Source organism: Photobacterium leiognathi, assembly GCF_030685535.1.
In the GTDB taxonomy this organism is placed as follows: domain Bacteria; phylum Pseudomonadota; class Gammaproteobacteria; order Enterobacterales; family Vibrionaceae; genus Photobacterium; species Photobacterium leiognathi.
Window position 1 is genome coordinate 403,700 of the sequence record NZ_CP131599.1, and the last position, 57,671, is coordinate 461,370.

A 57,671-nucleotide genomic window follows, 5' to 3' on the forward strand; every position below is an offset into this window, starting at 1 on the left:
GTGAAAAAAATATCGTTTTATGCTCAAAAAGTGAATATTTCATGCATTGATTAAATTATTAAATTGTCACGATTAAAGATGTTGTTTGTGTTGTTTCCGTTAAAAGTTAAACATTGGGTTAACTTTTATGGACTATGTAATAGCAGTAAGGAAACATAGTGAATACATTTCAAAAAAACTTTAAGTTGATTGATAAGCCAACGTTTTTCGGAGCGTTAGCTATGTTGATCTCAGTGGTTGTGCCACTGATCTTATTCCCAGAGCAAGGTGCAACTTGGATTGCAACAGCTAAGACCTTTATGACGGATAAACTAGGTTTCTTATACCTAGCATTAGGCTTAGCCGCTGTGTTCTTTATGGTGTACATTATTTTCTCTGATATCGGCCAAATTAAGCTGGGTGATGCAGATGAAGAGCCTGAATTTAAAACAGGTTCTTGGGCTGCTATGCTGTTTTGTGGTGGTATTGGTGCAAGTATCCTTTACTGGGGTGCTATCGAGTGGGCATATTACTACCAAAGCCCTCCATTCCAGTTAACACCTGGAAGTGAAGAAGCGGTTCGTTGGGCTGCAACTTACGGTGTATTCCACTGGGGTCCTGTTGCTTGGGCTATCTACCTTATGCCAGCTGTGCCAATTGCTTATTTCTTCTATGTTCGTAAGCAGCCTGTATTGAAAGTATCTGCAGCTCTAATGCCTGTTATTGGTGAAGCGCGTAGTTACGGTTGGACAGGTAAAATCATTGATGTGCTTTTCATCTTTGGTCTACTTGGTGGCGGTGCAACGACACTAGGTCTAGCTGCTCCTCTTATTACTGAAGGTGCAAACTACCTGTTCGGCACACCGAAAAATACTGAAACTCAAATTTTTGTTCTACTTATTTGTACAGCAATTTTCGGTTACTCAGCGTATGCGGGTATGGAAAAAGGCATCAAGATCCTAAGTAATATTAACTTCTGGGGTGCGTTAGGTTTACTGGCGTTTATCTTGGCTGTTGGTCCTACTATTTTCATGCTGGAAACAGGTTTAGATTCACTAGGCCGTATGCTATCTAACTTCTTCGTGATGGCAACATGGGCAGAACCATTCGGCGGTTACGGTTCATTTGAAGACACGCACTTCCCACAAGATTGGACAATCTTCTACTGGGCATGGTGGTTAGTGTTTGCACCAAGTATGGGTCTGTTTATCGCACGTATCTCTCGTGGTCGTACGATTAAGCAGATGGTAGCTGGCTCTATCTTCTTCGGTTCAATGGGTTGTTTCCTATTCTTCATGGTACTGGGTAACTTTGGCTTATCGCTACAGCTATCGGGTCAGTTAGATGTGGTGTCTATCCTGAATGCAGAAGGAGCAACAAAAGCAATCTTCTCTATTCTAGAACAACTACCATTTAGTATTGTTGTGATTGCTGTATTCACACTACTGTGTTTGATCTTTACAGCGACAACGTTTGACTCAATCTCATACATCTTGGCATCTGTTGTACAAAATGACGTAACAGAAGAGCCTATGCGTTGGAACCGTCTGTTCTGGGCTTTCGCAATGTCATTCATGCCATCGGTATTGATGTTCATGGGCGGCTTAGCAACACTGCAAACAGCGGCAATTGTAGGTGGTCTACCACTGCTATTTATCACTGTAATGCTAATGATTTCAGCGGTTAAAGCGGCATCACTAGACTTAAGTCACCAAGAAGGTTACGAAGATCCAGTGATTAACATTGAAGATTTACCAGATGTTGATCCATGGTCAAAAGAAGGTATGGCGCTAGCGAAGTTTGAGCAACTAAAAGATGTGGCTATTGAAGCTGCGGATGCTGAGCGTGATGCACTGAATGCTATCTGGAAGATCAAGAAGCAAATTCGTGCTGAGGCATTAGCGCGTGGTGATAGCGGTGCTGATGTAGGTGAAGTGCCTGCTGAGTTAGCGGAAGAGTTACACCGCCTAACGACAGAAGCGATGACGGCGAAAGAAACCAAACTTGAAGCCTCTGAGCAAGCTCAAGAAGCGCGCATTGTTTTCAACGATATCATGAAAGAAAAAGAACAAGCAGCAATGACAGAAGTAACAGCCTCTTAATCATTGCGAAATAATTAAAAAGCGATCCCTCGGGATCGCTTTTTTGTTTTTGGCTGATAGGGAATTAACTGATAACTTTATCACTTATAAAGGTGGTACTATGCTTGTTGTACCGTTAACTTCGGCTTAGTGTATAACTACTTAATAATCAAAACTGATATCTTAACGATGATGCTTTATAGCTAGAGTATTGTTGTGAATATTAAGCTGCTATTGTGATTTATAGGGAGTGTTAATTAATGCGTAAAATGGATAAGAAGCGCGATAATACAATTGTTGCTGCGTTAACTCAGGTCTGCCATGCCGCTCAAGAAGAAGGCAATGGTTTTCAATGGCTAACCCATACGGTTAATTATCAGAATTTCCCTGATAGTTTAACAGTGGTATGTGTCTATGATGAGTTACCAGCGGAAAGCGTCAAAAGTGCGATGTGTTGTTTGATTCAATCTACATTAGCTAAACAGGCGATATCACTGCTAAATCCTGCTCGTCAAATTCAATTTAAGCAACAAACGTCAAAATAATCCTCGTGTGGAAAATATTCAACGCTAGTTTGGCTATCGGATTGGTGGCTGAAAGATCATTAGCGTCATAAATTTGGCTCTGGTTACAACTCTAATGTAACAGCGTCAGCTTATCTTGTGATTTTGTCTTACCCCTTGCGTTCTGTCTTTAAAAAAGGCGGGTTAGGTTGCGATGTAAAAATACGCTCGCAATACTGCAAACGTATATCAGCGATAAAATTGTCCCTATATTGATGTGTAGAACGCTTATGTTTCAGCTTTTTCACGTTTATTAATGGGGAGAGATTTTATCTACTTGTCCATCTATTGAAATCAAGGATGATAAAAATGCTGAGATCTAACCCAGCGAAAAAAGTAGCTTTTATTACTTTATTATCTGCTTCAATGGGCTTGTTTACTGCCAATGTTGCAGCACAAGAGCAACCCTTTGAATTAGGTGTCACTAAAGTCAGTAATGGTGATGTGGTTTCCTATCAAGGGGAGTGTTTTAAAGCCAAAAACAGCCCTGGCACATGGGAAGCTCCAAAATCAGGCTCATGGTTTTGGGATCAAGTCACTTGTTCTAACGATACGGTTGAACCGCCTGTTGAACCGGAGCCACCTATTTTAGAGCCAGAACCTCCGGTAACAGAGCCTGAACCACCAACTACAGAGATTCCATCAGATATTACTCCATTTGTATTGGGTGAAACCCGCGTTGCTAATGGTGACGTAGTGTCGTATCAACAACAGTGTTATATCGCTCAAAATAACCCTGGGGTTTGGGAAGCACCTAAAGCAAACTCTTGGTTCTGGAAGTCAACAAATTGTGGCAGTACAACTGAGCCACCACTGACATGTACCTTGCCTGAAGTCTTAATTGATAATCAATGTGTGATCCCACCAGTAGAATGTCCTGATGGTAGCAGCGCGGCAACAGCAGAAGAGTGTCCAGTTATTCCACCAGTTACTTGCCCTGATGGCAGCACAGCCGATTCTGTTGAGCTTTGTCCGCCAGCAAAAGTTGTCTGTGACGATGGCTCTGTTGTTGATGACATTGCGCAATGTCCTGTAACCCCTGTGACGTGTCCTGATGGTTCAACTGCAAACAGTGTTGCTGATTGCCCCGTGACGGAAGTACCAACCTCAATGACAGTAACCTCAGATGGCAAAGGCGGTTATTTGATCCCTCGAGCTGAATTTGTGGCGATTGAGAAAAGTCTAACCAGTGGTGAGTTATTTGATCTTGTACGTTCAGATACCGTGACATTAGATAATGCTTCAGTTGAAGCAGTTCTACCATTACGTGCAGCGAACCCTGAAAATGTGAAACGTGCAGAATCGATTGTTGATGAAGCGTTATGGGAGTTCTTATTCCCAATTCGTAATCCAGCTTATACCTACAATCGTTTCCTACAAGCTATTGCCAAGTTCCCAGCATTTTGTCGAACTTATACTGATGGACGTGATTCATTAGCCATTTGTAAGCGTTCACTAGCGACGATGTTTGCCCACTTTGTACAAGAGACTGGGGCGCATGCACCGAACTGGGAAGGCGCATTAGGTAACCCTGAATGGCGTCAAGGTCTGTACTATGTACGTGAAGTGTATAAGTCAGAAAGCGATACCACAGGTCCTTACAACAAATGTACTGGATGGGCAGGGGAACGTTGGCCTTGTGCGAACAAGAGTTACTTTGGTCGTGGTGCTAAACAGCTAAGTTGGAACTATAACTATGGTCCATTTTCTGAAGCGATGTTTGGCGACAAAATGGTACTGCTTGAGAAACCAGAGCTGGTGGCTGATACATGGCTAAATCTAGCGTCGGCTGTGTTCTTCTATGTCTATCCGCAACCACCAAAACCAAGCATGTTGCATGTGATTGATGGGACATGGCAGCCAAATGCGGCAGATAAAGCCAATGGTATTGAACATGGCTTCGGCTCGACTATTCAAATCATTAACGGTGCATTTGAATGTGGTAAAGGTTCGACGACGGCACAAGCCAAAGCACGTATTGCATACTATAAAGAGATCACTAGTTACCTCAACCTTGATATTTCTGGCGAGAAACTTGATTGTGCTGATATGAAAGCCTTTGATACTGCAGGAGCTGGCGCACTAGAAGTGTACTGGGATAAAGATTGGGGTTGGGATGCTAACACCCCGGGTAATCACAGCTTTAAATGTAAGTTAGTAGGTTATCAAACCGCTTACAGTGCATGGAGTGCGGGTGATTATGAACTATGTGTTGAAGACAACTTCAACGTACAAGCAACTGATGCTAACGGTGAAATTATACCAAAATAATCATCAGAGTTAGTTGATATAACAAAGCCCACAACAGTGTTCGCTATTGTGGGCTTTTTAATCATCTTACTGTTACTGCAAGTGCTTCTTTTTTATAACCAGCCTTTACGTTTGAAGTAAAGATAAGGCGCAAGAGCTGCCAATACCATCAATAGCAAGGCATACGGATAACCCAGTTCCCAGTGCAACTCTGGCATAAATTCAAAGTTCATCCCGTAGCTTGATGCTACCAATGTTGGCGGTAGAAATACCACCGATACCACAGAGAAGATCTTGATAATACGGTTCTGCTCGATATTGATAAAACCCATTGCCGCATCCATTAAGAAGTTCACTTTCTGGAATAAGGATTCGTTGTGTGGCAAGAGTGATTCAATATCACGTAGCACTTCACGGGCTTGTTCTAATTCATTCGCAGGTAAGCGTGCTTTGCGGACTAAGAAACTTAACGCGCGTTGGGTATCCATTAAACACAAACGGATTTTCCAGCCTGCATCTTCTTGTTCAGCGAGATTAGCTAAGGCTTTGTCAAAATGTTCGCCCGGTTTTCCACCTAAAATTACCTTGCCGATAGCTTCTAAATCGCTGTAAATGTCTTCAATAACATCTGCAAGTTGCTCGATTTTTGTTTCAAATAAATCAAGTAACAATTCATATGCACTGCCTTGTTGTAAACGCTGAGTGCGGGCACGCATACGGTACAAACGAAACGCAGGTAATTCACGTTCACGTAGGGTAAATAAACGACCATCACGAATGGTAAATGCTACGGTCGCATTGCTAACGTAATCTTCAATATCTTCATAGTAGAAGAACGAGTGAATATGTAAGCCATCTTCATCTTCGAAAAAACGCGCACTGGCCTCAATGTCTTCAAGTTCAGGACGAGTCGCAAGGCCTTGTCCTAGTTCTTGTTGAACGCGCTCTCGTTCTTCTTCATTGGGTTCGATAAGATCAACCCATAACGCCGATGAAATAGGATCTTGGGCTTCTAAATCCAAACGTTGTAAACGGTAATCGTTTAATTTATATGCGTTCAGCATGTCTCATATCTCCACTAGTGGTGATGATACCAACAACGCTTTACAACACAATTTGAAGCTAGATCAACGCAGCTTCTACCAATACAAAACTGGAATAATAAGATTTAAATAGAAGCAACAGGCAGAAGGAGATGTGCATGCTGGCAGTTAAACACTGTCAACGCACACGCATAAGCAGGGGAGGACAGATTAACAGGAAAAAATCTCATTCCAGTATCGACTGGGAGTGTTCAAAGCGGTGTCCTCTCAAATAATGGTGGGCGCATGTTACGCCCGACAGAAAAAGACTTCAACTTACGGTATTGCAACATTAGATTTGCTCATTAAGTGTTATACCCAAGTGACTTCAAGGTACTAGGTTCAGCGAGAATACCTTGGTTTGTAGACTAGGAGACGATTTGAAGATCTAGTGGCTCTAAATCAAAAATAGTCGACAACGAGTACAAGCCAAGGAAACTCGCCCTTTGGGAACATGTCACAGCACCGATTTCTGTGTCACGCAACTTGGAAATAGACAACTATTACACTTCGTTGCTTTCCTTGAACTCGACGCTGTGACAAGTTCTGAATTCCGTAACTTGAAGTCGCTTGGGTATATAACAAAGACTTATTCATGTCTGATTAAGGGTAATTGATAGTTCAATTAACTAATCACTGATCCAATTATAATGAGCTTTTGTTATTTAGCCTGCTTAATTGCAGAAACGAGACTGAGGAAGCGTATTAGGCGGCATACCGCATTTATAGCAGATACAAAAATGCCAGCGTAATGCTGGCATTGATGCGTTTATTTAGTTTGAACGACGTTATTTAACTACAAGCGCTCTTTTACTAACGGAAGAAGCTGATCATAGGGTAGGTAACCGGGTATCAGTTGATCATCAATAATCATAGCGGGTGTGCCTTGAACACCAAGTTTAAGCATTAATTGATAGTTCTTTGCTGACATTTCCATCGCACGATCAACATCTTTTAGATCTTGAGTAACCTCTTCTTTTTGAGCCACTTTAGTGATTGAACGAAGGTTATGAATACCTGGTTTGCTATAAAGCATTTTTTCGACACTGTTGAACTTATCTGGATTATTTTTCCAAACGTTTAAAGCAAATGTCGTTGAATTAACAGGATTGCCTTTTTCTTTTAGTGGCACATAGATATTCACGATTCGAATTTTGTCAGGATATTCACTAACAAGCTTACGAAGTTCTGGATCTAACTTTTTGCACCATGGACAGCTTAAGTCAGTAATCACTGCAATCGTCAGTTTAGGCTGTTTAGCGCCATATGAAGGATGATCTGGATTTGCATAGATAAAATCATGGTTCTTTTTCAATGTAAGAGACAAACCTTCCTGCTGTTGTAAGTACATGACCAAGTTATTATGCAGTCCTGCAATGATGTCCGGGTGTGCATTCAGTATTTTATTGATGTCTTGTAATTGTTCCTGTTGAGTCATAGCAAAACTCATTGGAGCAAAAAGCAATGATGCCATTAGGGATACGATTAATTTAAATTTCATGAAGAGTCCTATTTAATATTTGCCAGCCACATACGGCCTAAGATGCCCATTGGGGTGGTTAATCCAGAGGTAGTGCTTTTAACTTCTCCGTCTTTTAAGACGATGAGTGTTGGAGCAACTTGAACTCCCCAGTCTCGTGATATTTGATTATTGGCGTCATTAATGGTGCTGAAATGGTAACCTTTTGCCTTCATATAGCGTTGAACGCGATGATCATCACCTGAATTAAAAGAGATCCCAACAACGGAATAGTCATCACTGAGCCAGTTAACGATTGGGGTGACGAATTTGCATGCGACACACCATGTAGCCCAAAAATACACTAATACTGCTTTATCTTTGTTTTGCTCTATTACATCAATGTGTTGCCCATTAAGCGAAATACCTGCAGTTACTGGCGTCTTTTCAATAGGAATATCACTTGTTCTCACCATATCGATAGCTTGGATCATGACAAACACGAAGGTGAACAACGCAATATACTCTTTTAGCTTGGATGGCTTTTTCTTGTCTTTAAACATTACTGACCTCCCGCTTTTTTTATCGCGTTACGAACCGCATCTTCCGTGAGTATCACAGGAAGCTCGATGCCTGCTGGTGCATTTGGGCCATAAACAATATTGAATGGCACACCAAAGCGACCATGATCTTGTAGGAAGGTAGTGACTTTCTTACTAGGCACTGTCCAATCACCACGCATTGGAACAATGTTGTCACTTAGTAGTGTGCTGTACACTGGCTCTCTCAATAAAACTCCGAGCTTGTTTGCCTTACAGGTGACACACCAATCAGCGGTTAAATCGACAAACACCACGTTTCCTGCGGACACATAATCATTGATCGCTTGAGTTGATAACGCTTCCCAAGCAGGCTCTGGCGGTAGGAGTTTTGACTCTCTTTGATTTATGAAAGAGGCTCCTATTGTTAGCCCGATAATAATTGAGCAAAGGATGACGGCATGTCGATAACCATGAACCAGCCAAACTCGGATCAGCATTGCTCCAAATACCGTCACACTTGCTACGTAAAGCCATACTTCTGATAGGTGACTTTTCAGTAAGCTAAGCAGCCAAATACTGGTTATCAGCATCATTGCACCAAAAAGATACTTAACGTTATTCATCCATATACCCGGCTTAGGTAGCGCCAAGGCGATTGAAGGAAATATTGAAACAAGTATCCAAGGTAGTGCCATACCGATAGCAAGCGCTGTGAAGATCACAAACATGGTTGGAATGTCAGTAGCTAAAGCAAATGCGACAGCTGTTCCCAAAAAAGGCGCAGAGCATGGCGTAGCTAATAGCGTTGCAAACATTCCTTGAACTATGTGACCGAAATAGCTGTTATCACCTTTTGATGCCATCCATGTATTAGTGTTAGATGACAGCCGAATTTCAAAAAGACCTAACATGTTAGCGCCAAAAAGTGCTGTTATGATGAACATAGCCCCCAGAAACCAACCATTTTGAAATTGGATTCCCCAGCCTATGACGCTACCAGTGACTTTTAATAGCATTAGGCAAAGAGCAATTAACCAAAATGACAGTAAGATCCCTGTTGAAGATGCAAGAAATTGAAAGCGAATTTGTCGTTTTTCAAGTCCTCTCGCTTCGATAACGCTACCAAGTTTCATTCCAAGAACTGGAAAAACACATGGCATGACGTTCAATATCAAACCACCAACTAGTGCTAAGAGCATCATGTGAGCGATAGGTTTGTGTATAGCTTGTCCTGCTGTTACTAATGCGGCTTTTTCGGCAATAAAGCTTCCATCTTTAAAACTAAGAAAGATGTTTTCATTGAGCAGATTTGGTTCGTTCATCCAACTACTAACGCTGAAAGTAGCAGTGAGTGTTTGCCCTTTTATATCGATATCTGGCTTAGAGAAAGTGGCGTCTTGTATCTGATCTGACTTTCCATCAATAAGTACATCTGGGTGAGTCCATCCTATTTGATGATTCGCAGTGACGATGAGTTTAGATTGTGCTTTGTCCCACTTGGCTTCTACATTCTCAATGAGTGGAGAGTCTTTTGGCACCTTACTCATTGCGCGCGCGTAAGTCAGCATTGCTTTGTCGTTCGAGATGAGATCATTCGGAACAAAGCGGATCTTTATTGGAAAGTCAGTGAGAACACAGATAGAAGTGCATGACGAAATAGTCAGCGTTGCATTAAGCGCAACGGGCTTGGATAGCTCCTCAACATGCAACACCATAGGGAATGTGATGTGACGTTTATACCCAAGGGTATTTATGTTAAGCAGACTGAAATGCTCGGGGAATGACCAAAACCAATCAACATAATGAAGGTTGGTAGAATTATCCCATGTCATTTTCGGTGCGATACCACCTTCTCCGGGACTTCGCCAATATGTATGCCAACCCTCATCTAGCTCTACCTCTAAATAAGCGGCAACGGTTTTGGTTTGTTTATCGACTTGTCCAGTGATGACAAAGTTAGTTTTAATGTATGGATGTGTTTGGTCTGTCATCCAGCCAGTACTTAGCGCTGTATCAAGACCAGTAGCGTGAGTATTTAAGCTTAGGGTGCTGCCAAATACGATGCACAGCAAAGCTGCCATGTGTAATAGCGTATTAAATTTTCACATTGTATGTCCTTAGAAATTGATTATTAATGTTTTAGTGACATCAATTTCTCATTCTCTAAAGACGCAAATTTGTAGATGGGTTCGCCTACCTTTTGCAAAGATCGGCTCTGTAAATGGGGGAAAGTAGGGCGGGCTACTTGTTAGTAAGATGACGATGGCTATGAAAGCCAAAAACGACACAATGACGTGGTGATTATCGAGCTGATGTTGATCAAAGTTGATGAGGTGTTCAGACAAATGACACTTGTCGTTAGCTTCTGAGTTTGAACTATTATCGAGATTAGAGTCACTGCCATCAGTTGAAATAATAGTACTTTGATTGTTGTCTTGAAACTGCGTTTTACAACCGCGGAAGATGTTCATATTGGTCGCTAAACAAATACAAATAACCCAACCCACTATAAATAGTGCGCTCTTGCTTATTCGTTGTTTGTTATAAAACTTGAACATCGTTGTTGTGACCATTTACCTCTATTAGGGGAGAAATATGCACGTTAGATATCGTGATTGCAAATATTTCTTGGGATCTGTTGGTTGTAATTAGTGTTGATTATTCAAAAGGATACATTCATTCATCAAGCTATGACTCAAGCTGTATAAACATATAGAGCAGATACAAAAATGCCTTTCTCTTAAATGGTTAACCATCAAGAAAAAGGCAATAGTTATTTACAGTTTATAACGCTTAATCAGTAACTTATTCTTTACCGAATACGTTATTTTCTTGCTCTTGTACGCGAATGAAAGTTGTGCGCTTCGTTAGCTCTTTAAGCTGCGCTGCACCAACATAAGTACATGTTGAGCGAACACCACCCATGATGTCTTGGATTGTGTTTTCAACTGGGCCACGGTAAGGAAGTAGAACTGTTTTACCTTCAGCTGCACGGTATTTCGCAACACCACCTGAGTGCTTGTCCATTGCGCTTTGGCTAGACATACCGTAGAACTTCATAAACGTTTTACCGTCTTGCTCGATCAATTCACCGCCACTTTCATCGTGTGCAGCTAGCATACCACCAAGCATAACGAAGTCAGCACCGCCACCGAAGGCTTTAGAAACGTCACCTGCACATGAACAACCACCATCACCGATGATACGACCACCTAGGCCGTGCGCAGCATCTGCACACTCGATGATTGCTGAAAGTTGAGGGTAACCAACGCCTGTTTTTACACGTGTTGTACATACAGAACCAGGGCCAATACCTACTTTAACAATGTCAGCGCCTGCAAGGATTAACTCTTCAACCATGTCACCAGTAACCACGTTACCCGCACTGATCACTTTGTCTGGGAATGCTGCACGTACTTTTTCTACGTACTCAACAAGGTGTTCAGAGTAACCGTTAGCGATATCAATACAGATGAAGATAAGATCATCTGTTAGCGCCATGATGTCTTTTGTTTTTTGGAAATCAGCGTCAGAAGTACCAGTAGAAACCATGGCATTCTTTAGAACAGAAGCGTCGTTTTGAGAAATGAAGTCAGCCCATTGTTCAACAGTGTAGTGTTTGTGAACGGCTGTCATTACGTTGTGCTTAGAAAGGGCTTTAACCATTTCAAAACTACCAACAGAGTCCATATTAGCCGCAATAATTGGTACACCAGACCATTGACGACCACTATGTTTGAATGTAAACTCGCGGGTTAATTCAACTTGAGAGCGGCTTTTCAAAGTAGAACGTTTTGGACGAAACAGTACATCTTTAAAACCTAATTTCAAGTCTTGTTCGATACGCATGGTTATTCCTTAAACTTATCTATCGAATATGCTCAACGAAGCATTTACTGGCAGGTAAACGTTTTCGCCTAATGAGCAGGCACAAAAAAACCGGAGCGTTGGCAGACGCTCCGGTTTTCAGCATTATAGGAAGTAAATTCTTAAAAACAACCCTATAAATGTAAATAAATATGTCTTAAAGAAAATAAATTATGATAAAAGCAGGATAAGTTTTCATCATAATAGTGTTTTTTATAAACTTTTCGCTTCCATTCTCAGGAAATCTTTGCATAATTTCCTTCAAAGTCAGTACTGACAAAAACAATATTTAAAATTATTCGTATCTTTAGAATGAGAAGCTATTCTTAATAGATGGGTGATTCTCATGCTTTATTTTTCTACGAAGTGTTGTGGGAAGGTTTAATTTGTTGAAGAAAAGAAAGATAAGAAAGATTTTCCCACTGGATTTCTATGGGGAAGATGGTAGCTGGCGCTTCATTATTCGGGCAGAGCAGCCTGAAGAGATCATTGATGCAATGTACTGGCGCGCATACATTTCTTGTCATCGTAAAGACTTCGATTTGTTACACATGGCATCTGATAAGTTTAACTACAAATACAACTACTCATCGTCAGACTCTTCTGAATTACATTATGGTTTAGGCGGCACACCACTGCGTGTAAACATGATGGGGCCGATTGTATTGATGTCTACGATTCGTGAAAAGTTGCTTCAGCCTGAAACGGATGAGATCGATATGAAGATCCATGCTGTTGCTTAAAAAGTTGTGATAAAAGTAGATAAAAAAGTTAAATAGCAATAAGTTATTTAACCTTTTTTCGTTTTTAGGCATGTAAAGTTTTACTGTTTTTCAAGGAGCTGTTGTTGGTATTGCAGTGGAGTGATCCCACGGTTACGTTGAAACGCTTTGGTAAAACTCTGGACGTTTTTATAACTTAAATTGGCGGCGATTTGCTCAATAGGTAATGCTTGCTGCATGTATTTAATCGCGATGTTACATAAAACGTAGTTAGTGGTGTCGGTGAATGTCCAGCCAAAGTGATGCAGTCGGCGCTGTAGTTGTTGTTTTGATAACGAGAGTTGCTCGGCGATAAATTCAAGATTTGGGTATTGGTAATAGCGCGAATAGTTGATCAACTCAAACATCAATTTAGCTGTGTCAGCAGGTTGTGGCATGTTAAGAAAGTCATCTAACTGTAAATTAGACACTAACATTGGTTTGGTTGATTTGGGCGGTTGATTATTAGAGGCGCCTAATATCGACATGGGTAACCAAACTTGTGTTTTAGGCGCTCCCCAGCGGATAGGACACTGAAAAAATTCCGCAATCTTCTCAGAGCGTATTTCCTGCGCATTGATCTCTATTTTAAGTGGTGAGAAACCCTCTCCCATGTAATCACGTAAGGTCTGCGTGAATAACACAGCGACACGCAAATGATCGTGCCTACTGCCTTTGCCTTTTGAGTAAGGGTTCTCATAAGTCCATTTGATGATTTTGCCTGATAGTTCGCTATGGTAAGACGCCCCACTTTGTAAGCAAGATAAGCCATAGTTGATGCGTCGTAAGGCAAGAGGCAGATCTGGACAGCTTAAATACCATTCTCCTAATCCCCCCATTGAACTAAATGTCATTTGATCAGCGAGCGTGATCATATAACTCGGATCATTGGTGAGCTCTTCAATGCGATCTAACCAGAATAAATAATCCTTAAAAGGGATAAGAGACATGCTCTCTCGGATTAATAGTTCAGGAATATCAAGCTGTTGGAGGGATAAGCCATAGTGTTTTTGAATGGCGTAATCCAGCGGTTTGATAAACAAGGTTCTAATAAAAGCGATATCTAACATTTCTTTTCCTTAGACAGCAAACATTATTCATTAGATAGGATATATCAAAAATAGACTTATTTTGATGTGTTTGGTCAATAGTTGTTTATGTTGGCAAAAAAACGCTTACAGTTGATTAACGTAATAACAACTAACCAATTGAATAAAAATAATTATTTAGTTAGCTGGAGAATTTAATGAGTCTATTTAGTATGCCATTTTCAGGCACAAGCGTAGATACAGCACTGCATGTTGTTGCAAGTGTTGTGATGTTGGGAACCATTGCTGCAATCGGTATTGGCTTTTGGAAATTCCACGAATTACCTATTCATAAAGCAGCAAGTAAAGAACACCATCAAATAGGACTCATTACTGCGCTCACTTGGATAGGCTTTATATGGCATTGGGTGTGGGTTCTTGCTGTGATCATTGCTTTTGTCGACGGTGAACAAGCATTAAGACGTCTACGTGATATTTGGCATACTGATCATCCTAATAACGTTAATAAAAATGAATCAGCATCAGTAACGACACAGAAAAAGCAATTAACAGAGGAGCAGACAAATGCTTGAGGGTTTAGCGGTATGGGCACTGTTTATTTATCTGCTTCGTTTGGCTGGTATGCCATGGAATAAGTTTACTAAAGCATTTGCGTACATTGGTGGTGGTAGCTGGCTGGTATTTGTATGGTATGGCTTGATCACGTACGCACCAATGGATCTTTCTGGCGGCTCATTAGTGCAGTCGCCACATATTCAATTACGACCTGCGGCAAGTACCATTAAAGGGCATGTAAATGAAATTTATGTGGAGCCAAATAGCCAAGTAAAAGAAGGGGATTTGGTGTACGAGCTTGATGCAGAACCTTATCGTATTGCTTTGAATAAAGCACAAGCGAGCTTGGCATCAGCAGAAGTTGCTTTAAGTATTGCAAAAGAAGATGTTGAAATGGCGCAAGCTGGTTATCACGCCGCTAATAAAGACATTGAAATTGCCCACAATCAGCTTGCTGCAGCAAATGAAGATTACAAGCTGAAACAAGCGATGTTAAATCGCTACATTAAACAAAATAGTGTGGTTAATCATACTATTACCCAAAGTAAATTAGATGAGCAGCGTACCGCCGTAGAAGTGGCAAAATCACAGAAAATCATGCTGACATCGCAAATTGATAAATCTGAAATTGCGGTTAAACAGAAACAACTTGCGTTAGACAAGGCGAAATTGGCGGTAAATAGCCGTGAAGTTGATGTTAAAACCCAGCAAGAGAATGTAGCAAAGGCTGAGTGGGATCTTAAAAATACTAAGGTCTATGCACCAACAGATGGATACGTAACGAACTTTATTATGCGTGAAGGACAGTTTGTTGGTTCAGTACCTCGTATTCAAATGTATACCAAAGAAAAGTATGTGTTGATGCGTGTTAATCACCAAGCGATCCGTAATGTGAAGCCGGGACAAATGGCAGAATTTGCAACTGCTGTTTACCCAGGAAAAGTCTTTGCTGCTGAAGTGGAAGGCATTGTTGAAGCAACCGACGAATCTCAAGGTAATTTGATTGGTCGTGAAACCAATGTTCGCCAAACGACAGGTGCCAATATGGCAAATAAACACCACTTTGTTCGTTTGAAAGTGCTTGAAACAGAAGGCTATGATATTCCGGTAGGCTCTGTGGGCATTGGTTGGATCAGTGCTGAAAAGCCGATTAGTTTTATGGGCTTTTTGGATGTGGTACGTGGGATCATTATTCGAATGAAAGCGCAAATCTTCTACGTTTGGTCAATGTAAGTAATAACTTACTTTAATCCAAAGCCCGCCTTTATTGAGATAGAGGCGGGCTTTTTAATCTTGGCGAAGGTCATTTTTATTCGATATTGGTGTTGGGTAGCGTGTAACTATCCAGTAGGTTGAAAGAATAAAGGTGGTTAAAGTGACCATTTGAATAAAGGTTTTTCCTTGCTCTGAAATCATTCCGTTCATGATTGCTGTGTACGCCAATAGTAATGAAAACTCACTGGCTTGGCTTAATCTAGCGCTTAGCTCTTTATTGATAGGAGCCTTAGGCTCTGAAATAGCAAGTGCCTGATTAAATCCCCAAGCTTTGATCCGCACTAATGCGATACCAAAAATGATCCCCCATAAAGTGTAATAATCGCTTGCAAGTAAGTTGATATTGGCACCGACAGCAAAGAAGAAAAGGATCAGAAAAAATTCTCGAAGAGGCTTTAGGTGTAGTGCGATGACATTGGAGATTGGGCTAACGGCTAATAATGTACCCGCAATAAATGCGCCCGTTTCATACGATAAACCGACTCTATGGCTGATTTCAGCCCAAAAGAAGCACCATGCTAAGGTCGCAATAAAGCTATATTCTTGAATAACATCGAATTTTCTCATCAGCGGTAAGAGCAAAAACTTCACAGCTAAGTAAGCACTTACAATAATGATGATTAATTTGGCGAAGACGAAGAGGATCGCAAAGCCAATATTATGTTCACTATCGATATTTAACAGCAGTAAGACGCTAATGGCTAAAATATCTTGGATTAATAAGATACTTGTCATTATCTCACCAATACGTTGATGATGAAGCGTGGTAGTCGGTATTAATTTAAGCCCAATCACAGTACTGGAAAACATCATGGCGGCTGCTGCGATCAAGGCATCCGTTAAGGGTAAGCGGATCAATAGTGCAAATAGGAAAGTACAAATAAAGAAGAATAAGCTGCAAGCAAGAGTGATTAATGCACTTTCACGAAACAGTTTAAGTAAGCGTTGAGGCTGTAAGTTTAAGCCAAGTAAAAAGAGCAGTAATATCACCCCGATATGCCCCATTTGGGTAATATCGTTAGCATTGTTGATTAAGGCAATACCATAAGGACCTATTACAATACCTGCCACTATGTAGGCAATGATGATGGGCTGTTTTGCGTAAAGGAACAGGCTACCAATAGCTGCGGTACTGATCACGATGGCGCAAAGTTCAGAAATAATGGTATTGAGACTATCACCCATTGCACCTACCTTGCTTTACTAACTCAGTATCGCTTATTGAAGAATGATGTGATGATCAAAGCATAGTGGATATTGATAAATCCCGAAGACTGTTTTTTGAGAAAAGAAACCGATCGGATTCAATTACTTATAGATATTCAGCTAAATACCCTTCAAAAGACACATATACCCAAGTGACTTCAATATGCCTGATTCAGAGCGAAGTCACTGAGTTGAATTCAAGGAAGACAACGAAGCGGAATAGCGAGCTCTTTCCAAGTTGTCTGACGCAAGAAGTCGGCTCAGTGACACGCTCCCAAAGGGCGAGCGTCCTTAGCTCTCAGACTTTGTTAACGATTTTCAATGTAGAACCACTATATCTTCGAATCGTTGCCGCGCCTGAGCACTAAGGTCGTCTCGCTGAACACTGCATCTTGAAGTTACTTGGGTATATCAATGATGAGTAATGTGTCTTTGGTAGGTATTGCCGTTATATTGCTGGTGGTGAGTCAAACGCAATAACGTTTATATTGCATCAAAATATCTGCAATTAATTCAGGCTCAGATAGCCCATCGACTAAGTATGATTGTTGGTTATTTTTGATCATGACTTCAAGATGCGTTTGTTCATTATCCGCGTTCTTGTGAAGCTGAAGTGCATACTCGTATGGTTGATGTCTTTCGTTATCGATCACAAGGCGAATACGCCCATCAATACAATAAATATCGGTGTCATAGCCATCAGCGGCAAGCTGTTTACTGGCTTTGGTTAAGGCTGATTTTGCGATGGTATAAATATCGGCATGGGAAGATTGAACTGCCATATCTTGGCCCTCTGTACAAAAATGCTGTAGGACATTGGTTAACGTCCTGTCGCTGTCAGAAGATTCTATCGAGCAAAGACAAGGTGTTACCAACTAAAAAAATCAATCATTATCATCAGTTCTACTTATTGAAGTGTAAGTGAATATAACTATTTAACTCTTTGATTTATTGTTACTTTAAGCGTTTTCAATACACTTTCAGTAATAGTCAAAAGCAGATTTTTTTTATTATTTCATTTTAGTCTGAAATTTTAATCTCTGTTGCTACTATTGATAGGTCAAATAAATCCCGAATTCAACTTCGAAGTGCGACACTCTCTAATATCAAGCGGCCATTGCCATTTCTTTGAAAATAACGGCTGGTTGCTTGAATCCTAAAAACTTTTTAGGGCGATTGTTAATCCTTGATTGAGCAAACTGAATATCGTCATCCGTCACCGTTCTCAAGTCCGTCCCTTTCTTCACATATTGCCTTAGTAGACCATTAGCGTTTTCATTCGCTCCTCACTCCCTCACTCCTCACTCCTCACTCCTCACTCCTCACTCCTCGCTCCCACGAGCTATACGGGTGAGCAAAATACAAATCTGCATCCAGTGCCTCTGCGATCTCCTGATGGCCTCCGAACTCTCTTCCGTTGTCGGCAGTAATCGTATGTACGCAACCCTTGTATGGCATGAGCATGTCTATCGTCGCTTTCGTTACCTCGGCGGCCGATTTGGACGCTACCTTCTTAGCTAAATAGAATCGACTCTTTCGCTCTAAGATGGTGACGATTGCGCCAGTGCCGTGCATGCCTAATACAGTGTCAATTTCCCAGTCTCCAAACCGTTCTCGGTTATCGACAATCGATGCCCGCTCATCAATCGATATTGCATTTTTAATCATAGGAGCCTTCTCTTTCAGCCCTTTACGGTATCGCTTATGTCCTTGCCTTAAGTGGCGATAGAGCTTGCCACCTTGACGTTTGTCTTGAGCAACATAGCGATAAATCCATTCGTGGCTGATTGATGCTCCTGCTTTAGTCAGAACACTCGCAATTTGCTCAGGACTCCAATCTATGCTGATTAATAGACGGACAAATTCAACACGCTCAACAGGTATCCGATATTTATGAGCGGTCTTACGCCTGCTAACGGAAGACGCGTGAGCGTGCTTAGGGCAATATTGGTTATATATTCGGTTTCTTTTTAACTCACGATAAACCGTTGCACGATGGCACTTCACTTTTAGGGCAATTTCAGAGATTGAAATTCCCAGTTCCAAAAGGGTAGAAATCTGGTATCTTTTCCCCTCGGTCAACTGCTGATAACTCATGGTAGTACAGCTTGTTTCTTTGGCGAGAAGAGCGTACCACTTTCAGCAGTTGGTTTCCTCTTCTACGCCTTTCCATAAGTGTCGCACTTATTATCTGAAATCGGGGCTCAAAATTTATGTACAAATCCATCCAATCAAAATTAATATTAATCCAACAATCCAATTTAAGTTTACTCCTTGTAATATAGGAACAGAGGGAATAACAGTGGTACTTTGAATTGTTGACAATTTAAACTCCCAAGCTTTTTGAAATTCAGGGTTGGTTACTATCTTGTAAAGGTCTTTTCTGCTTCTATATCTTATAATGAAAATAGCGTCCCATTTTTCCTCAATAGCGGGTTGTGAAAAAGTATTGAGTGGTTTTGATACTAGAACTGGGTGGCAGCCATGCTTAAATAAAAGAGGGAAGACAACCTTAGCGTAATTTCTGTCTATACTTTCAAATGCTCCGATATCCTTATTTTCTAGTTTTTTGTCCTTAATAAGGTTGAGCATGTAAAACGCTTTTCCGTTGTCAGTTTTAGCAAAAAAATCAACCGCATTAGGATTAACAGTTGATTTAGTTTGATCTTCTACACGTTGCCCACTTAATGCTTTATATAAAACTTTTCCTTCTTCTTCGGTAAGTGATGAAATCCACCACCCATCATACCAGCAAGCAAAGCACAGAAATATAACTATCAGAGTTGTATATAGTATCATTGGAGTTTAATTATTATGTTAGACATTGTTGAAATGTTAATGTGATAGAATTAAATTTAACATTAATCCTAAAAGATTAATATCTTATCAGCATTCTGTTCAGGTAGTGCTCCATGCAAGGTCGTTTAGACTTCAAATAAATTAAATTCCTATAGCAAACTTTGGGGCAGACATGAATTGGCTAACATTGCATAATTCAATCTCTATCCGTAAAGAAACAGCGTGCCATATAAGAACAGAACTTTCTTTCACTTCATCCACATAAGCTTAGGTATTAACTATTAAAGTTAACGTTACACTTTTAGGTGCAGGAACATATAAATCCTACTTGGTATTTAATAGTTACTCGCCACTTACTTTCTCATTGAAACCGCCACTGGAATATCGCTAATGTAACCGAAGTAATACTGCGCGCCAAGTTGACGATATTGATTGAGTTCGTGTTGGCTTCCCACTCGCCCTGCAATAAATAATATATTGTTTTTACGAATAAAACGTATCACAGTAACTAATCCTGAGCGTTTATGATCATCATTAAGGATATGCGACGTTTTAATGGCATCTGGCTTGATGGTTTTAATTGTCTCTAAATATTGAGTAGGGGGAATAATATCGACCCAAAGTTGTACCGCTTTCTTTTTAAGTGACTCTAAATTTGCATTTAATGTCATTACGTTATGGCATCCGTTATTTTCAGTATCATGAAGTTGAACACAGGGAATAATGTATTTCATGACGCTAGAGTGATGCTGATAAACCTGATTAATAAAGTTTTGTCCTATAGGCCAAGAGAGAGTTTCAGAATTTATCGGCACCACTAAAGGATTAATTACATCTTTGTGAAATGTACTGAGTTGAAAGTCAATATGACGAATCGCTAAATATAAACTGTAGAGATCAAACAGAAACAGCACCGGTTTAGAAACATCAAATTGATAAACACTTTGTTCGCTATTACTGCCAAAACGCAAGGTTAGATGTTGATAAGTCACTTGATTAGATATGGTTTCACGAATGGCTTGGCACACATGGCGTAAATCGTTTTGTTCAAAGGCTTCAAGCAAGATTGCATCGTCATTATTACGTGTGAGTGATTGAACAATACTTTGAATATAGCGGTAAAGATCGTCCACAGTAGTTAATGTTTGTTGAGCTGTCATACTTCATCCTAGTGCAATTGTGGTGAATGGATCAGCCTAAGTTGCCAATAATATTGATGTGCTTATTTTCAGGGACCTCATTATAAGATAGCACCGCTAAACCTTGGGCGAAAGTACGGGCATAGCGAGATAGTAACGGTCTTAATTGCGGTATCACTAATAAAACAGGGGCTGCTCCTTGCTGTTTTAATTGTTGTTTTGCCAGCGGCATATTTTGTTGAAACTGGCTTAAAATATTAGGTTCAATAGGGAAACTATCAAGCATCACATTGCCACTGGCTTGTGCTTGTTGCAGTGAGGTTAATAAGATTTGTTCAAGTTCATCTGATAGGGCATACACACTAAGATCTTTCTTATCGCCATTGATTAAATTCACTAGTGTGCGACGTAAGCTACAACGGACATCGGCAGCAATTAAGATCGGATCTTTGGTATTCTCAGAGGCTTCCAACATAGTATTGGCTATGGTACGAATATCTTTTAGCGGTACTTGGTCTATCAGCAATTGACGATACACTTTAAGTTGCTGAGCAGGTGTTAACGCAGCACTTAAACTTTCCGCTAATTTCGGCGCTTGTTGCGCCAAACGTTGGTTAATAAAATCCACATCATCATGGGTAAACAAGTCTGCTAAATGGACTTTCATTACCTTGCTTAAGTGAGTGGCAATGACGGTGGCATCATCAACAACTTGATAGCCCATATTCAGTGCTTTTGCTTTGTTGTTATTCTCAATCCATACCGCAGGCAATTGATAGGCAGGATCGTGACCGAGGATACCGTCTATTTCGCCATAAGTATCACCCACGGCAATGGACATTAAACGTTCAGGTTCAATACTGCCTTGCTCAATGATTTCACCGTGAACCGCAATGGTATAGTGATTCGGTTTTAAACTCAGGTTGTCGCGAATATTGACTTCAGGCAGTAAATAGCCGACTTGCTCTGATAAGTTTTTGCGAACACCGCGAATACGTTGGGTGAGTGGTGCGCCTTGTTCTTTATTCACCAAATGTACTAAACGAAAGCCAAGCGATAACGACATACTTTGAACATGAGGAATATCATCCCATGTTAAAGGTGTCTCGTGGTCTAGTTGCATCGCTTGAGAAACGGCTTCAACTTCATCGAGTTGCAGGTGGTGATGGGGCTTTTTATATTGTCGCCAGCCCGCAAAGGCTAATACGGCGGCAAAGCTGAAAAACGCAAGATGCGGCATACCCGGCACCATGCCGATGATTGCCATCACAGAAGCAACAGTAAATAAGGTGGCAGGCGAGGCAAGCAGCTGATTCTGCATGGCTTGCGTCATGTCATCATCGCTATCATTAATGCGAGTGACAATAATAGCGGCAGAAGTTGCTAACAGCAGGGAAGGTATTTGCGCGACAAGACCATCACCAATGGTCAGTAAGGCATAAGTTTTAAAAGCATCAGAAGCGCTGAGTCCGTACTCAAAAACACCGATACTGATACCACCGATGATATTGATAAACAGGATCAACAAACCTGCAATGGCATCACCACGAACAAACTTAGAAGCACCATCCATTGAACCGTAAAAATCTGCTTCATTGGCAACATCACGACGGCGTTGTTTAGCTTGGTTTTGATCAATGATACCTGCGTTTAAATCCGCATCTATCGCCATTTGTTTACCGGGAAGGGCATCAAGGGTGAAACGGGCTGCTACCTCAGAGATACGTTCGCCACCTTTGGTGATCACCACAAAGTTGATGATCATTAAAATCACGAAGATAACCATACCCACTACATAGTTACCGCCGATCACCACTTCACCGAATGCTTGGATCACTTTACCTGCGGCATCGCCACCATTGTGACCTTCCAATAACACAATACGTGTTGAGGCCACATTCAATGTCAGGCGCATTAATGTTGCTACCAGCAAAATGGTGGGGAAAACAGAAAAATCTAACGGTCTTTTTGCTGTGGTACTGACTAACAATACCAAGATTGCCAAGACAATATTAAAGGTGAATAAGGCATCGAGCAGCATTGGCGGCAGGGGTAAAATCACCATTGCCAGAATCATCAGTAGTGCAATAGGAATACCGATATAACCTTTACTCGACTGTTTGAGTGTTGTGAGCCAATTTAACATGTGAAGTCCTTCATCCAATCAGGTAACAATGCGCTGAGATTAATGCTGTAAATGTTTCGGGATAACAAAATTAGGTAATTGTTGTGGTTGATTGCCTTGCCCTTGTCGAAAGGCTTTGAGCTGTAAGACATAAGTTAAAATATGCGCCACGGCGACATAGAGCTGACTTGGGATCGCTTGTTCTATCTGGGTGCTGTGATAAATCGCACGGGTTAATGGTGGTGAGCGTAAGATCTCTACATCGTGTTGTTTGGCGATGGTTTGAATATGCATTGCCGCTTCGTCTATGCCTTTTGCTACAACAAAGGGCGCTTCAGACAGTGTTGTGTCATATTTAATCGCAACGGCATAATGGGTTGGGTTGACGATCACCACATCGGCCTTTGGTACTGCTTTATCAATTTTTCTACGGGCGAACTGCTGTTGAATTTGGCGAATACGCTGCTTGATCTCAGGATTACCTTCGTTGGTCTTAAATTCTTCCTTAAGTTCTTGCTTGGTCATTTTTAGCTCTTTAGCGTGTTCCCATTTTTGGTAGGGAATATCAATGAGACCAAAGATAAAAAGAGCAATCCCCATAAGCAAAATGCCATGAAAGAGAATAGTCATAATTAACGATACGCCTTGTTTAAGCGGTAAGTTTTGCATCCCTAATAAGCGGCTTAGATTGGCATCAAGGTAGAGATATAACAGCAGGAAAATCACGCAGACTTTGAGTGTCGACTTTAAAAGTTCTACCAAAGATCGCGTTGAGAACATGCGTTTTATTCCTGCAATGGGATCAATTTTTGAGAGTTTTGGCAGCACACCCGCAGGATAAAAAAGCCAGCCGCCAAGTAATAAACCGCTGGCGATAGCTGTGATGAATATCAAAGCAAATAATGGCAGCAGTAATTGAATGATAATGGCTAAGCTTGTGCCTAATGCTTCAATAGCAAGCCAAGGAGAGCGCAAATCATCATGAGAGATTGTCATATTGAGCTGAAAGACGCCATTTAACGCCTGCCAAATCACATCAATTTGAAAATAAAAGAAAACGATAACTGCAATAAAAATAGTCGCGGCTGTGAAGTCCTTTGCACGTGGGATCTGACCTTGTTCACGGGCTTTACGGATCTTCTGCGGGGTTGCTTTTTCGGTTTTGTCTTGTGCTGATGACTGACTCATGCGCCCCCCGAAATATAAAGTTGGAGCTGATCTAAAGTGTGATGCACTAACTCAGCATAGCGTGTAGGTACACCGCTAACTGAAATTAAGACACTAAACAGCCCTAATAACATGGTCATAGGAAAACCGAGGGCGTAGACGTTTAAACTTGGCGCGGCGCGGTTCATCACACCGAAACTAATATTAGCCAAAAGCATGGACACAATTGCAGGTAGCGCAATAGCCAGTGCAGAGCTGAACATCCAACCAAAAAGCGTGAGTATTTGTTTTACTGAGGAAAGCGCTAAGCCACTGCCAACAGGCCAAGAAGTAAAGCTTTGAACCAGAATATCAATGACCAATAAATGCCCATCAAGGGCAAGAAATAGCAGAGTAGAAAAGAGTAAAAACATTCGTCCAAGAATGGCAATAGAAACCCCATTAACAGGGTCATTCATCATTGCCATTCCTAACCCCATTTGCAGCGAAATGATTTGCCCAAGCAAGGTCATGATGGAAAATAAAAAGTGCAAGATTAAACCAAATAAAATTCCCCAGATCGCTTGTTCAAATGCCAGAGTTAATGCATTAAGTGATAGTAAATCAGTCGTTGGCATCGCTGGCATAAGAGGCGCGGCAATAAAGCTGATAGCAAGTGCTAACAAAGCGCGAACCCAAATAGGAATTAGTGCATCACCAAAAAATGGCATGGCTAACATGGCAGCCCCAATACGAAAAAATGGTCACCAAAACTGAGCGAGAAGGGCATTAAGCTCTGCAAACGAGATCGCCATTAGCCAATCATTCCCGGAATGTTATGAAATAAGTAATCAAATAATTCCATGAGGCGTCTTAACATCCAATGTCCGGCAAAAATCACCATGAGTAAGGTCATGATCAAACGAGGTAGAAAGCTAAGTGTTTGCTCATTGATTTGGGTGGCAGCTTGAAAAACCGCAATCACTAATCCGACTAATAACCCCGGTATAACTAATACCATCACCATGTTAATGATGATCCAAACAGCATTAGAAAATAGGTTTACCGCAAGTTCTGGCGTCATTGCATTCTCCCTTTGTCATCCAAAGCTGGCAGAAAGCGAACCGACTGTCATGGTCCAGCCATCAGCAAGAACAAACACAATCAGTTTGAAAGGCAATGAGATGATAAGTGGAGATAGCATCATCATACCCATTGCCATTAAGACACTGGCAACGACTAAGTCGATGATCAGAAAAGGGATGAACAGCATAAAGCCAATTTGAAATGCGGTTTTTAGCTCACTGACCACAAAAGCTGGTAACACAATCGCAAAAGAAATATCTTCAACATCTTGATCTAGTGGTTCGTTAGCTATGCGCATCATCTGCTCTAACGCACTTTGATGGGTTTGTTTTAGCATGAAATCACGTACGGGTTTTTCCGCAGTATCAAAGGCTTGTAAGAGTGTGATATCGCCGTTGTCATAAGGCACAAAAGCATTATCGTAAACATCACTCCATACAGGACGCATGATTAAAATTGTTAGAGAAAGGGCAATACCCACCAGAATACGATTGGGTGGGCTTTGTTGTAACCCAAGTGCTTGGCGCAGAATAGAAAGCACGATAATAATGCGGGTAAAACTGGTTGCCATCAGCAAAAAAGCAGGGATAAAACTCAGTGCTGTCATCAAGAGTAAGATCTGTAACTTCACACTGTATTCTTGCTCGCCTTGTTCATCAGTCACGGTGAGAAAGTTCAGCCCACTATTGGCTTCTACCTGTGAAGTAAAGAACAGACAGCCAATAATAACAACGAGTGTGAGAACACAAGTTAATAAGCGGTATCCCTGATATATCATGCTTAGTTGTCCATGGTATTTAGCGGTGAATCGACAACATCAATCAGTCGTAAACCGTATTTCTCATTGATCACCACCACTTCAGCGTGACCCATTAGTGAGCCATTCACTTTGACATCTAACGGTTCACCATTGAGCTTATCTAACTCAATCACACTGCCTTCTCCGGCTTTCATTAATTCGCCTAATGAGATTTCAGTGCTTGCTACTTCAAGGGTTACAGTGACAGGAATTTTCTTAAAAAAACTTAAGCCACGTTGAGGGTTAGGTGTATCAAGTTGAGGGGATTCATCAAACTGTTCCAACTGAAGATCATCAAAATTTAAGTCATCATCATTAAATAGATCGGGTTCGTTAATATCGCTCATGCTTATGTGTCCTTACTGGTGTTGATGATTAAAACAAGCTGACCATTTTGCTCTGCTACATGACCATTAAATAAGTGTTCTTGCCCAATGCTGATGGGTGAAGATTGGATCAAATCAATGTCGAACACATCTCCGGGTTTGAGTTGTAGCACTTGATCCAATGGCATTTGCTTTTCACACAAAATGGTATTGAGCACGACCTTGGTGGATTCGAGTTGTTTGGTGAATTGCTCATTGATATTGGCGATAGGTTGTAAGCCAATCACTGTGGTTAAGGTTTGGATTAAACAGGAATCAATACAGATGGTGATTGTGCCGAGTGTATCTTCACAACTAACGTTGAGTTGGATCACCAAACCTATATCGCCAGATAGAGAGCTGTCACATTCATTCCACATCTCTTCTGGGGCAATAACGCTAGCAAAAAGATGCCCTAAACGTTGTTGCAATCGAAAATCACTCGCAGTAAGTACCTGACTTTTTACGCTATTTAAACGACTAACCGGTGAATTATAAAAACGATCAGACAGAGAAATAAGTAGTGGGGCTGAGCAGCGAAAATTGATCATGCCACCATCATCATGTTTTAACGTCAGTGCCGAATGTTGCCCCTGTTGCGGTGATTGAAAATCAATACTGACGATAGAGATCGTAAATTCAGTGGACTTAATCCATTTTTGAATTTGGTCAGTTAGTTCGGTTAGTGAACGATTTAAAATATTAGCCAATTCATCTTTAATGGTATGAATTGGCTTTCCTAATAGTTCCACATTTAATATGGGATATTTATTGTCAAAATCCGATTTTATATATTCCATAGTTATCATAATTAAGTGGATAAAATTAAAGTGTAGTTGATGTTTATTGTGTTTATATAAATATGTTTAGTGTTTTTATAACTGTGAATATATAAAATAAAACATATTGAGAGCAAAAATGTGACGTTAGTTCATACCATTATTATTCAATGAAATAAAAACTGTTTTGATGTTTTAATTTTAGAAACTTTGATTATGATGAAAGTGAGTTAACAATTAGTCATGGGTAAGTTTATGAATAATAATGGTTTAATATTATACTTTAGTCTTATGTTAGCGTGTTTTAATAATCGTCAAAATAATGTCTAAAATAGCGTCAAATAATGTTTGTTCAATGTAATTTGTATAAATATTATATAGATATCATCACTGTGTTTAATATGTTTTAAATTTCAGCTTGATATGCAATTGTTTAGCTATAATAAAACTGTGATTAATTTATGAAGAGGTGAGTGCTTATTATGACACTCATGATTTATACATTAAAAAAACTATTATTCCCTGTCGTATTTATATTGCTTTCACTTAATAGCTTTGCGAAAGAGCTTTTTGTTCCTATGGATTTAGTTCAATGGAAATATAAAGGGGATAAATTTAGTTGTTCATTAAATCAAGCTATTCGTCATTTTGGTTCTATTAATTTTGTCGCTAAACCTAAGCAGCCATTAGGCGTTCAGGTTAATAGCTTCCATGTTAAAACGCCTTATGAGCGAGCGATACTTAGCCAAGTGACATCGCCTTGGGAGAGTGATTATCCCCCTGTTGTGATCGAAGAAATTGGATTGCCTAAAAAAGCAGGCAAAGTGAGCTTTTATGATGATATTGAAAATCTACTTGAAGCGATGGCACAAGGGCAATGGCTTGGATTTCGCCTGACGTCATCGCAGTTAAATGAGTCGTTAGATGTCACTGTGCCGTCGGTCAATATTACGCAGGCAATGGCGGATTTTAATCAGTGTCGAGCGCAATTACCTGCCATGGCATACCGAGATGCAAGGGATGTGGTGCTGCAATTTAACTTGGGTCAACGGGTTGTTAGCTCATCACAAAAACAAACCTTGGTGGATTTGGCAAGTTATCTAAAACACGACAAAAATATCAAACGAGTATTGATTGATGGGCATACCGATAATGTCGGCTCTAGTGTTGCCAATCTTCAAATTTCAAAAGTCCGTGCAGATGATGTTGCCAGCATTCTGCGAGAAAACGGTGTGCGTTCATCATTGATGGAAATACGATCTCATGGCTCCCGTTATCCTGTTGCCAATAACAATACCCAGCAGGGAAAAGCGAAAAACCGTCGCGTGACTATTCGCGCTATTCGCAAGGAAGAAGCAGTAAAAAGGAAGGGTAGCTAATGCAACCTAACAATATTCAATTAGTCGAGCCAAACTTAAATGCCGCCAATCAAATGATTGCTGTGCTTGAGAGTAAAGGATATCAGGTTAACCATTTCACCTCAGGTCGTGCAGCGTTATACCAATCATCCTCGGCTATTACCTTAGTAAGCTCGCATATTACGGATATCTCATTAACAGATTTTATTCGTCAATTTCATCAAAAAGCGTCTGCGACCCATAACGGAACAACACCAGTTTCCATTGCCATTGTCGATCAGGCGCAAGGGATGATGGCTGCAGAAGCGATGAAAGCAGGGGCAACTGATTATTTACTGCGTCCGTTTGAATCTGAGCAATTACTAGGATTGTTATCTCGCGTTGAAGCCTTAGACAAACCATTAACCGATATCGTAGTGGAATCATGGCGCAGCAAGCAGGTACTGCAATTAGCTCATCGTGCAGCGGGTACCAATGCCACAGTTCTGATCACTGGCGAATCAGGAACAGGCAAAGAAGTATTAGCGCAATACGTTCACCAACATTCATCCCGCTCTAAAGCACCTTTTGTTGCTGTTAACTGTGCAGCTATTCCTGAATCCATGCTAGAAGCAGTACTGTTCGGGCACGTTAAAGGGGCGTTTACTGGCGCAACCCAAACCCAAACAGGAAAATTTGAAGAAGCGAATGGTGGCACAATTTTATTAGATGAAATTGCGGAAATGTCGCCGAGCTTACAAGCCAAGTTATTGCGAGTGCTGCAAGAGCGTGAAGTCGAAAAAGTCGGTAGTCATAAAACCGTTCCACTCGATATTCGCGTGATAGCAGCAACGAACAAAGATCTGCGAGTTGAAATTCAAAAAGGGACGTTTCGAGAAGATCTTTACTATCGCTTAGATGTCCTTCCTCTGCATTGGCCTGCGTTACGTGAACGCACAGCCGATATTCTGCCTCTGGCACAGTTCTTTATAAATAAATACCAAATGGGTAGTGCTTGCCAGCTATCGGAAGATGCGTGTTTTGCATTAGCGCAGTATCACTGGCCGGGCAATATTCGTGAATTGGAAAACGTCGTGCAACGGGCTTTGGTGATGCGTCATGGTGATTTCATTACAGCTCAGGATCTGATGTTGCCTGTTGATGCCACATCGCCTACTAACTTACCGCAAATCCGTGGTGAGAATGGCCGAGTTGAAGCAAAGAAAATGGCAGAGTTTCAATACATTATTAAGATCCTCAAGCAATTTGGTGGTAATCGAACCAAAACGGCTCAACAACTGGGCGTAACGACTAGGGCGCTGCGATACAAACTAGCGGCAATGCGAGAGCAAGGAATAGACATTGATGCTGTATTAGGTTCGGCAGCATAAAGGAGAGTTAAATGACCACGAATAACCCAATATCGTCTTTAACATCAGAACAGCTCATGCTTGAGAAAATGCAGCAGATGCAGCAACGTACTCAAGCTGATTTCATCGTAAAACCCAATATGATGACGGTAGAAGCCACGAATAATCAGTTTACACCAGCACCATTGTCATTTTCTCAAGCCATGACTGGTGTACTTAGCACGGTGAACCAGCATCAAAAAACAGCTAGTGACAAAATCACCGCCGTTGAGTTAGGGCAAAGTGATGATTTAGTTGGGGCAATGGTTGCGAGTCAAAAAGCCAGTTTGTCTTTTTCCGCTTTAATGCAAGTGCGTAATAAAGTGGTTGCGTCATTTGAAGATGTAATGAAAATGCTAGTGTAGCTTATGTCTGAAATCATTGCACAACCTACCATGGCGAACACGGCAACAGGTGCAGCGTCAGTAAAATCAGCCTCCTCAAACCCTTATATCGAGAATATAAAAAATTTATGGGATAGCAGCCAACGTAACCTAGTGCTCTCTGCGGTATTGGCTGCCATTGTTGCTGCGATCATTGTGGTGGCGCTATGGAGTTCAAGTCAAAATTATCGCCCGCTCTATGGTCAACAAGAGCGATTTGATAGTGGCGAGATCATCTCAGTATTAGAAACTGAAGGTATTCCCTATCGCTTACAAGAAGCTAATGGGCAAGTGCTGGTGGCTGAAGGGGAGGTCGCCAAAATTCGTATGTTACTGGCTGCAAAAGGGATCAAAGCTAAATTACCGACAGGGTTAGATTCATTAAAAGAAGATTCCTCGTTAGGTACTAGCCAGTTTATGGAAACGGCACGTTACCGTCATGGACTAGAAGGCGAGTTAGTGCGAACCATTATAGCCCTTGATGCTATTGCCAATGCGCGTGTTCATTTAGCGATCCCACGCAAAACCCTATTTGTTCGCCACAATGCGGAAGCGCCAACAGCCTCGGTCATGGTTGAGCTTAAACCCGGTGAAGATCTAAAAACCGAGCAAGTTGAAGCCATCATTAATCTTGTTACTGGTAGCGTAACGGGAATGAAAACAGAAAACGTGTCAGTGGTTGATCAGTACGGGCGTTTACTCAGTGCTGATATTGGCTCGTCTGAAATGGGCAAAGTGAATGCAAAGTACCTTGATTATCAGAAGAATCTCGAAAAGCAGGTGATCCAACGTGCAGCTGATATGCTGACGCCAATTGTCGGGCCGAGTAATTATCGGGTTCAAGTTGCAGCCGATCTTGATTTTAGCCATGTACAAGAAACCAAAGAGGTTGTTGATTCAGCGCCAGTGGTGAAAAACGAACACCGGATAGAAAATAACAGCATAGATAATATTGCATTAGGTGTGCCAGGCTCGCTCAGTAATAAGCCGCCAGTCACAGGTGAAGAAGAAAATAAAGACAGCAAAAACACCAATGAACGCACAGAGATCAATCGCCAATATGCCCTAGGCAGTAGCGTTCGTCATACGCAATATCAGCAAGGCAAACTCAATAAACTCAATGTATCAGTACTGCTTAATTCCACCGCTGCACCAAACGGCAGTGCATGGACAGAAGCGGAAACTCAGCAAATTAGCGCCATGATCAAAGATGCGGTAGGGATCAGTGCTGAACGTGGCGATAGCTTGAGTATATTGAGTTTCAATTTCACCCCCATCGCTATTGAAGCACCGCCAGCGATCCCTTGGTGGCAAGATCCTACCGTACAACAGCCATTACGCTACATGATTGGCGGTATTCTTGGTTTATCGATGATTTTCTTCGTGTTACGTCCACTAATCACGCATCTAACAGGGCTTGATCGTGGTCGTAAAGAGCTAACGTTTGCTGAAGAAGACATACCACAAGAATACGATGAAAACCTTAAAACCCGCGCTGAACAAGAGCATGAAGAGTCGCTAAATGAACGTTTAGCTGCGAAAGGGATTGAAAGTGCCAATAACGCACTAAATGCCAGTAATGATTTATTACCTCCACAAGGCTCACCATTAGAAATTCAGCTTAAACACTTACAGCTGATCTCTAACGAAGAGCCAGAGCGTGTTGCTGAAGTCTTAAAACAATGGGTGAACGTCAATGAGCCAATCGCAAACAAAAAATCCGACTGATAGCACGCCAGCACCGCTATCACCTGTAGAAAAAACTGCCGTGGTTCTGCTCGGAATGGGAGAAGATGCCGCCGCCGAAGTATTAAAGCATTTCTCTCGTGATGAAGTGCAACGTGTCACATGCGCAATGGCATCATTAAGTGGTATTCAAAGTGACAGTGCGAAAGGCGTGATCCAGCATTTCTTTGATGACTTTCGTGCTCATAGTGGCATTCGTGGCGCATCGAAAGAATACCTTTCCAACACATTACGCAAAGCCTTGGGCAATGATTTAGCTAAAGGGCTACTTAATAATATTTATGGTGATGAGCTGCGTAATAACATGCAGCGACTACAGTGGGTAGATGCAGAACTACTGGCAAAATATGTGAGCCAAGAGCATCCCCAAATGCAGGCAATATTCCTAGCTTATTTACCGCCAGAAACATCATCAAAAGTGTTAGCGAAAATGTCGGTGGATTATCACGATGAGCTTCTCTATCGCATCGCTCAACTTGAAGAAATTGATCACGATGTCGCAACCGATCTCCATGATTTGATTGAACGTTGCATCGCGCATATGTCTCAAGCGCAGAACGCCCCAATATTAGGTACTAAGCAAGTTGCCGATATTATCAACCGTTTTGAAGGTGATCGCGGTCAATTGATGGAATTACTTCGTCTGCATGATGAAGAGATGGTGGATGAAATTGAAACCAACATGTTTGATTTCATGGTGCTTGGCCGTCAAAAAGAATCAACTATGGATAGATTGGTGCAAGAGATCCCTGTTGCCACTTGGGTGATTGCATTAAAAGGGGCTGAGATCAGCTTACAACAAGCCATTAAACGTTCAATGCCACAACGTATGGTGAAAACCCTAGAAGATGAAATGGCGCTAAAAGGTGCAGTGCCAGTCAGTGAAGTAGAACGTGCTCGCCAATCAATTATGGAGCAAGTACGAGATCTGGCAGAAAACGGTGAAATCGATCTTCAGCTTTATCAAGAAATGACGGTGGAGTAATGATGAAGAAAGTCACTATTCAGCAGCTCTCACCGGGGCAATATCGTTTACATCGTTTTCCTCCGATTGCCGATCCTGTTAATCACCACTCATCTGATGGCTTTAGTGATAGCGATCCTGCATTAAATTGGCAAGACAGTCAGTTTGAATTACAACAAAAACTTGATGAGGGTTTTCAACAAGGTCTAGCCAAAGGGTTTGATGAGGGAATAGCGCAAGGTGTCGATCAAGGTCATCAACGAGGATTACTGGAAGGGCGAAAAGAAGGCTTTCAACAAGGCTTTGCTCAAGGTGAATTAGCAGGACAAGAAGTCTTTAGCCAAGCGGTACGACAGGTAGAGAAAATCTTGTTTGAGTTAGAACAATGGCATCAAGAAAAAGACAAACAACAACGTCAGCTTATTTGCGATTTAGTCCAGAAAGTCTCACAGCAAGTGATCCGCGCTGAATTAACATTAATGCCGCAACAAATTCTCGCCTTAGTAGATGAGGCATTAGAGGCGATTCCGGGTAAAACCGAAAAAATCATCATCGAGCTTAATCCACAAGATATTGATCGCATCCATACCATTAACAAGAGCTTACCTGAGGCTTGGAAGTTAATTGCTAATCCTGCATTGCCCGTTGGAGGCTGTCTGCTTATTACCGATAACGCAGAAGCGGATGTCGGTTGTGATGCCCGATTAGAAGCCTGTATCGAGAATGTTCAGCAGCATTTAGTCGAACAAAATCAGCCATTGGAAACACCGATTAACGTAGAGCAAGAACCCGATGATCAAAATCATGCCAGTAAAGGAGAGGGTGAATGAACCGCCTTCAAGCCGATAGCTTAACAGCACTTGCCGCCCTTGATAGTGTGCCTATTGCCAAGGTTACAGGGCGATTAGTGAAAGTGAATGGCTTGATGCTGCAAGCGGTGGGTTGTCGGTTCAAACTCGATCAACGTTGCTTAATAGTGGCTGATGATGGCGAGCAAATTGAAGCGCAAGTGGTCGGTTTTGATCATAATATTGCTTACTTAATGCCAGTGCGCCAACTTGGTGGATTATACGCAGGCGCGAAAGTAATTCCCATGCAGGGCGGTAGTACCGTTAATGTTAGCCATGAATGGATCGGGCGTGTCGTAAATGGGTTAGGCGAGCCATTAGACAATGGTGAGTCGTTACAAGGTGGTGAGCGTTTATCGTTAGAGCCCAAACCCATTAACCCAATGAAACGTCAACCTGTTGAATCACCGCTAGATGTTGGCATTAAAGCGATTAATGGCTTACTAACGGTTGGCAAAGGACAACGCATTGGCTTAATGGCAGGCAGTGGCGTGGGTAAAAGTGTCTTAATGGGGATGATCACCCAATTCACCGCTGCCGATATTATTGTGGTTGGGCTAATTGGTGAACGTGGTCGAGAAGTCCGTGAGTTTATTGAGCGTAATCTTGGTGAAGAAGGGCGCAAACGTGCGGTGATCATTGCAGCCCCAGCTGATGAATCACCACTTATGCGGTTACGTGCCACCAAGCTTTGTCATCGAGTTGCGGAATACTTTCGTGATCAAGGCAAAGACGTATTACTGATGATGGATTCATTAACTCGCTATGCCATGGCGCAACGTGAAATTGCCCTTGCACTAGGCGAGCCGCCAGCATCACGAGGCTATCCACCGTCAGTGTTTAGCTTATTACCACAGCTATTAGAACGTGCTGGTAATGGTGAAAATCCCAACGGCAGTTTAACCGCCATTTATACCGTGTTAGCAGAAGGGGACGATCAACAAGATCCCGTGGTGGATTCTGCTCGCGCCATTTTAGATGGTCATATCGTATTATCTCGCACCTTAGCAGAGCAAGGGCATTATCCAGCCATTGATATTAATGCTTCCATCAGCAGATGTATGAGCAGTTGTACCGAGCAAGCCCATGTCACCGTTGCGAATCAATTTAGACAGTTAAATGCGAACTATCAGCAAGTAAAAGAATTATTACCACTAGGTGGCTACCAACAAGGGCAAGATCCTGAATTAGATCAAGCGGTAATGATGCAACCTCAGCTAAAACAGTTCTTGCAGCAGCCTGTGAATGAGCACTGTGATTACCAAGCGAGCTTAACTCAATTAGCTAACTTGTTTTCATCACAATCAGCGACGTCAACAATGGAGCATTAATGGTTTATGAATGTACGAGCGGTTGAGCAGTTACAACGACTATCAGAACAAAAGCGCGATAAACTCAGTGCCATTTACCAACAGCAACGCCAGCAAGTAGATAACTATCAACAACAACTCCAGTTATTAAGCCAACTTAAACAACATTATACGGGCACAGAACAAACTCATGGCGCTACGATGAATAGCGCCATGCTAACTAACAGCAATCAATTAACCTCACAGCTAACGATCATGATTGACCATCACCAACATGAACAAGCAATCATGAGTGCGGAATGTGATCACAGTGCCCAGCAATTACAAGCCAGTAACCAACAAGTAAAACGCTTTGAAGAAGTGAAAAAACGATGGCTTGCCAAACAACAATATGAAAAAGCCCGTAAAGAGCAAAAACAGTTAGAAGAGTTGATTAACTTGAGGCATAAGAAACGGAGGATTTGAGGTGATAATTATGTCTAGTAACTTACTTATGGACAGAAACTGCTTAGATTAATTGCTCTATTCTGTTAAGTAGATATTAGAAAAAGTATGGATGGGTACCAGCTGCGCGACACATATCCTTATTTGTTATGTTTCAGTTTGATTTAGTGATCAAAAAAGCCGACATTAATATCGGCTTTAATATTCTCATGATAACAAGTGCTATTCTTTTTCTATAAGTTTAGCATCTGCCTTCTGTATAAACTCGTCAATTTGCTGTCGAATTTCTTTCATTCGAGCTGGGTCATTTTTTTCTTGAGCGTCTTTGCCAAAGATTTCTGGGTGATCTAACATAAGCTTCATGTCAACGATCTCGCCAGTTTCTGTTTCATGAAACTTTACAATAACTAGAGGATCGTTATCACCATTGTCCATCAAGCGGGCATGATATATACCGATATACCAAGGAGATGCGCCATGTTTTAGCGAAGAGTCCTTAACACGCCCATACTCTTTGTACTTATCTGAGCTATAAACTTCAACGAAACCTTGCTTCTGCCACTTATCTTGCAAAGCCAAAATTTCGTCTAGCCACTCCGTATAGTCATAACCAAACTCTTCACTCAAAACACCGAAAAGTTGATTAATGGTCGCGTCTTCAATAGCGCGCTTTTCTAGGTTTTTTGTTGCTTGTGTACTCATAGGTTGCTGAAACAGTCCCTAGCTCTTTTAATAATTGTTCTTTTTTTTCAGCGATGCTTCCTGAAAGTTTGATTCTTTTGGTACCATCGGTAATGGAAATCAAAGCTGCAAAGTTTTCTTTATAAGCATTCATTTCTTGAGTATTCATAACGTTACTCCTTGAAGTAAGATTAAAATATCTACTCTTCTGGACTAAATATATGTCATTTTCCTCTAAAAAACAACACTTAATGCGCCAACTCCTTATCTGACACATAACAGTATATTAATAAGCATTCTTACTTTTACGCAAAAATATACTTATAAAATATAGATATTATACTCGATACAATCGTTAAATATTATGAGATTAATAGCACTTTATTACATTTATCGATTTGAAAGAGAGTGTGAAAGTAAGAAATGTATTTAATCAGTCTTATTAAATACAAACCGAAATATTAAATTATTAAACAATCAATTAGTTATAGCTTTACCCCTGTTTTTAACAAGAAATATTGCTTATTAAAAACAGAACTAAAGCGATAAAATCACCAAGTTTCATTATAACTGTTGATATACACAGTAAATAAAACTAATCCAAAATCACGTTAATGCGATATGAATGAGTATTTGCTCTGAATGATAATGGGGCATTTTCGTGCTAGAAAGTACTAGTCCTAAAATGTACTAGTCCTAAAATCAGACTGGATCTGGGTTTGTTAAACCATATGTTTTAAATGTATTGTTTAACAACCCGTAAGATGATTCTCACTTACATAAAAAGCTTTTAAATAAGTAGGGCTTCAATAGTTATTACAGTTAATACAAAAACTGACTAATTGAGATGAGTAGGTTAGCGTAATCAGCCTGATTTCACTATCCACACCAAAAACAAAAGGCCATGAACATTACGCTCATAGCCTTTACGTTTTTCTGCCTAACTTTTACGGCATTAGCTCATAAAGGTTTTAGCTTTCTTCATTGCTTCTTTGGTTGAACATTCAATCACGTTTACGCCATTGAAACGCTCAGCTTCTTTTACTGCAATGTCGTGTGCCAAGATAACGTATTTCGCATTGGCAATATCCGTTGCGGTTAAGCGGTTTTGGATACCGTTTTGACCTTGAGTTTCCACTTTCGCTTTCAAGCCTAGCTCTTTCGCTGCTTTGTAAATCGCTTTTTCAGCCATGAAGGTATGGGCTACGCCTGAAGGGCAACAAGTGATAGCGATAACATCGTATTCGCCTTCGCCCGCGACTGGTGCACTTTCAACTTGTGTTGCTTGCTCTGCTTTTGGTGCGATGTCTGCTGTTTCTTCTTCCTCTTTGACTTCAGGCTTCCAGAAACCAACGATGATAGCGGTAGTGAATGAGCCCGCTAGAATACCAGCCACGTACATTGGAATGTTGCTAGAAACAGGTGCTGTAATTAAGCCGCCCCAAGGTGCATGAAGAAGTACGTCTGTTGCGAAACCGAAAATACAACCCACCATACCGCCGATCACGATAGATGGAAGTACACGCATTGGGTCGTTAGCTGCAAATGGAATTGCTCCTTCAGAGATACCGATAGAGCCCATGATTGCAGCAGCTTTACCTGCTTCACGCTCTTCAGTAGAGAACTTCTTCTTAAATAGGAATGTTGCTAGTGCCATACCTAGTGGTGGAGTACAGATAGCAATACCCACGCCACCCATTAGCCAAGGTTGAGTATCAACTTGAGTCTGCGCAAATAGGGTTGCAACTTTGTTGATAGGGCCGCCCATATCAAACGCTGTCATACCACCTAGAATTGCACCTAGTACAGCTTTAGAAGAACCAGCCATTGATGCTAGGAATTCGTTCATGTTTGCCATGAAAGTCGAAATGAAAGCACCTAAGCCCCACATTACGATACCTGCACTGATCAATGTACCTGCAAGTGGGTATAGGAAGTACACACCCAGTGCTGATAAGTGGTTAGGAATTGGGATTTTTTTAAGTTGTAGCACCACAAAACCCGAAATGAAACCGGCAATGATACAGCCAAGGAAACCGCCGCCCATGTCAGCCATGATGCCAGATGCAATAAATGCAGGTGCAAGTGCTGGTTTATCTGCAATTGAGTAGCCAATAAAGCCACCAAGAATGATTGGGAATAGCACTAAGCCTTTAATCGCAATGGTTGAGATATCTTTCAGAATACCTGTATCAGGCACCGCACCTTGACCTGTTGCCATTACAGCTAGGGCCAACAATACACCACAAGCTACAACGAAAGGTAGCATGTGGGAAGTACCAAATAATAAGTGTTGTTTCATGGTCGACAGTGTTTGTTTCCAATCACTGCCTTGACCGTTGGTCATTGTTGTCGTTGTCATGGGTACATCACTCTTTTTTAATTATAAATGGGGGAATGTTGAAACAGGTGATTATGAAAATTGATCAGATAACAGCACGTCTAAGGCTTGTTGCTCTGATGTAGCGTTATGCATGGCTTCCAGAAACTCATCGCCGAACTTGCCGAACAGTTCTTGAAGCACATAAATGTGGTGATCGGCACCGTTATCAGGTGACGCAATCATGAAAAATAACGAAGGCTCTACACCGTCTTCATCACCGTATGCGATGGTCTCTTTTTTGATCCCAACGGCAATAGCTGGCTCTAATACCGCCTTTGATTTGGCATGAGGGTAGGCAATGCCGTCCATGCAAGTGATGCTGTCGGCTTCACGTTGTTGAATGTCTGCTAAAAACTGCGCTTTATCTGAAATACGGTTGTTGGCGTGCAGTACATCAACCAGCTCTTGGAATAGCTCGTCTTTGCTGGTGGCGTTTAAATTGATTTTGATGTGATGAGTATTTACTAATGTGGAAAGCATAAAATTTCTCAAAGTCCATTTAAGTTAGAGAAAAGTATACGTATCTGCTTGTTTGAAATTGTTTGTTCTATCACGCTTTGGTTTTCTAATAAAAAAGCATAAAAAACATGCAACGAGAGTCACATCAGACGTTAATAAAACACATGTGCGAAATGGCTTTGGTTACTTTTTGTTTACCAAAAAGGTCAAAATGAAACATATGGAAAACATTTAACTTTTTGTTTTATTTCGAACTGTTTTCCTTGTAGGGATAATGGCAATACGTTTTAGTGATGTTGTTAAAAAATCGTGTCTTTTTTCTGTTGATGAAATTTAATTATTGGCAGGTGAAAAATCTGTCGAAGTGCTGTTACGTCAAATTTGTATCAAAATAGTTAAAATTCAGGGGCGGTTCATTGGTCTATTTACTGATAGCGTTTATAGTTTTATCAAATGGATAAGTGAGCGAGGAGCTACAATCTAATGATAAAAGCCATTATCAAACCTACAATTTTGGTAGTTACAGCTTTAGGATTATGTAGCGCTTTTATAAATCTTGCTTACGCTACTGCAGATGGGCCTGATTACTATGATGTACATTTAGTTGAAAAACATGATGTGCTCAATATTCGTGAAAAGCCTGTTTACAGCGCCAAGAAGCTAGGTGAGATCCCGTATGATGGGATCTGTTTACAAAATCGCGGTTGTGTTGGCGGTGTGACTTATCAAGAATTTAGTACCTTATCTGACGCTGAGTTAGCAGTGATCCGAAAACAGCGCCCACGTTGGTGTAAAGTGAATTACCAAGGCACAGAAGGTTGGGTTGCTGCAAAGTACGTGATGGAAACTCAGCACTACGCTGCTTGTGATAAAAGAGAATTAACTCACGATCTGCCATCAGCCAATAAATAATGAGGTTTAAGTGAGAACCTTATTGCAGATGTGATGAACAAGGAAGTTGTTATATGCCTAATTATAAAGGGATGCGAGCACCGTTATTTTGTATTGCCATGCTAACAGGGTGCTCGTCTTTACCTAAAGAAGCTCAGCACTTAACTGCGCCAACAACCCCGAAAATGACCAGCTTGTTATCGACATTAAATGATGGTCATCGTCAGCAACAAACTTCACAAACACCGAGTGCGGTATTGGTGCAAAACACGGGTTGGGATGCGCTTGCGCAACGTTTAGCCTTGGTTGAAACCGCAGAGCATACCATTGATATTCAATACTATATTTGGAACTCTGATGTTTCTGGTAGCTATCTAGCCACTCGTTTAGTGGCTGCTGCTGATCGTGGTGTCCATGTCCGTGTTCTACTTGATGACATTAATTTAAACGAGCGTGAAGCTTTGTTGGCAGGGTTAAATAAACACCCGAATATCGAGATCCGCATTTTTAATCCGATCCCGACCCGTAATGCGGGTAAATGGATGAGCTTCTTAGGGGATTTCTCTCGTTTAAATCGTCGAATGCACAATAAGTCTTTCACTGTGGATGGCGTATTTACCGTAGTAGGCGGGCGCAATATTGGTGATGAATATTTTGATCTTTCTCATGAGCTGAATTTGCGTGATCGAGATGTATTAGCAAGAGGGGAAGTGGTTACTGATGTTCAACAGAGCTTTAATGATTACTGGAACAGTGAATGGGCATACGATGTTGATTTGTTAAGTGATGATCCTACTCTTGAGCAACCGGATTTATCTAACATTCAAGTTCCTTATTACAAACATTATCCGGCATTGCCACAAAGCCAAGCGTCAGCCGCGCAGTACTTAGCGTCGCTGGTGGATAATATGACATGGGTAAAAGCAACCTATATTGCTGATCAGCCAATTCCCGATGAGATAGATAATACCGATCAGCCAAAAGCCACTGCGCAGTATTTATCTAAGCTAGCGGAAAATACCCAAAACGACATCATTATTGAATCTGCTTACCTTGTATTTGATGACAATCAGTTAGCTGGGTTACAGCAGCTCAACCAGAGAGGAGTCGAGATCAAGGCCTTAACCAACTCAATGGCATCTAATGATTTGGTCACTAATCACTCTGGCTATGCAGGTAGACGCCAAGAGATGCTGGAAAGTGGTATCGATTTATTTGAATTAAAGCCTGACGCTAAGTTATGTGAGATTGTGCTTCAAGATAGCGATAAATGTGCACCGAACGCAGTATACGGATTACATGCTAAATCAGCGGTTTTTGACCATCAAATAGCGACGATTGGCTCTTTTAACTTCAATTTACGTTCTACTTATCTCAATACTGAATCGTTATTGGTAATTGAAAACCCTAAGGTTGCAGCAGAGCTTGCCACGACCTTAGAGGGCGCAATGCAAGATAATAACAGTTGGCACTTAAGCCTTGATAACGGCACTGTGCATTGGCATTCCGGTGATAAAACATGGGACAGCGAACCTGAAACCGAGCAATGGGATCGGATGAAATCAGAGTTCTTACAGTTATTGCCGATAGAGAAGTATTTGTAAGCGCAATCCCTTTTATTAAGCACTTAATATGGAGGTTACTACTTTGGGTAAACAATTTTCGGAATTATCAGATAAACATACAGAGTTTATTGAAAAGCAAAAAATCTATTTTGTTGGTACTGCGGCTGAAAACGGTAATGTGAATTTGTCTCCCAAAGGCGGTGATTCCTTAAGAGTGATCAATTCAAAGCAGATAGCATGGTTAAACTTAACGGGCAGTGGTAATGAGTCTGCATCGCATGTTATTAAAAACGCACGAATGACACTCATGTTCTGCGCATTTGAAGGGGCTCCGCTCATTTTTCGTGTATATGGAAAGGCAAAAGTCTTGCATGTTAAAGATCAAGAATGGGAGCAGTATGTGCAGCTATTTCCAGAAAGTGTCGCCTCTAGACAAATATTCGTGTTAGATATTGATTTTGTTCAGTCGTCTTGTGGAAAGTCGGTTCCGTATTTTAGCTATGAAGGCGATCGTGACGACTTGGCTAACTGGTCAGAAAAGCAAGGTATAGCAGGGATAGAGCAATATTGGCTCAAAAAGAATCAGAAAAGTATTGATGGCTTTGAAACTGAAATAGCTAAAAGATCAGGCTTGGACGTTGAGTAACGAAATAAGCGGTTATTTCGTGCTTAATGCTTCATCAAACCACTCACGATAATTAATTTTCACTGCCTGTTACGCTAGTATTTTGCTAGAAAATACTCATAATCGTGCCAAACAACATTTAAAGAAGAAATTATCTATGACTGACTTTCAATATTACTTTCAGAAACTCCCTTGTTTTAACTGTAAAAAGAACACAGTAAGCATTGATCTTGGTTGGTTAACAGCTGCGATGAAAGAAGATGTTTCCGCTCAAGCGTCTGCGATTATTGCGAAAGATAACGTTGAGCCAGAAGTGTCAGTAAACGTGACATGTACAAAAGATGAAGCTCGTGACTATTTATTACTTAATTTCTACGGCTACTCTGAAGAAGCATTAGAGAACCAAGTTAAAGCTGAAGATGAGCAAGAAGTAGCGGAAGAAATTGCTGATCTTTTTGATGATGGCAGCGATGTGGCGGTATTTGAACACGAAATTGTACTGTTAAGTTGCACTGATTGCGGTATTGATAACTAATTAAGCGTTGCAATGAAAAGGCAATGCTTTTGATAGCGTAATACCAATGAAAAAGTCCGCGTTTATTCCGCGGACTTTTTGTTATGTATTGATAGCCTTATTTATCAACGTTGATCGCTATTGAATTTTCAGTTGCAAAGGCGGTTGCTACGTTGCCTCCCGCAAGCGCTACATCGGTAGCTGTTAGCAATACATAGGTTGTTCCTGCTGTTGCAACGGCGAAATCGTAATTACCTTCATCAACGTTAAGTACAGCAGAGTCTTTGAAATTCACATTTTTTAATACCGCAGTTTCGGCTGAGAAACCTGTGCCTGTAGGGGCTGCGTGAATATCTACCATGCCTGCTATTGGATTAGCATGCAGCACTCTTAGTTTTGCATATGTCGCAACACTTCTTAAATCATCTTCAATAACAACAGGTTCTATAGATTGAGCGGCAAATTGTCCGACGGCAAAAATGGTTGTTTCAGATCCTGCTGTAAAAGTAGTACCAGGAGCTTTAATGGCTTCGGGTGTTGTTGCTCCCGTTGGCGTGACAGTTAAATCATAACTGTCTGGTGCTAAATCAATGCTTTTAATTGTTTCATAGCTGATAGCATCGAGTCCTGACACAATATTGCCACTGGCTCTTACATCGACATCCGCTAAATCAGCGACGGCATGACCAACGCGCACCGTTGATTGTTCGCCTGTATTTCGAAGTACATTAACTGTTTTTCCGTCTGCAACCAGAAGATTTACAGGAGAAACAGCACCGCCGCTTACATTGGGCACAGCTGTTACCATTAAATCGCTACCACCATCTAATGCGATGTTGCCACTGTCATATACCACATCGGCATCAGTACTCTTACCTGCTAACGTGATCCTTATTCGGTACTCACCTGCGGGAAGTGTAACGGGTAGATTAGCATCGTCTTCTTTAAAGGTAAGATCGGAAACCGCGACAGTATCAGCACTAATACTAGGATCGGTTGTTACGTGAATATCGACACCGCCAACGTCTGGGTGACCATGTAATACATCGACACGAATAGATTCTTCATCTGGTGCGATGTTAGAACGAGAGAGGATCACAGGCTCAATAGCACCCACATTGTTTACTGCAAAAACGTCATATTGCATATCTGGTGCAAGGTTAACGGCATTTGCTGTGATCACATCAGCAGTTGCATCGTTTGCGAGTAGTCCACGCACAATCAGATCATGACTACCTGAATCAACGTTGAGTAACGGGCTACCTTGTTGATAATCAACGTTAGATAAGCTACTTACCACATCACCATCCATCAATATAGAAACAAGCGGCGCATCAGCACTTGCATGCGTTACCCTTAGCTGTGACGTAGGCATTTCAGCATTATCATCATGAGAATCGCTGTCACAGCCGCTTAAGATTAATGTCGCCGTTGTTAGTAATGTAAGTGTTGATTTTTTCATATGAAGCCTCTTTCCTGTTTGTTCATGGAAAAATTTCTACGGCGATATGAAAACATCGGTTCATAAGCAAAAAAGTGTTTTGTCTATCCTTTATTCTCTTGTGAGTAATATCACTTTATAACAAACGGTTATTGCTGTTTTTTTCAGAATTATTGAAAGAAGGTTTGATGCAATGGCAATACGATTGGAGCGGAAAACGTCAGCGCAAAGCTATGATTGGTAATTCACACTGTATTTCACTTGAACGAAGTTGTTAGCAAAAGCGGTTGATTGTGCTTGCTCCAATTTGATGTCTTTAAGCAGTTTACCAAACAGTGGAATACCTTCACCTAATAGTACGGGGGCGTAAGTAATGCTGATTTCATCAATCAATTGGCAGTTAATGAAAGCTTGAATAGTCGTACCACCATCAATGTAGGCATGTTGGTGTCCTTCGCTTTCTAGTTTGGTCACTAATTCTTCAATATCACCTGAGTACATTTCGACATGCTCTCTGATATTTTCAGGCGCTTGATTAACGGTATTACTGAGCACGAAAATGCGAGTATCACCGTATGGCCATTGTTCAGGAGTCAGGTTCATGCTCGAAATCATTTCCATGCATTTGCGTCCCATGATCAAACAGTCTACTGATGCCATAAAATCGGCAAAGCCCATATTAGCGTGATCACCCATATCAATATTTGGATCTTGAGCCGCATCTAACCAATCAACACTGCCGTTTTTTCTTGCAATAAAGCCATCGACACTGGTTGCTATATAGACTGAGCATTTCATATATCGTTTCTCACATTTTTAGCTAACCGTGGCACATACTTGGCGTAAGGTTTAGCATCAGTTATAATTAATTATACAATGTAGAAATAAATTATAGTCTAGCGAGGTGGTTGAATGTCTGTCAAGGAGAAGAAACGAGGTCGACCAAAAGGGTCGGGTAGTCAATTAAGTGAAGCCGTCATCATAGATATGGCGAAATCATTGATGAAAGAAGAGGGAAAAGTCCCCAGTATTCGTAAATTAGCATCGAGCTTATCAGTTGATGCAATGGCGATTTATTACTACTTCGAGAATAAAAGTAAGCTGTTAGAAGCTATTACGACCTCGCTTATTGAAGATATTTATGAGCCAAAGGTGAGCGATGCGTGGAAAGTCGAGCTAAACGCACTTTGTACCAGCTATGTTACTTTGCTCAATGACTATTCTGGATTATTAGAAACATTACTAAGTATGGATTCAATTAGCCCAGCTGAAGTGTTTATTGAACGATTTAAGGTAGTGATTGCACCGCTGCAATTAAATGAAACTGCAGCGAAAGATGCCTTGGATTTGCTGGTGGATTATCTTCACGGTTATGCTCTTGCGCTTAATTGCAACAGTGGTCATTTGCCGCTAGATATTTCAATGTTGAAAGGGCCGCTGAATATGTATTGTCTGGCTTTGGAAAACGCATAAATCATAGCTGTTATCAAAATGAGTAAAGCCAGAGATATATTAACGCTGGCTTTGTGCTGATAGGTGAGAACAGTATCCACTATTAACAAACTGCCCATTACTTGTTGAACGGCAACGATACTGATTGCTTCCAGGAAGATAATCCCAAGCAGCATCTTCATCGCAATATGAACCATAACAATAAGATGAATAACTACTAGAACCTCCCTGACTCGCACCATACGTAACAACCACTATCTATAAAGTAGCTACAAGCAATAACATGGTATTCACTAGGCTAAATTCTTAATTTGTTTACACAACACACTTTGTTATACATTTCTTACGGTTTTAATTATTAGTAAAGGAAAACGCGATGTATCCAGTATCAAACCTTGATGAGTTACGATTAGGTAAAGTGAAATCGCAGTATGACAGCAATACCGCGATTGATAAGCACACCGTTGATACTTGTAATCTATCTGCCTTGGGGCTTGCTGGTGACGAGCAAGCTGAAAGCTTTCATGGTGGTGAAGATCGCGCTGTGCTGCAATATGACTTTGCGCATTATGCTGATTTAGCGGAGCAGTTTCCTGAGTCAACAGCCTATTTTGTTAAAGGTGGTTTTGGTGAAAACTTTGTAGCGACCGGAATGAATGAACACAACATGTGTATTGGTGACATTGTGAAGGTAGGCTCGGTAGTGCTACAAGTTACTCAACCTCGTCAGCCATGCTTTAAGTTAAATGGCCGTTTTGGCGAACCGACGCTGTCTCGTTATGTTCAAGATAATTTTAAAACGGGTTGGTTTTACCGTGTATTGCAAACTGGAAAAATGAATGCTAGCGATACGATCGAAGTGACTGAACGCTTACATCCAGAATGGACGGTAGCAAAAGTACAGCATTACCTTTATGTCGATACTGAAAATAAAACTGCAATGCAGCAGCTTGTTGATTTAGATGTGTTAGCTAAAGAAACTAAAGGTGTGTTTGAACGCCGACTACAAAATAAAGTTGTAGAAAACTGGACAGGACGTTTAATAGGAAAGCGTCAGTGATTTTTACAAGGCCAGCGGTCATGCTGGCTGTGTTTATTTTTATGCTGTGAATCTTAACTGTGTTAGCAGAAATCTAGCGTCATCAGTAATCGCGTTTCAGTCGGAGAGGTGACTGGTGAGCGATGTACAATCCCAAGGTTTTCATTTCCAGCCCACGCTTCCCCTTTAAACAGTGCCACATCACCACATGAAAGCTGTGCAATATCTGATTCTTGTTGGTATAACCCTGAAGCATCATCAGGAAGTCCATTATTGCCATGTCCCAGTTTTGTGCGATCCACTTTATCGTTAGGCAACCATTGAGATGCTGTGCCATGAAACGTTGTTACTAACCGACAAGGGATATGATCAACATGGAAACGTGGGCACATGGCACTGTTTAATGCCGTTAACCGTAAACCTACTTCATTGATATCAAATAAGCAGCAGAACATATCAACCAGTTGTGCAATGTTTTCTAGCAGTGGTTTCGGTAATTTACGTTGTGTGGCAAGATCCAATTCTGCTAACGCAGTCTCAGGGGAAAGTGAAATTGCTTTTCTAAATGTCGGATTTTGTTCGAGAAATAGGGCAACTTCTTGAGTGAGTTCTAGCGTCAGATTACGCTGCCAAACCGCGATATTAATATGGTCTTGATAGATATCGGTAAATACTGTGGGTTGAGTTGCCATACTTGAACAGTTGGTATTTTCTATCGTAGTTAAGTGATGGGCAGTGGCTTGATTCATGGCTGACTATTCTCACGTTGATCTGAGTAGCCTGAGTCCTGTTGAGATTACTTAGGCATCAGTGTGTATTTGGGTTATGTTATAACATAACAAATTGAATGTGAGTTTAACAATAGACGCTTGAACATGATCTGTCATATTAAAATCAGTGATAGAAAGAGATAGAAGGGATCTAGTTGTAGGACAGTGTATGGTGTAAAGTGGATGATGAAACTGAATGCCGAAATATGAACTACTTATTTGTTAATAGTAATGATCGTTGGCAAGTTGAAAAGGAAACTTTAGACACTCAGAGAGTAGATTATAAAACCAGTGAGTAAGTGAATTACAAACCGTTCACTATGCGTTGTGGTTGAATTTAAGCCGTTCGCTGTATTTTTGCAAGATAAAAAAGAGAGGGCGCAACTTTCGTTGCGCCCTTAGGTCTTACTTGCAGCTATCCCGCTACTATGGTGCTCCTTGCATCATTCCTTTGAGTGCTGTAATCCGTCAGCATTATCCTTTTTACTTCATCCTGAAGTTGTTCCAATGGCTTCCGTAACCCGTTACAACATCCTGTTATAACTCTCTTCTCTTTCCTTAGAGGTGTCCTTTACTTCTTCCTGAAGTGTTCCTTGTGTCATCCTGACCAGTAAATATCCTATTTACTTTTACTGCATCCTGCAGTGTCCTTCACAGTCCTTGTTTGATAAACCATCCTAGTTCATCACATCTCATCCTGAGATCACCAACATCCTTGGTTCCAATCCTGTTCCGTATCGCCAGTTCCCTCTGACACCATTAATATTAGGAAAAACAGGCTTGAAAACCTAGATACCTAGTCGGAAATACTTTTTATGCTGACTATTTATGTTTTTTATACTTAACATTTATATGTTTAAAAACAAATAATTATGAAATCGCATCGGAAGTATTGGATAGGATAAACCGTGATTATCTTAACCGTTTGTAAGAGATCTCTTACAAGAGATAAGGAGAAAAGAGAAATCTCGTCATCGTGAATACAATGGTGCTGATTGAGATTGTTAAATTTACATTCTCATAAAGTTTGTTTTTTTCTCTATGTTACAGTTGAGGTGAATGCGGAGGAGAATATGATGAAACACTTTTTGCTACTAATGGGATTATGTTTAAGTACAAATGCGTTAGCCGCAGAGCAAACACTATATAATACGTTAGGGCAGATTGTGTATGTAGAGCAGAATAATGGTAAATCATGGGTGATTGCAGATGATATACATTGTGAAGCGAAGAAAAACCTCACGCAGTGCAAATATAAAGAAGGTACCACTCAACGCTCAGTTGAAGGTCTGTTAGCGAAACAGTTAATGAAGGCATTACATCCTTTTACAGCGGCGTATTCTAATAATAAAGATAACCATAACCAGCTCTCTGTAAAGATTGTTAAATGCTTCAAACAACAAGCAAAAAATAGTGTTGGTCAGCCTGAAGGTGATTACCAATACCAATGTTTAGTTGAAAAATAGAGACAAAAAGCGAGCATCTAGCTCGCTTTTTTCATTGTGTTCGTATTTGAACGAGACAGTTATTATTCTGTTGTAACCACAGGTGGCTGATAACCTGTCATTTGATCGGAAATAATTGAGCCATCTTTGATAGTAATAATGCGAGGCGTTCTTTGTGCTAGGCTCACATCATGGGTAACGACTATCAGTGTTCTCCCTTGTTGGTGTAAGTCATTAAATAACGCTTCAATTTCAGCACCTGATTTAGAGTCCAATGCACCCGTTGGTTCATCTGCCAAAATGATTTGCGGATCGTTAACTAAAGCCCTTGCTATTGCCACACGCTGCTTTTGACCACCCGACAATTGATTTGGTTTGTGGTGAATACGATCCGCGAGCCCTACCTGGGCTAACAAGTCTGCCGCTTTTTCTCGACGTTCTTTTGTTTTTACGCCTCGATACACGAGAGGTAGTGCAACATTATCTAATGCCGACGCATATTCTAATAAGTTAAAACTCTGAAAAACAAAACCAATTTTGTGGTTTCTGATTTTTGCAAGTTGGTGGCTTGTCATTGATGATACATCGTTATTATCCAGAAAATATTCACCAGACGTCGGCTTATCTAAACAACCCAGCATGTTCATTAGTGTCGATTTACCAGAGCCTGAAGGACCAAGAATGGATAAAAATTCACCAGAATTTATGGTGAGAGAGACATTATCTAATGCCTTAACGATGTTATTTTCTTCGCCATAGAACTTACAGATATGGTTAAGTTCAACTAAGGCTGAATCAGTTGGGGTCTTACCCAAGTTAGATTGAATTTTACTCACTTTGAAGTGCCTCTAATGGGGTAATACTTGCAGCTTTATTGGCAGGAAACCAAGCTGCGAGAATGCCAACCAAAATTAATGCAGAAATTACGATTAACATAACTGACATTGACAGTTCAGGTTTAGGGCTACCTAAGCTTGCATAAAAACCTGAATTTGAAATAGGAATAGCGTCAATGATGCTGACAAGGCCAAGCGTCATTAATAACCCGATAAAACCACCCATCGCCATTGTCATCATGGCTTGCACAATATAATGCAAACGAATATGACTAGGTGTTGCTCCTACTGCCATTCGAACCCCGATATCACGTGTTGCACGTTTGACACTGGCGTACATCACATTTGCAATACCTATTCCCGCAACGCCTAATGTAACAAAGCCGATAATGCCTAAGAAACTTTGTAGCCTGAGTAAAAATGAGCGCATGGTTTCTTGCTGCAGCAGCATGTCATCCGTTTGAATTAACTGCTCATCAGTAATATCAGCGTTGTATTTGCGCGCAATCACTTGTCGTATCGTTTTGGCCAATTGTTCACGGTTAGCGGTAGGTTGAGGTTCTACATTAATGCCCTGGATTGGAGCATTGGGATAAAAGCGTTTCCATGTCGCCTGAGGTACCAATATGCTGTATTCAGAGGAAGAACCCGACTCAATGTTACGATCATCATCTAGTACACCAATGACGGTAAAATCTTCATCACCAATTTTAAATTGTTTACCAACAGGATCGCTGTCGAGTTTTACGTCTTTATCCCAGCTAAACGCAGCTTTGTTAAATAATATCGCTGCCAGTATTTTTCCTAAAATAGCGACTTTTCGCTGCTCTTTTGTATCAAGAGGGTTAAACCAGCGGCTACCTGCCATTAATGTTAAATCATTGAGTTTTTTATAGTTGTTTTCAACCGCAAGCGGGAACATAAATGCTTGGCGATCTTTATAGTGCGCATCTTCTTCCCATATACCGGTTGCTGATACCATTTTTACTGTCGGTAATGCTTGAATAAGCTTTTGATCTTCCATCGTTAAATCAAGTGATTTACCTTTGTAAAAATTGCCATGATTAATGGATGCGACACCGCTAGAAACATAGATCAGATTACCGTTGCCACTTGTCGAACTGCGAATTAATCCTTGGCGTAATCCTTCACCAGCTGCAAGCATGGTACTAATACAGACTGTTGACCAAACAATGGCAAGAATAGTAAGACTCAAGCGAAGCTTTTCGGCTGACATTTCATGGAAAATTTGTTTAACAGGAAACATTTTAGGCCCTCGCGCTTAATGCAATCACTGGCGTTAAGTGTGCCGCTCTACGTGCAGGGAAAAACGCAGCTAATAAAGCAAGTACTGCTGTGATCACAAGCGTCAAAACGATAGACGTTGACGTCATTACTGGATGACCGAGCCAATCAGGTAATGAAAGCAAGTTTAAGATTTGAATGATGATGGCAGAAACAGCAATACCGGTAAGAGTTCCCACCGTGACTAATACAGCACCTTCAACCATAAACTGCATCAAAATATGAGTAGGGGTCGCACCAATGGCAAGTTTTACGCCTATCTCACGGGTTCTTTCGGCTACAGATAAAAACATGATATTAGCAACACCTAACGCACCTACCGCGAGTGTCATTGCACCGCTAGCGCCTAAAAATAGCTGGATACCACGTAACAGGCTGGTGTAGAAATCGGCATAGCGACTGTAATCTGGCATTCGTATCGCCTGTTTGTCTTTAGGATCAAACTGGTACTGTTTAGCGAAAAAGTTTTGCATTGCTGTACGTAATGCCATGCTTGAAATACCTTCCGCTGGTTGCACCAATAGATCGGAAGGATTAATGAGCCATAAGTCATTAAACGTTGTACTTGGAATTAACGCAGCCCGTTTAATTCTGGTAAGCCCATTACTTTCTGTCTTTTTTGAAATACCGATAACTTGAAACGGCACACCATTAATGTTGATGTTGTCGTTCAAACGAATATTTCCGCGTTTAGCTAAACGCCAACCAATAATGGCAACACGGGTATGGTTTTCTAAATCACTTGGGGATATGTTACGAGAGCCTAGCTCTAAACGCGTGTTATTTAGCGCCAGAAAGTGATTATCAATTCCAAATACATTCCCTTTTAATTGAGTGCCGTCAATATCGGTGACTTGTGCTTTAGCATTTGAATATAAAATAGAGACTTGCTTTATTTGGGGCACTTCAGACAACACACTCAGCTGCTTTTCCGTCGTCGTGATCTTTCTTCTAGCAGGGTATCCTTGCCACGGTTTGCTTGTTTGTGCAAAAGAGACTTTCTGTGTGTCGCTCATTAACATAGAAAAGGATTTTAAGTTTTCACGATAAAATCCTTCACCTAATGCGACTAAGACTAAAACTGAAACAATGCCCCAGACTATCGCAATAATGGTAAATGCACTTCTTAACCTATGGGTCAGCAGTGTTTGAACGGTTTGGCTAAGCAATGTAATCATGGCATTAAGGCCTGAGAAATCTGAGTAATTGTTTGGTCATTGAGTTGACCTGTAAGCTTCAGCAATTCAATTCGGTTTAACCAGTACTGGTAGAGAAGTTGCTGTAAGTCTTCTTTACTTCGATATACCTTATCTTGAACGTTGATAATGTCTAATACCGTTGTACCATCAGCGCCAGAATCAAACAGAATCTCTTTAGTTTTTAGTGCTTTTTCATCGAATTTGACTTTTTCTACACCCATCTCAACGCGCTTCCAATCCAGAGCAAGTTGGTTAAAGCGTGTCTTCACATTATTTTCGAGATTAAGTTCCACCTTTCTTAATCGTTGTTTAGCAATTTGTAACTCGAGTTTAGATTGTGAAACTTTGGTTTTTATCGCGCCATTAAGATCAATTGGCACAGAAACACCAAGGCTTGCACTCATTCCTTCACTATTATTGTCAAAGTTATTACTGTAGCCAACGGAGCCGTTAACGGTGGGGTAGTATCCCGCTTGTTCTTGATCTACTGCAAGTTGTTGACGTTTAACATTTTGTATCTCAGTCAATAATTCAGGGCTGTTATCTTTTGCTTTGTTTAACCATGCTTTTTCATCATTTAATGCTAGTGCAGGTTGGTGAAGATTTTGGCTGTCGATTTCATTGACGCGATCAGGTGTTTGGTTGATCACTATAGCGAGAGCAGACTGTTTTTCAACGAGATCTGATTGTCGCTGTAATACTGTGGTTTCAGTGCTGATTACTTGCGCTTTTGCATCGTCAATCCCTGTTGACATGATCAAATCGGCTTTGTAGCGCTGCTCTGTCAGTGAGAGTAGTTGCTGGCTATCTTTATGCTGTTGCTCAGCAATGGCGAGTGAACGTTGAGCTTGTGCTAAAGCGAAATAAGCTTGGATAAGCTCTTCTGCCAATGTGTTTTTCGCTTTTGTAATAGCGATTTTTGCAATAACCACATCTACTTGTGATTGATCCAATGCTGACCAATTTTGACTATTCCAAATCGATTGAGTCAGTGAAATATTGTAGCCATTACTGCTGCCACGATCTTTATTCCAACCGGAAGAAGCACTCCCTTGAAGGCTAGGAAGTAATGCACTTTTGCTTAGTGATACACCGTATTGGCTCTTACTCTCTTCAAGCTGCTTAATACGGTAATCAGGACTTGTTTGTTTTGCCGCCGTCCATGCTTGATTAATTGTTAATGCGAAGCTTTGAGTACATACCAAACCAAGAGAAAGACTCAACAGCGTGTTACGCCATATAGCTGTCATTATAAGCCCTCAACCATACTGGCATCGATGATGCTTTGTTTGGGTTCAATGCCTGATAAGACTTCGACATTAATACCGTCTGATAAGCCTAGCTTCACGGGAATCTCTTTATAGCCTTTAGTTGAGTCATCGGCGATAAGCACAAAAGGATCATTGCCTTTAAAATACAGAGCGCGTTCAGGTACCGTCATTACGTCAGTCGCTTTTTTCAATGTGATATGGGCAGTAGCTGTAAAACCTGAGCGTAAAGTAATATCTTTAGGAAACTTAATATCACTGACTTCAACCGCAAAACCATTATCAAAACTCTGCGCTTGTTGGTTATTATTGCTATCGTCGTTTAGCTTTTCTGATTGCACCGCAACTTTAGTGAGTTTTCCTGCAATTTTTAGATCAGGATAAGGTGCTAGGGTTAATTCAACAGGCATTCCCTCTGTCAGTTGAGCTGCATCATGCTCACTCACCGAACCTTTAAAGATGATATTGTTCATATCAGCCATGGTCATAATTTCTGTCGCTGCTTGGTTTGATTCCGTTGACGTGATCGGTTCACCGACATCGACTTTGACATCCAATACCGTACCGTTAATCGGCGCATAAATAATAGAGGTGAGTTTAGTGGAACCTGCATTTGATTCGCCTTTACTCATTAGATCAGACTCTTGTTGTTTTTGTTTTAACTCAGCGGTTTTCGATTTCACAGCGGCTTGTGCTTGAATATAAGCATCGAAATTGGCTGGAATAATTTTTTGTGCCGCTAAACGTTGTAAATTCGCCAGTTTTACTTTGGCTGATTCCAAGTCGGCTTTGCTTTTTAATAAGTCAGCATTAACACGAGTGAGATCTTGCGGTGTAGGGTTTGGACGAAGCTTTATAACGGGAGAGCCAGCCTCTACTTTGTCGCCTAGATTGACATAAATTTTATCCACTATCCCTTCTATTTGAGATTTAATCTTTACCGCTTGAGCAAGCATGATTTGTCCTACTGCAATGGCTTGTTTCTCAATAGTCGCATTTTTAGCAGCCAACATAGTGAAATGGTGTTTATCAGAAGAGGGAGCTTTAACTGCATAAATGCCTAAGGCAGCAATAGCACTTAGGGTTGCAATGGCAATCCAGCGTTTTTTCATAGTCATATTCGTCAATGGATCTCTATCGATTAAATGGGGCTTTTTTAGTTGGACAACTATGAATAGCACAATTCATAACATCTGCAATTAAATTTTATCGGTTGTAAATGATGAAGTGTTATAGCTCTGTTAAATGTTATGAATCATACATATTCCGCTTATTTATTTGATAGCGTTAGAGGAACTGCAACGAGATGACATCACCTTTTTATGTTTCATAAAGATGTGTCTTACATCGCTTTTATTTAGATTAAAAATGAAAGTGGTAATAATAAAAGATAGGATCAAAAGTTATATTACTTAGCAATATGCCATGAATGATGATTTTATATTGATTGCTGTTGTCATTATTTTTACCTTGCTAATCTATTTTAAAATTAGGAATATCCAATATTTTAGAAGGGAAATGTATATTAATAAATACGTTTTTCCTGCGATATTATCAGAGAAAGTCAGAGGAAAATATCCACATTTAACGAAACAGCAAACTGATCTGGTGATGGTTGCCCTTCGAGACTATTTTTATATTTGTCATAAAGCAAAGGGAAAAGCTGTTGCTATGCCGTCACAAGTCGTAGATGTCGCATGGCATGAATTTATTTTGTTTACTCGTGAATATGAAATGTTCTGTAACAAGGCATTTGATCGTTTTTTGCATCATACTCCAACCGAGGTAATGAAAAGCTCGGTACAGGCAACAGAAGGGATCAAGCGAGCATGGTCACTCTGTTGTACTAAAGAAGCGATTGATCCTAAAAATCCTACTCGTTTACCTTTGCTATTTGATATTGATACAAGGTTAAGTATCGAAGATGGCTTTCGTTACACATTAAATTGTAAAGATGATAAGCATCATGGCAGTTATTGCGCTGGTGATATCGGTTGTAGTGCCAGTACGAGTGGCTGTGGCTCATTTGATTCGGATGGTGCTGGTGGCGGTTGTGGTGGAGATTAATACCGCAATAGGCCGAGTTTATCACTTTGACATTAATAAGAGGTAACATCTGTGCAAGCAATATTATGGATGATAGGCGCACTGTGCTCGTTTTGCTTAATCGCTATTGGTGCAAGAGAGTTGGCAAATGACATCACTACTGCGCAGTTAATGGCATTACGAAGTGTGATTGGACTAGGGCTCATCACTGCCATTATCTGTTATCACCGCGATACTCGCTTGTTTAAAACTCAACGCTTACCCCTCCAAGTTTTCCGTAATGTGTTTCATTTTGCTGGGCAATATGGTTGGTTATTTGGTATCACCGTCTTACCACTGGCAGAAGTATTTGCGATTGAGTTTACCGTTCCTATTTGGACTGCAATCATCGCCACCTTATTCCTACAGGAACGCTTTAACTCACAGCGATTACTCTCTTTGGTACTGGGTTTTGTTGGGGTACTGATCATTGTTCAGCCCGGCATTAAAATCATCAATAGTGTTTCATTGATCGTCCTCGGAGCCGCTGTGTGTTATGCGGTTTCCCATGCCTCTACCAAGTCATTGTCTGTGACAGATAAGCCATTAACCATATTGTTTTATATGTGTTTAGTACAATTACCGTTAGGCGTATTACTGGCTTATCAAAATTGGCAAGAACCGAATTTACTGGCCTGGGTTTGGATTATATTAGTGTCTGTAGCAGCACTTTCAGCCCATTTCTGTATGACTAAAGCGATGCAAACAGCCGATGTGACCTTGGTAGTGATGATGGATTTTTTACGTTTACCATTAATCGCATTAGTTGGCGTGTATTTAACGCCAAACATCACTTGTGATGAGTGTGCGACATCGAAATACAAGTACGAATGGTCAGTCAATGGTTTAACTGTCGGAACAGGCGCAACATATACTTATCGCGCTGAAGATGCGGGATTCAATATCCGCCTGAACGTTACTGGTGAAGATACTTATGGGCAAAAAACCAGTGCTTATGTTGTCTATGGAGTGTCAAAGACAGACAAGCTATTTGCTAATATGCGCGCCTTCACTGCAAAAAACACTATAGGCGCAGTTACAGCAGCATGGGGTAAGAGTGGCAGTGGTAATGATATTTCATCCGTTGAAAGTAATTTATCATCAGGCGTAGTTGATATTGCTGGCTCAGGCTGGACTGGCTTTCTTAACGGCGCATTTGCGGCATTAAAAGAGGATGGCTCGGTTGTCGTTTGGGGAAATACAAGCACCGGAGGTTCAGCTGCTTCAGTCGCGAGCGATTTACAAAGCGGTGTTGAACATGTGGTTGGTAATCGTGGCGCTTTCGCTGCACTAAAAGCTGACGGCTCAGTTGTTTCCTGGGGAAGCACCGAGTTCGGAGGTGATTCAAGTTCTGTTTTAGGTCTAGATTCTGGTGTTGTAAGTTTGCATCAAACAGTAACAGGGTTCATCGCAGTCAAAAACGACGGCTCTGCCATTGCTTGGGGTAAGCCAGGTACAGGCGCTGATGGAACTCAAGTCTCGGCATATTTAACATCAGATGTCGAAGGTGTTTACGACGTAAGCTATTCTGTTATTGCTTTGAAAAAAGCGAACGGAGGAGCTGTCATCTGGGGTGATGGTCGTGCGGCGCCACTAGTTATTAGTGAAGGCGTAAAAACAGTCATTACCAGTTCTGTTGCTGCAGTGGTTTTAAAAGATGATGGCTCTGTTCAAGCTTGGGGGCTAAACGGCGCTGCTAAGTATTTCTATCGTGTTAGAGACCAGTTGCAATCGGGTGTTATAGCAATTTCTGAAGCAGGGACGGCAACTAACGGATCATACTCGGGGGGGAGCGCTTTTGCAGCATTAAAAGACGACGGTACGGTTATCTTCTGGGGGGATGATGTTACAACACAACGCTATCCTACTATCACCGATTCCGTAGCAATTGATGGTACTTTGTCCTCATTTGTGTCTATTAATGCGCTAGGTGAAGTAACCATCTTAGAAGATTATTCGCGACACTCAATTAATGAAATATCATCAACGAGCAACATAAAAACTATTACACGAATCCCAAAAGATGCTGGCTTCGCTTTGAGTAGAAATGATGGAACACTTCATTTGGTGGGCAGGGTAAGCCAAAGAGCCCCAACGAATTTAGGGGTGGTATCTCAATGGAGCGCTAGATCATCTGCTTACGCTGCGTTGAATACAGAAGGTAAAGTATTCTCTTGGGGTGAACCATCCCAAGGGATTGTTGTTCCAAACCTAGCTCAACCATCATTCTATGAATTAGAATCATCATTCGATTAAAAAATATGGACCATCACTCGATGGTCCTTTTTTTTCCATGAATGTTACCCCAACCTAAGTTAACTGTGGTTACATGTAACTTGGTATTTATAAACCATGGCACTTTCAT

At 41.0% G+C, this 57,671-nt stretch carries 52 protein-coding genes and 2 pseudogenes (1 of these 54 cut by a window edge); 24 read left to right on the forward strand and 30 right to left on the reverse strand.

What is annotated here, in order from left to right; genetic code table 11:
• The first annotated feature begins 158 nt into the window (after positions 1–158).
• The 3 genes from Q7674_RS01920 (at position 159) to Q7674_RS01930 (ending at position 4,894) form a co-directional block, all read left to right on the forward strand.
• Positions 159–2,081, forward strand: coding sequence for a BCCT family transporter (locus Q7674_RS01920; RefSeq protein WP_305422398.1), 1,923 nt, complete (start codon positions 159–161; stop codon positions 2,079–2,081).
• 239 nt (positions 2,082–2,320) lie between these two features.
• Positions 2,321–2,605 (forward strand): hypothetical protein, encoded by a 285-nt coding sequence (locus Q7674_RS01925; protein ID WP_045064078.1) that lies wholly within the window; start codon positions 2,321–2,323, stop codon positions 2,603–2,605.
• Between the two features lie 327 nt (positions 2,606–2,932).
• Positions 2,933–4,894 (forward strand): chitinase, encoded by a 1,962-nt coding sequence (locus Q7674_RS01930; RefSeq protein ID WP_237156744.1) that lies wholly within the window; start codon positions 2,933–2,935, stop codon positions 4,892–4,894.
• 92 nt (positions 4,895–4,986) lie between these two features.
• Here Q7674_RS01930 and corA read toward each other — a convergent pair whose 3' ends face one another.
• From corA to Q7674_RS01955, 5 genes are all read right to left on the reverse strand, one after another.
• On the reverse strand, positions 4,987–5,937 hold the full coding sequence (gene corA, locus Q7674_RS01935) for a magnesium/cobalt transporter CorA (RefSeq protein WP_008988870.1): 951 nt from the start codon (positions 5,935–5,937) through the stop codon (positions 4,987–4,989).
• Positions 5,938–6,751: 814 nt separating this feature from the next.
• Positions 6,752–7,456, reverse strand: a complete 705-nt coding sequence (locus Q7674_RS01940) for a DsbA family protein (protein WP_045064076.1) — start codon at positions 7,454–7,456, stop codon at positions 6,752–6,754.
• An 8-nt stretch (positions 7,457–7,464) separates the two neighbouring features.
• Positions 7,465–7,977: a protein disulfide oxidoreductase gene (locus tag Q7674_RS01945; RefSeq protein WP_045064075.1), complete on the reverse strand. Its 513-nt coding sequence runs from the start codon at positions 7,975–7,977 to the stop codon at positions 7,465–7,467.
• The gene (locus tag Q7674_RS01950) at positions 7,977–10,037 is read right to left on the reverse strand and encodes a protein-disulfide reductase DsbD family protein (RefSeq protein ID WP_052679879.1); all 2,061 of its coding nucleotides are present in this window, start codon (positions 10,035–10,037) and stop codon (positions 7,977–7,979) included. The genes Q7674_RS01945 and Q7674_RS01950 overlap by 1 nt, the downstream gene beginning before the upstream one ends.
• Positions 10,038–10,761: 724 nt before the next feature.
• A complete protein-coding gene (locus Q7674_RS01955; protein WP_045064074.1) occupies positions 10,762–11,805 on the reverse strand; it encodes a GMP reductase in 1,044 nt (347 codons plus the stop codon).
• A gap of 407 nt (positions 11,806–12,212) precedes the next feature.
• Here Q7674_RS01955 and Q7674_RS01960 point away from each other — a divergent pair, with 407 nt between their 5' ends.
• Positions 12,213–12,566: a hypothetical protein gene (locus Q7674_RS01960; protein WP_008988872.1), complete on the forward strand. Its 354-nt coding sequence runs from the start codon at positions 12,213–12,215 to the stop codon at positions 12,564–12,566.
• Between the two features lie 80 nt (positions 12,567–12,646).
• Here the strand turns inward: Q7674_RS01960 and Q7674_RS01965 are convergent, their stop codons facing one another.
• Positions 12,647–13,654: an AraC family transcriptional regulator gene (locus tag Q7674_RS01965; RefSeq protein WP_045064073.1), complete on the reverse strand. Its 1,008-nt coding sequence runs from the start codon at positions 13,652–13,654 to the stop codon at positions 12,647–12,649.
• Positions 13,655–13,830: 176 nt separating this feature from the next.
• On the opposite strand from Q7674_RS01965, the gene Q7674_RS01970 reads away from it, so the two are divergent.
• Positions 13,831–14,205, forward strand: coding sequence for a hypothetical protein (locus Q7674_RS01970; RefSeq protein ID WP_045064072.1), 375 nt, complete (start codon positions 13,831–13,833; stop codon positions 14,203–14,205).
• Positions 14,198–15,421: an HlyD family secretion protein gene (locus Q7674_RS01975; RefSeq protein ID WP_305422404.1), complete on the forward strand. Its 1,224-nt coding sequence runs from the start codon at positions 14,198–14,200 to the stop codon at positions 15,419–15,421. The genes Q7674_RS01970 and Q7674_RS01975 overlap by 8 nt, the downstream gene beginning before the upstream one ends.
• A gap of 54 nt (positions 15,422–15,475) precedes the next feature.
• On the opposite strand, the gene Q7674_RS01980 is transcribed toward Q7674_RS01975, so the two are convergent.
• The 12 genes and pseudogenes from Q7674_RS01980 to Q7674_RS02035 all read right to left on the reverse strand — a co-directional run bounded on the left by Q7674_RS01980 (position 15,476) and on the right by Q7674_RS02035 (position 26,928).
• A complete protein-coding gene (locus Q7674_RS01980) occupies positions 15,476–16,648 on the reverse strand; it encodes a cation:proton antiporter domain-containing protein (protein ID WP_045064070.1) in 1,173 nt (390 codons plus the stop codon).
• 488 nt (positions 16,649–17,136) lie between these two features.
• Positions 17,137–17,451, reverse strand: coding sequence for a hypothetical protein (locus Q7674_RS01985; protein ID WP_008988877.1), 315 nt, complete (start codon positions 17,449–17,451; stop codon positions 17,137–17,139).
• 324 nt (positions 17,452–17,775) lie between these two features.
• Positions 17,776–18,766: pseudogene (locus tag Q7674_RS01990) on the reverse strand (IS30 family transposase).
• A 114-nt stretch (positions 18,767–18,880) separates the two neighbouring features.
• A complete protein-coding gene (locus Q7674_RS01995) occupies positions 18,881–19,468 on the reverse strand; it encodes a hypothetical protein (protein WP_045064651.1) in 588 nt (195 codons plus the stop codon).
• A gap of 353 nt (positions 19,469–19,821) precedes the next feature.
• Positions 19,822–20,628, reverse strand: a complete 807-nt coding sequence (locus Q7674_RS02000) for an EAL domain-containing protein (RefSeq protein ID WP_045064649.1) — start codon at positions 20,626–20,628, stop codon at positions 19,822–19,824.
• 31 nt (positions 20,629–20,659) lie between these two features.
• Positions 20,660–22,753: a flagellar biosynthesis protein FlhA gene (flhA, locus tag Q7674_RS02005; protein WP_305422408.1), complete on the reverse strand. Its 2,094-nt coding sequence runs from the start codon at positions 22,751–22,753 to the stop codon at positions 20,660–20,662.
• 39 nt (positions 22,754–22,792) lie between these two features.
• Entirely contained in the window at positions 22,793–23,920 is a 1,128-nt protein-coding gene (gene flhB / locus Q7674_RS02010; protein ID WP_045064646.1) for a flagellar biosynthesis protein FlhB, read from the reverse strand.
• Positions 23,917–24,693, reverse strand: a pseudogene (gene fliR, locus Q7674_RS02015) (flagellar biosynthetic protein FliR). Before fliR ends, flhB begins: the two are co-directional and overlap by 4 nt.
• Positions 24,693–24,962, reverse strand: a complete 270-nt coding sequence (gene fliQ, locus Q7674_RS02020; protein WP_006644141.1) for a flagellar biosynthesis protein FliQ — start codon at positions 24,960–24,962, stop codon at positions 24,693–24,695. The pseudogene fliR and the gene fliQ overlap by 1 nt, the downstream one beginning before the upstream one ends.
• Before the next feature lie 15 nt (positions 24,963–24,977).
• A complete protein-coding gene (gene fliP, locus Q7674_RS02025) occupies positions 24,978–25,742 on the reverse strand; it encodes a flagellar type III secretion system pore protein FliP (RefSeq protein WP_045064640.1) in 765 nt (254 codons plus the stop codon).
• Positions 25,743–25,744: 2 nt separating this feature from the next.
• Positions 25,745–26,110, reverse strand: coding sequence for a flagellar motor switch protein FliN (fliN, locus tag Q7674_RS02030; RefSeq protein ID WP_045064639.1), 366 nt, complete (start codon positions 26,108–26,110; stop codon positions 25,745–25,747).
• Positions 26,111–26,112: 2 nt separating this feature from the next.
• Positions 26,113–26,928, reverse strand: coding sequence for a FliM/FliN family flagellar motor switch protein (locus Q7674_RS02035; RefSeq protein ID WP_045064637.1), 816 nt, complete (start codon positions 26,926–26,928; stop codon positions 26,113–26,115).
• A gap of 461 nt (positions 26,929–27,389) precedes the next feature.
• On the opposite strand from Q7674_RS02035, the gene Q7674_RS02040 reads away from it, so the two are divergent.
• From Q7674_RS02040 to fliJ, 8 genes are read left to right on the forward strand one after another with little or no spacing between them, the layout of a single operon-like run.
• Complete coding sequence (locus Q7674_RS02040) at positions 27,390–28,286, forward strand: MotY family protein (protein ID WP_045064635.1); 897 nt, start codon at positions 27,390–27,392, stop codon at positions 28,284–28,286.
• The gene (locus tag Q7674_RS02045; RefSeq protein ID WP_045064634.1) at positions 28,286–29,635 is read left to right on the forward strand and encodes a sigma-54-dependent transcriptional regulator; all 1,350 of its coding nucleotides are present in this window, start codon (positions 28,286–28,288) and stop codon (positions 29,633–29,635) included. The genes Q7674_RS02040 and Q7674_RS02045 overlap by 1 nt, the downstream gene beginning before the upstream one ends.
• An 11-nt stretch (positions 29,636–29,646) precedes the next feature.
• Entirely contained in the window at positions 29,647–30,018 is a 372-nt protein-coding gene (fliE, locus tag Q7674_RS02050; protein WP_305422412.1) for a flagellar hook-basal body complex protein FliE, read from the forward strand.
• Positions 30,019–30,021: 3 nt separating this feature from the next.
• Positions 30,022–31,764, forward strand: coding sequence for a flagellar basal-body MS-ring/collar protein FliF (fliF, locus tag Q7674_RS02055; RefSeq protein WP_045064631.1), 1,743 nt, complete (start codon positions 30,022–30,024; stop codon positions 31,762–31,764).
• Positions 31,733–32,767, forward strand: coding sequence for a flagellar motor switch protein FliG (locus Q7674_RS02060; RefSeq protein WP_305422414.1), 1,035 nt, complete (start codon positions 31,733–31,735; stop codon positions 32,765–32,767). Before fliF ends, Q7674_RS02060 begins: the two co-directional genes overlap by 32 nt.
• Positions 32,767–33,576 carry a flagellar assembly protein FliH gene (gene fliH, locus Q7674_RS02065; RefSeq protein ID WP_305422416.1) on the forward strand — a complete coding sequence of 270 codons (810 nt, stop codon included), beginning with the start codon at positions 32,767–32,769 and terminating at the stop codon, positions 33,574–33,576. The genes Q7674_RS02060 and fliH overlap by 1 nt, the downstream gene beginning before the upstream one ends.
• Positions 33,573–34,925, forward strand: coding sequence for a flagellar protein export ATPase FliI (fliI, locus tag Q7674_RS02070; protein WP_045064625.1), 1,353 nt, complete (start codon positions 33,573–33,575; stop codon positions 34,923–34,925). The genes fliH and fliI overlap by 4 nt, the downstream gene beginning before the upstream one ends.
• A 6-nt stretch (positions 34,926–34,931) precedes the next feature.
• On the forward strand, positions 34,932–35,369 hold the full coding sequence (gene fliJ, locus Q7674_RS02075; RefSeq protein WP_045064623.1) for a flagellar export protein FliJ: 438 nt from the start codon (positions 34,932–34,934) through the stop codon (positions 35,367–35,369).
• A gap of 201 nt (positions 35,370–35,570) precedes the next feature.
• On the opposite strand, the gene Q7674_RS02080 is transcribed toward fliJ, so the two are convergent.
• The 4 genes from Q7674_RS02080 to Q7674_RS02095 all read right to left on the reverse strand — a co-directional run bounded on the left by Q7674_RS02080 (position 35,571) and on the right by Q7674_RS02095 (position 38,892).
• Complete coding sequence (locus Q7674_RS02080; protein ID WP_045064622.1) at positions 35,571–36,050, reverse strand: hypothetical protein; 480 nt, start codon at positions 36,048–36,050, stop codon at positions 35,571–35,573.
• On the reverse strand, positions 36,007–36,198 hold the full coding sequence (locus Q7674_RS02085; RefSeq protein ID WP_045064620.1) for a hypothetical protein: 192 nt from the start codon (positions 36,196–36,198) through the stop codon (positions 36,007–36,009). The genes Q7674_RS02080 and Q7674_RS02085 overlap by 44 nt, the downstream gene beginning before the upstream one ends.
• 786 nt (positions 36,199–36,984) lie before the next feature.
• Positions 36,985–38,391, reverse strand: a complete 1,407-nt coding sequence (locus tag Q7674_RS02090; protein ID WP_305422420.1) for a PTS fructose transporter subunit IIBC — start codon at positions 38,389–38,391, stop codon at positions 36,985–36,987.
• A gap of 51 nt (positions 38,392–38,442) precedes the next feature.
• The gene (locus Q7674_RS02095) at positions 38,443–38,892 is read right to left on the reverse strand and encodes a PTS sugar transporter subunit IIA (protein WP_045064617.1); all 450 of its coding nucleotides are present in this window, start codon (positions 38,890–38,892) and stop codon (positions 38,443–38,445) included.
• Between the two features lie 462 nt (positions 38,893–39,354).
• Between Q7674_RS02095 and Q7674_RS02100 the strand changes: the two genes are divergently transcribed.
• From Q7674_RS02100 to Q7674_RS02115, 4 genes are all read left to right on the forward strand, one after another.
• On the forward strand, positions 39,355–39,783 hold the full coding sequence (locus Q7674_RS02100; protein ID WP_045064615.1) for an SH3 domain-containing protein: 429 nt from the start codon (positions 39,355–39,357) through the stop codon (positions 39,781–39,783).
• A gap of 53 nt (positions 39,784–39,836) precedes the next feature.
• Positions 39,837–41,366, forward strand: a complete 1,530-nt coding sequence (locus Q7674_RS02105) for a phospholipase D family protein (protein WP_045064613.1) — start codon at positions 39,837–39,839, stop codon at positions 41,364–41,366.
• A gap of 43 nt (positions 41,367–41,409) precedes the next feature.
• Positions 41,410–41,973, forward strand: a complete 564-nt coding sequence (locus Q7674_RS02110) for a pyridoxamine 5'-phosphate oxidase family protein (protein ID WP_237156790.1) — start codon at positions 41,410–41,412, stop codon at positions 41,971–41,973.
• A gap of 136 nt (positions 41,974–42,109) precedes the next feature.
• Positions 42,110–42,487, forward strand: a complete 378-nt coding sequence (locus Q7674_RS02115) for a hypothetical protein (RefSeq protein WP_045064610.1) — start codon at positions 42,110–42,112, stop codon at positions 42,485–42,487.
• A 97-nt stretch (positions 42,488–42,584) separates the two neighbouring features.
• On the opposite strand, the gene Q7674_RS02120 is transcribed toward Q7674_RS02115, so the two are convergent.
• Together Q7674_RS02120 and Q7674_RS02125 are read right to left on the reverse strand one after the other, a co-directional pair.
• A complete protein-coding gene (locus Q7674_RS02120) occupies positions 42,585–43,928 on the reverse strand; it encodes a DUF4397 domain-containing protein (protein ID WP_305422424.1) in 1,344 nt (447 codons plus the stop codon).
• Between the two features lie 210 nt (positions 43,929–44,138).
• Positions 44,139–44,705, reverse strand: coding sequence for a dihydrofolate reductase family protein (locus Q7674_RS02125; RefSeq protein WP_045064607.1), 567 nt, complete (start codon positions 44,703–44,705; stop codon positions 44,139–44,141).
• A gap of 114 nt (positions 44,706–44,819) precedes the next feature.
• On the opposite strand from Q7674_RS02125, the gene Q7674_RS02130 reads away from it, so the two are divergent.
• Both Q7674_RS02130 and Q7674_RS02135 read left to right on the forward strand, forming a co-directional pair.
• Entirely contained in the window at positions 44,820–45,380 is a 561-nt protein-coding gene (locus Q7674_RS02130; RefSeq protein WP_045064605.1) for a TetR/AcrR family transcriptional regulator, read from the forward strand.
• A 355-nt stretch (positions 45,381–45,735) separates the two neighbouring features.
• Positions 45,736–46,419 (forward strand): MOSC domain-containing protein, encoded by a 684-nt coding sequence (locus tag Q7674_RS02135; protein WP_045064604.1) that lies wholly within the window; start codon positions 45,736–45,738, stop codon positions 46,417–46,419.
• Between the two features lie 62 nt (positions 46,420–46,481).
• Here Q7674_RS02135 and Q7674_RS02140 read toward each other — a convergent pair whose 3' ends face one another.
• Entirely contained in the window at positions 46,482–47,147 is a 666-nt protein-coding gene (locus Q7674_RS02140) for a DUF1826 domain-containing protein (protein WP_045064602.1), read from the reverse strand.
• A 1,094-nt stretch (positions 47,148–48,241) separates the two neighbouring features.
• On the opposite strand from Q7674_RS02140, the gene Q7674_RS02145 reads away from it, so the two are divergent.
• Positions 48,242–48,634 carry a hypothetical protein gene (locus Q7674_RS02145; RefSeq protein WP_144446901.1) on the forward strand — a complete coding sequence of 131 codons (393 nt, stop codon included), beginning with the start codon at positions 48,242–48,244 and terminating at the stop codon, positions 48,632–48,634.
• A 62-nt stretch (positions 48,635–48,696) separates the two neighbouring features.
• Here the strand turns inward: Q7674_RS02145 and Q7674_RS02150 are convergent, their stop codons facing one another.
• The 5 genes from Q7674_RS02150 to Q7674_RS02170 are packed head-to-tail and all read right to left on the reverse strand — an operon-like array spanning position 48,697 to position 54,333.
• Positions 48,697–49,449 (reverse strand): ABC transporter ATP-binding protein, encoded by a 753-nt coding sequence (locus Q7674_RS02150; protein WP_107229694.1) that lies wholly within the window; start codon positions 49,447–49,449, stop codon positions 48,697–48,699.
• Positions 49,442–50,716: an ABC transporter permease gene (locus Q7674_RS02155; RefSeq protein WP_305422430.1), complete on the reverse strand. Its 1,275-nt coding sequence runs from the start codon at positions 50,714–50,716 to the stop codon at positions 49,442–49,444. Before Q7674_RS02155 ends, Q7674_RS02150 begins: the two co-directional genes overlap by 8 nt.
• Before the next feature lies 1 nt (position 50,717).
• The gene (locus Q7674_RS02160; RefSeq protein WP_305422432.1) at positions 50,718–51,932 is read right to left on the reverse strand and encodes an ABC transporter permease; all 1,215 of its coding nucleotides are present in this window, start codon (positions 51,930–51,932) and stop codon (positions 50,718–50,720) included.
• Positions 51,929–53,203 carry a TolC family protein gene (locus tag Q7674_RS02165; protein WP_305422434.1) on the reverse strand — a complete coding sequence of 425 codons (1,275 nt, stop codon included), beginning with the start codon at positions 53,201–53,203 and terminating at the stop codon, positions 51,929–51,931. The genes Q7674_RS02160 and Q7674_RS02165 overlap by 4 nt, the downstream gene beginning before the upstream one ends.
• Entirely contained in the window at positions 53,203–54,333 is a 1,131-nt protein-coding gene (locus Q7674_RS02170) for an efflux RND transporter periplasmic adaptor subunit (RefSeq protein WP_305422436.1), read from the reverse strand. Before Q7674_RS02170 ends, Q7674_RS02165 begins: the two co-directional genes overlap by 1 nt.
• A gap of 406 nt (positions 54,334–54,739) precedes the next feature.
• Here Q7674_RS02170 and Q7674_RS02175 point away from each other — a divergent pair, with 406 nt between their 5' ends.
• The 3 genes from Q7674_RS02175 to Q7674_RS02185 all read left to right on the forward strand — a co-directional run.
• Entirely contained in the window at positions 54,740–55,288 is a 549-nt protein-coding gene (locus tag Q7674_RS02175) for a glycine-rich domain-containing protein (RefSeq protein WP_237156789.1), read from the forward strand.
• A 51-nt stretch (positions 55,289–55,339) separates the two neighbouring features.
• Complete coding sequence (locus Q7674_RS02180; protein WP_237156788.1) at positions 55,340–57,562, forward strand: DMT family transporter; 2,223 nt, start codon at positions 55,340–55,342, stop codon at positions 57,560–57,562.
• 96 nt (positions 57,563–57,658) lie between these two features.
• A protein-coding gene (locus tag Q7674_RS02185) for a rod shape-determining protein (protein WP_045064594.1) crosses the window boundary here: on the forward strand, positions 57,659–57,671 show its start. It continues 482 nt past the right edge of the window; only the first 13 of its 495 coding nucleotides appear in the window; the start codon lies at positions 57,659–57,661; its stop codon lies beyond the right edge, outside the window.

Excerpts from the sequence above, each read along its gene's own strand:
- Q7674_RS01925 (WP_045064078.1), top strand. The coding sequence starts at position 2,321 with ATGCGTAAAATGGATAAGAAGCGCGATAATACAATTGTTGCTGCGTTA.
- Q7674_RS01930 (WP_237156744.1), top strand. The coding sequence starts at position 2,933 with ATGCTGAGATCTAACCCAGCGAAAAAAGTAGCTTTTATTACTTTATTA.
- corA (WP_008988870.1), bottom strand. The coding sequence starts at position 5,937 with ATGCTGAACGCATATAAATTAAACGATTACCGTTTACAACGTTTGGAT.
- Q7674_RS01940 (WP_045064076.1), bottom strand. The coding sequence starts at position 7,456 with ATGAAATTTAAATTAATCGTATCCCTAATGGCATCATTGCTTTTTGCT.
- Q7674_RS01945 (WP_045064075.1), bottom strand. The coding sequence starts at position 7,977 with ATGTTTAAAGACAAGAAAAAGCCATCCAAGCTAAAAGAGTATATTGCG.
- Q7674_RS01950 (WP_052679879.1), bottom strand. The coding sequence starts at position 10,037 with ATGGCAGCTTTGCTGTGCATCGTATTTGGCAGCACCCTAAGCTTAAAT.
- Q7674_RS01955 (WP_045064074.1), bottom strand. The coding sequence starts at position 11,805 with ATGCGTATCGAACAAGACTTGAAATTAGGTTTTAAAGATGTACTGTTT.
- Q7674_RS01965 (WP_045064073.1), bottom strand. The coding sequence starts at position 13,654 with ATGTTAGATATCGCTTTTATTAGAACCTTGTTTATCAAACCGCTGGAT.
- Q7674_RS01970 (WP_045064072.1), top strand. The coding sequence starts at position 13,831 with ATGAGTCTATTTAGTATGCCATTTTCAGGCACAAGCGTAGATACAGCA.
- Q7674_RS01975 (WP_305422404.1), top strand. The coding sequence starts at position 14,198 with ATGCTTGAGGGTTTAGCGGTATGGGCACTGTTTATTTATCTGCTTCGT.
- Q7674_RS01980 (WP_045064070.1), bottom strand. The coding sequence starts at position 16,648 with ATGGGTGATAGTCTCAATACCATTATTTCTGAACTTTGCGCCATCGTG.
- Q7674_RS01985 (WP_008988877.1), bottom strand. The coding sequence starts at position 17,451 with ATGGCAGTTCAATCTTCCCATGCCGATATTTATACCATCGCAAAATCA.
- Q7674_RS01995 (WP_045064651.1), bottom strand. The coding sequence starts at position 19,468 with ATGATACTATATACAACTCTGATAGTTATATTTCTGTGCTTTGCTTGC.
- Q7674_RS02000 (WP_045064649.1), bottom strand. The coding sequence starts at position 20,628 with ATGACAGCTCAACAAACATTAACTACTGTGGACGATCTTTACCGCTAT.
- flhA (WP_305422408.1), bottom strand. The coding sequence starts at position 22,753 with ATGTTAAATTGGCTCACAACACTCAAACAGTCGAGTAAAGGTTATATC.
- flhB (WP_045064646.1), bottom strand. The coding sequence starts at position 23,920 with ATGAGTCAGTCATCAGCACAAGACAAAACCGAAAAAGCAACCCCGCAG.
- fliQ (WP_006644141.1), bottom strand. The coding sequence starts at position 24,962 with ATGACGCCAGAACTTGCGGTAAACCTATTTTCTAATGCTGTTTGGATC.
- fliP (WP_045064640.1), bottom strand. The coding sequence starts at position 25,742 with ATGATATATCAGGGATACCGCTTATTAACTTGTGTTCTCACACTCGTT.
- fliN (WP_045064639.1), bottom strand. The coding sequence starts at position 26,110 with ATGAGCGATATTAACGAACCCGATCTATTTAATGATGATGACTTAAAT.
- Q7674_RS02035 (WP_045064637.1), bottom strand. The coding sequence starts at position 26,928 with ATGGAATATATAAAATCGGATTTTGACAATAAATATCCCATATTAAAT.
- Q7674_RS02040 (WP_045064635.1), top strand. The coding sequence starts at position 27,390 with ATGACACTCATGATTTATACATTAAAAAAACTATTATTCCCTGTCGTA.
- Q7674_RS02045 (WP_045064634.1), top strand. The coding sequence starts at position 28,286 with ATGCAACCTAACAATATTCAATTAGTCGAGCCAAACTTAAATGCCGCC.
- fliE (WP_305422412.1), top strand. The coding sequence starts at position 29,647 with ATGACCACGAATAACCCAATATCGTCTTTAACATCAGAACAGCTCATG.
- fliF (WP_045064631.1), top strand. The coding sequence starts at position 30,022 with ATGTCTGAAATCATTGCACAACCTACCATGGCGAACACGGCAACAGGT.
- Q7674_RS02060 (WP_305422414.1), top strand. The coding sequence starts at position 31,733 with ATGAGCCAATCGCAAACAAAAAATCCGACTGATAGCACGCCAGCACCG.
- fliH (WP_305422416.1), top strand. The coding sequence starts at position 32,767 with ATGATGAAGAAAGTCACTATTCAGCAGCTCTCACCGGGGCAATATCGT.
- fliI (WP_045064625.1), top strand. The coding sequence starts at position 33,573 with ATGAACCGCCTTCAAGCCGATAGCTTAACAGCACTTGCCGCCCTTGAT.
- fliJ (WP_045064623.1), top strand. The coding sequence starts at position 34,932 with ATGAATGTACGAGCGGTTGAGCAGTTACAACGACTATCAGAACAAAAG.
- Q7674_RS02080 (WP_045064622.1), bottom strand. The coding sequence starts at position 36,050 with ATGAGTACACAAGCAACAAAAAACCTAGAAAAGCGCGCTATTGAAGAC.
- Q7674_RS02085 (WP_045064620.1), bottom strand. The coding sequence starts at position 36,198 with ATGAATACTCAAGAAATGAATGCTTATAAAGAAAACTTTGCAGCTTTG.
- Q7674_RS02090 (WP_305422420.1), bottom strand. The coding sequence starts at position 38,391 with ATGACAACGACAACAATGACCAACGGTCAAGGCAGTGATTGGAAACAA.
- Q7674_RS02095 (WP_045064617.1), bottom strand. The coding sequence starts at position 38,892 with ATGCTTTCCACATTAGTAAATACTCATCACATCAAAATCAATTTAAAC.
- Q7674_RS02100 (WP_045064615.1), top strand. The coding sequence starts at position 39,355 with ATGATAAAAGCCATTATCAAACCTACAATTTTGGTAGTTACAGCTTTA.
- Q7674_RS02105 (WP_045064613.1), top strand. The coding sequence starts at position 39,837 with ATGCCTAATTATAAAGGGATGCGAGCACCGTTATTTTGTATTGCCATG.
- Q7674_RS02115 (WP_045064610.1), top strand. The coding sequence starts at position 42,110 with ATGACTGACTTTCAATATTACTTTCAGAAACTCCCTTGTTTTAACTGT.
- Q7674_RS02120 (WP_305422424.1), bottom strand. The coding sequence starts at position 43,928 with ATGAAAAAATCAACACTTACATTACTAACAACGGCGACATTAATCTTA.
- Q7674_RS02125 (WP_045064607.1), bottom strand. The coding sequence starts at position 44,705 with ATGAAATGCTCAGTCTATATAGCAACCAGTGTCGATGGCTTTATTGCA.
- Q7674_RS02130 (WP_045064605.1), top strand. The coding sequence starts at position 44,820 with ATGTCTGTCAAGGAGAAGAAACGAGGTCGACCAAAAGGGTCGGGTAGT.
- Q7674_RS02135 (WP_045064604.1), top strand. The coding sequence starts at position 45,736 with ATGTATCCAGTATCAAACCTTGATGAGTTACGATTAGGTAAAGTGAAA.
- Q7674_RS02140 (WP_045064602.1), bottom strand. The coding sequence starts at position 47,147 with ATGAATCAAGCCACTGCCCATCACTTAACTACGATAGAAAATACCAAC.
- Q7674_RS02145 (WP_144446901.1), top strand. The coding sequence starts at position 48,242 with ATGATGAAACACTTTTTGCTACTAATGGGATTATGTTTAAGTACAAAT.
- Q7674_RS02155 (WP_305422430.1), bottom strand. The coding sequence starts at position 50,716 with ATGTTTCCTGTTAAACAAATTTTCCATGAAATGTCAGCCGAAAAGCTT.
- Q7674_RS02160 (WP_305422432.1), bottom strand. The coding sequence starts at position 51,932 with ATGATTACATTGCTTAGCCAAACCGTTCAAACACTGCTGACCCATAGG.
- Q7674_RS02165 (WP_305422434.1), bottom strand. The coding sequence starts at position 53,203 with ATGACAGCTATATGGCGTAACACGCTGTTGAGTCTTTCTCTTGGTTTG.
- Q7674_RS02170 (WP_305422436.1), bottom strand. The coding sequence starts at position 54,333 with ATGAAAAAACGCTGGATTGCCATTGCAACCCTAAGTGCTATTGCTGCC.
- Q7674_RS02175 (WP_237156789.1), top strand. The coding sequence starts at position 54,740 with ATGTATATTAATAAATACGTTTTTCCTGCGATATTATCAGAGAAAGTC.